General features: G+C 60.4%; 55 protein-coding genes and 3 pseudogenes (2 of these 58 running past the window's edge). 41 read left to right on the top strand and 17 right to left on the bottom strand.

The window, feature by feature from the left end:
• A pseudogene (locus tag HQ843_RS29730) lies at positions 1-18 on the bottom strand (recombinase family protein); its annotated part reaches 176 nt to the left of the window's first position; the annotation flags it as partial.
• A 228-nt stretch (positions 19-246) separates the two neighbouring features.
• Here HQ843_RS29730 and HQ843_RS29005 point away from each other — a divergent pair.
• Both HQ843_RS29005 and HQ843_RS29000 read left to right on the top strand, forming a co-directional pair.
• Positions 247-612 carry a type II toxin-antitoxin system RelE/ParE family toxin gene (locus tag HQ843_RS29005; protein WP_180902493.1) on the top strand — a complete coding sequence of 122 codons (366 nt, stop codon included), beginning with the start codon at positions 247-249 and terminating at the stop codon, positions 610-612.
• The gene (locus tag HQ843_RS29000) at positions 605-931 is read left to right on the top strand and encodes a helix-turn-helix domain-containing protein (RefSeq protein WP_180902494.1); all 327 of its coding nucleotides are present in this window, start codon (positions 605-607) and stop codon (positions 929-931) included. The genes HQ843_RS29005 and HQ843_RS29000 overlap by 8 nt, the downstream gene beginning before the upstream one ends.
• 25 nt (positions 932-956) lie before the next feature.
• Here HQ843_RS29000 and HQ843_RS28995 read toward each other — a convergent pair whose 3' ends face one another.
• The gene (locus HQ843_RS28995; RefSeq protein ID WP_180902495.1) at positions 957-2,036 is read right to left on the bottom strand and encodes a tyrosine-type recombinase/integrase; all 1,080 of its coding nucleotides are present in this window, start codon (positions 2,034-2,036) and stop codon (positions 957-959) included.
• A 146-nt stretch (positions 2,037-2,182) separates the two neighbouring features.
• On the opposite strand from HQ843_RS28995, the gene HQ843_RS28990 reads away from it, so the two are divergent.
• The 7 genes from HQ843_RS28990 to HQ843_RS28960 all read left to right on the top strand — a co-directional run bounded on the left by HQ843_RS28990 (position 2,183) and on the right by HQ843_RS28960 (position 8,949).
• Positions 2,183-3,136, top strand: coding sequence for a DUF1403 family protein (locus HQ843_RS28990; protein ID WP_180902496.1), 954 nt, complete (start codon positions 2,183-2,185; stop codon positions 3,134-3,136).
• A gap of 2 nt (positions 3,137-3,138) precedes the next feature.
• Positions 3,139-3,864, top strand: a complete 726-nt coding sequence (gene scpB / locus HQ843_RS28985; protein ID WP_180902548.1) for an SMC-Scp complex subunit ScpB — start codon at positions 3,139-3,141, stop codon at positions 3,862-3,864.
• A gap of 254 nt (positions 3,865-4,118) precedes the next feature.
• Positions 4,119-4,481: a hypothetical protein gene (locus HQ843_RS28980; RefSeq protein ID WP_180902497.1), complete on the top strand. Its 363-nt coding sequence runs from the start codon at positions 4,119-4,121 to the stop codon at positions 4,479-4,481.
• Positions 4,482-4,537: 56 nt separating this feature from the next.
• Positions 4,538-5,221: an ABC transporter ATP-binding protein gene (locus tag HQ843_RS28975; RefSeq protein WP_180902498.1), complete on the top strand. Its 684-nt coding sequence runs from the start codon at positions 4,538-4,540 to the stop codon at positions 5,219-5,221.
• A complete protein-coding gene (locus tag HQ843_RS28970; RefSeq protein ID WP_180902499.1) occupies positions 5,205-6,392 on the top strand; it encodes an ABC transporter permease in 1,188 nt (395 codons plus the stop codon). The genes HQ843_RS28975 and HQ843_RS28970 overlap by 17 nt, the downstream gene beginning before the upstream one ends.
• A 33-nt stretch (positions 6,393-6,425) precedes the next feature.
• Positions 6,426-7,631, top strand: coding sequence for an efflux RND transporter periplasmic adaptor subunit (locus HQ843_RS28965; protein ID WP_180902500.1), 1,206 nt, complete (start codon positions 6,426-6,428; stop codon positions 7,629-7,631).
• Entirely contained in the window at positions 7,621-8,949 is a 1,329-nt protein-coding gene (locus tag HQ843_RS28960) for a hypothetical protein (RefSeq protein ID WP_180902501.1), read from the top strand. Before HQ843_RS28965 ends, HQ843_RS28960 begins: the two co-directional genes overlap by 11 nt.
• Positions 8,950-8,952: 3 nt before the next feature.
• Here HQ843_RS28960 and HQ843_RS28955 read toward each other — a convergent pair whose 3' ends face one another.
• The gene (locus HQ843_RS28955) at positions 8,953-10,575 is read right to left on the bottom strand and encodes a hypothetical protein (RefSeq protein ID WP_180902502.1); all 1,623 of its coding nucleotides are present in this window, start codon (positions 10,573-10,575) and stop codon (positions 8,953-8,955) included.
• A 199-nt stretch (positions 10,576-10,774) separates the two neighbouring features.
• Positions 10,775-13,738, bottom strand: a complete 2,964-nt coding sequence (locus HQ843_RS28950) for a Tn3 family transposase (protein WP_009452621.1) — start codon at positions 13,736-13,738, stop codon at positions 10,775-10,777.
• A 129-nt stretch (positions 13,739-13,867) separates the two neighbouring features.
• On the opposite strand from HQ843_RS28950, the gene HQ843_RS28945 reads away from it, so the two are divergent.
• On the top strand, positions 13,868-14,467 hold the full coding sequence (locus HQ843_RS28945) for a recombinase family protein (RefSeq protein WP_009452622.1): 600 nt from the start codon (positions 13,868-13,870) through the stop codon (positions 14,465-14,467).
• Positions 14,468-14,609: 142 nt separating this feature from the next.
• Here the strand turns inward: HQ843_RS28945 and HQ843_RS28940 are convergent, their stop codons facing one another.
• From HQ843_RS28940 to HQ843_RS28930, 3 genes are all read right to left on the bottom strand, one after another.
• Positions 14,610-15,014, bottom strand: coding sequence for a MerR family transcriptional regulator (locus HQ843_RS28940; RefSeq protein WP_009452623.1), 405 nt, complete (start codon positions 15,012-15,014; stop codon positions 14,610-14,612).
• 70 nt (positions 15,015-15,084) lie between these two features.
• Complete coding sequence (locus tag HQ843_RS28935) at positions 15,085-15,744, bottom strand: DsbA family protein (protein ID WP_028793180.1); 660 nt, start codon at positions 15,742-15,744, stop codon at positions 15,085-15,087.
• On the bottom strand, positions 15,741-16,181 hold the full coding sequence (locus HQ843_RS28930) for a disulfide bond formation protein B (protein WP_024706423.1): 441 nt from the start codon (positions 16,179-16,181) through the stop codon (positions 15,741-15,743). The genes HQ843_RS28935 and HQ843_RS28930 overlap by 4 nt, the downstream gene beginning before the upstream one ends.
• A 221-nt stretch (positions 16,182-16,402) precedes the next feature.
• On the opposite strand from HQ843_RS28930, the gene HQ843_RS28925 reads away from it, so the two are divergent.
• The 7 genes from HQ843_RS28925 to HQ843_RS28895 all read left to right on the top strand — a co-directional run bounded on the left by HQ843_RS28925 (position 16,403) and on the right by HQ843_RS28895 (position 22,674).
• Positions 16,403-18,535 carry a heavy metal translocating P-type ATPase gene (locus HQ843_RS28925; RefSeq protein ID WP_024706424.1) on the top strand — a complete coding sequence of 711 codons (2,133 nt, stop codon included), beginning with the start codon at positions 16,403-16,405 and terminating at the stop codon, positions 18,533-18,535.
• A gap of 66 nt (positions 18,536-18,601) precedes the next feature.
• On the top strand, positions 18,602-19,219 hold the full coding sequence (locus HQ843_RS28920) for a cation transporter (RefSeq protein ID WP_018065776.1): 618 nt from the start codon (positions 18,602-18,604) through the stop codon (positions 19,217-19,219).
• Positions 19,212-19,715, top strand: a complete 504-nt coding sequence (locus HQ843_RS28915) for a copper chaperone PCu(A)C (RefSeq protein ID WP_009452628.1) — start codon at positions 19,212-19,214, stop codon at positions 19,713-19,715. Before HQ843_RS28920 ends, HQ843_RS28915 begins: the two co-directional genes overlap by 8 nt.
• The gene (locus tag HQ843_RS28910) at positions 19,712-20,332 is read left to right on the top strand and encodes an SCO family protein (RefSeq protein WP_009452629.1); all 621 of its coding nucleotides are present in this window, start codon (positions 19,712-19,714) and stop codon (positions 20,330-20,332) included. The genes HQ843_RS28915 and HQ843_RS28910 overlap by 4 nt, the downstream gene beginning before the upstream one ends.
• Positions 20,332-21,075 carry a cytochrome c biogenesis CcdA family protein gene (locus HQ843_RS28905; protein ID WP_018065777.1) on the top strand — a complete coding sequence of 248 codons (744 nt, stop codon included), beginning with the start codon at positions 20,332-20,334 and terminating at the stop codon, positions 21,073-21,075. The genes HQ843_RS28910 and HQ843_RS28905 overlap by 1 nt, the downstream gene beginning before the upstream one ends.
• 25 nt (positions 21,076-21,100) lie before the next feature.
• Positions 21,101-21,565 (top strand): signal peptidase II, encoded by a 465-nt coding sequence (gene lspA / locus HQ843_RS28900; protein ID WP_009452631.1) that lies wholly within the window; start codon positions 21,101-21,103, stop codon positions 21,563-21,565.
• Positions 21,562-22,674: a flavin-containing monooxygenase gene (locus HQ843_RS28895; RefSeq protein ID WP_024706425.1), complete on the top strand. Its 1,113-nt coding sequence runs from the start codon at positions 21,562-21,564 to the stop codon at positions 22,672-22,674. The genes lspA and HQ843_RS28895 overlap by 4 nt, the downstream gene beginning before the upstream one ends.
• Before the next feature lie 277 nt (positions 22,675-22,951).
• On the opposite strand, the gene HQ843_RS28890 is transcribed toward HQ843_RS28895, so the two are convergent.
• Genes HQ843_RS28890 through HQ843_RS28880 form a run of 3 tightly spaced genes read right to left on the bottom strand, consistent with a single transcriptional unit; the run spans position 22,952 to position 26,030 of the window.
• On the bottom strand, positions 22,952-23,275 hold the full coding sequence (locus HQ843_RS28890; RefSeq protein ID WP_180902503.1) for a helix-turn-helix domain-containing protein: 324 nt from the start codon (positions 23,273-23,275) through the stop codon (positions 22,952-22,954).
• On the bottom strand, positions 23,265-23,624 hold the full coding sequence (locus HQ843_RS28885; RefSeq protein WP_180902504.1) for a type II toxin-antitoxin system RelE/ParE family toxin: 360 nt from the start codon (positions 23,622-23,624) through the stop codon (positions 23,265-23,267). Before HQ843_RS28885 ends, HQ843_RS28890 begins: the two co-directional genes overlap by 11 nt.
• 48 nt (positions 23,625-23,672) lie before the next feature.
• Positions 23,673-26,030: a hypothetical protein gene (locus HQ843_RS28880; protein ID WP_180902505.1), complete on the bottom strand. Its 2,358-nt coding sequence runs from the start codon at positions 26,028-26,030 to the stop codon at positions 23,673-23,675.
• Positions 26,031-26,395: 365 nt separating this feature from the next.
• Here HQ843_RS28880 and HQ843_RS28875 point away from each other — a divergent pair.
• Together HQ843_RS28875 and HQ843_RS28870 are read left to right on the top strand one after the other, a co-directional pair.
• Positions 26,396-27,221 (top strand): annotated as a pseudogene (locus HQ843_RS28875) (helix-turn-helix domain-containing protein).
• 127 nt (positions 27,222-27,348) lie between these two features.
• Positions 27,349-28,218 carry a hypothetical protein gene (locus tag HQ843_RS28870; RefSeq protein WP_180903575.1) on the top strand — a complete coding sequence of 290 codons (870 nt, stop codon included), beginning with the start codon at positions 27,349-27,351 and terminating at the stop codon, positions 28,216-28,218.
• A 2-nt stretch (positions 28,219-28,220) separates the two neighbouring features.
• On the opposite strand, the gene HQ843_RS28865 is transcribed toward HQ843_RS28870, so the two are convergent.
• On the bottom strand, positions 28,221-28,817 hold the full coding sequence (locus HQ843_RS28865; RefSeq protein WP_180902506.1) for a hypothetical protein: 597 nt from the start codon (positions 28,815-28,817) through the stop codon (positions 28,221-28,223).
• Positions 28,818-28,839: 22 nt separating this feature from the next.
• On the opposite strand from HQ843_RS28865, the gene HQ843_RS28860 reads away from it, so the two are divergent.
• Together HQ843_RS28860 and HQ843_RS28855 are read left to right on the top strand one after the other, a co-directional pair.
• A complete protein-coding gene (locus HQ843_RS28860) occupies positions 28,840-28,989 on the top strand; it encodes a hypothetical protein (RefSeq protein ID WP_180902507.1) in 150 nt (49 codons plus the stop codon).
• Between the two features lie 366 nt (positions 28,990-29,355).
• Positions 29,356-30,147, top strand: coding sequence for a DUF5677 domain-containing protein (locus HQ843_RS28855; protein WP_180902508.1), 792 nt, complete (start codon positions 29,356-29,358; stop codon positions 30,145-30,147).
• A 287-nt stretch (positions 30,148-30,434) separates the two neighbouring features.
• On the opposite strand, the gene HQ843_RS30165 is transcribed toward HQ843_RS28855, so the two are convergent.
• Positions 30,435-30,839 (bottom strand): zinc-binding dehydrogenase, encoded by a 405-nt coding sequence (locus tag HQ843_RS30165; RefSeq protein WP_371824630.1) that lies wholly within the window; start codon positions 30,837-30,839, stop codon positions 30,435-30,437.
• 26 nt (positions 30,840-30,865) lie between these two features.
• On the bottom strand, positions 30,866-31,471 hold the full coding sequence (locus HQ843_RS28845) for a TetR/AcrR family transcriptional regulator (RefSeq protein WP_180902510.1): 606 nt from the start codon (positions 31,469-31,471) through the stop codon (positions 30,866-30,868).
• A 249-nt stretch (positions 31,472-31,720) separates the two neighbouring features.
• Here HQ843_RS28845 and HQ843_RS28840 point away from each other — a divergent pair, with 249 nt between their 5' ends.
• Genes HQ843_RS28840 through HQ843_RS28830 form a run of 3 tightly spaced genes read left to right on the top strand, consistent with a single transcriptional unit; the run spans position 31,721 to position 36,699 of the window.
• A complete protein-coding gene (locus HQ843_RS28840; protein ID WP_180902511.1) occupies positions 31,721-32,806 on the top strand; it encodes an HlyD family secretion protein in 1,086 nt (361 codons plus the stop codon).
• The gene (gene rbbA, locus HQ843_RS28835) at positions 32,803-35,583 is read left to right on the top strand and encodes a ribosome-associated ATPase/putative transporter RbbA (RefSeq protein WP_180903572.1); all 2,781 of its coding nucleotides are present in this window, start codon (positions 32,803-32,805) and stop codon (positions 35,581-35,583) included. The genes HQ843_RS28840 and rbbA overlap by 4 nt, the downstream gene beginning before the upstream one ends.
• Before the next feature lie 3 nt (positions 35,584-35,586).
• Positions 35,587-36,699, top strand: a complete 1,113-nt coding sequence (locus HQ843_RS28830) for an ABC transporter permease (protein WP_180902512.1) — start codon at positions 35,587-35,589, stop codon at positions 36,697-36,699.
• A gap of 33 nt (positions 36,700-36,732) precedes the next feature.
• Here HQ843_RS28830 and HQ843_RS28825 read toward each other — a convergent pair whose 3' ends face one another.
• On the bottom strand, positions 36,733-37,512 hold the full coding sequence (locus HQ843_RS28825; RefSeq protein WP_180902513.1) for an IclR family transcriptional regulator: 780 nt from the start codon (positions 37,510-37,512) through the stop codon (positions 36,733-36,735).
• 100 nt (positions 37,513-37,612) lie between these two features.
• Here HQ843_RS28825 and HQ843_RS28820 point away from each other — a divergent pair, with 100 nt between their 5' ends.
• The 7 genes from HQ843_RS28820 (at position 37,613) to HQ843_RS28790 (ending at position 43,930) form a co-directional block, all read left to right on the top strand.
• Complete coding sequence (locus tag HQ843_RS28820; protein WP_180902514.1) at positions 37,613-38,584, top strand: mannonate dehydratase; 972 nt, start codon at positions 37,613-37,615, stop codon at positions 38,582-38,584.
• 5 nt (positions 38,585-38,589) lie between these two features.
• Positions 38,590-39,528: a carbohydrate ABC transporter permease gene (locus HQ843_RS28815; RefSeq protein ID WP_180902515.1), complete on the top strand. Its 939-nt coding sequence runs from the start codon at positions 38,590-38,592 to the stop codon at positions 39,526-39,528.
• A 10-nt stretch (positions 39,529-39,538) separates the two neighbouring features.
• Positions 39,539-40,381 carry a carbohydrate ABC transporter permease gene (locus HQ843_RS28810; protein ID WP_180902516.1) on the top strand — a complete coding sequence of 281 codons (843 nt, stop codon included), beginning with the start codon at positions 39,539-39,541 and terminating at the stop codon, positions 40,379-40,381.
• Positions 40,382-40,416: 35 nt separating this feature from the next.
• Entirely contained in the window at positions 40,417-41,691 is a 1,275-nt protein-coding gene (locus tag HQ843_RS28805) for an ABC transporter substrate-binding protein (RefSeq protein ID WP_180902517.1), read from the top strand.
• A gap of 155 nt (positions 41,692-41,846) precedes the next feature.
• A complete protein-coding gene (locus HQ843_RS28800) occupies positions 41,847-42,599 on the top strand; it encodes a ribonuclease activity regulator RraA (protein ID WP_180902518.1) in 753 nt (250 codons plus the stop codon).
• Between the two features lie 57 nt (positions 42,600-42,656).
• Positions 42,657-43,772, top strand: a complete 1,116-nt coding sequence (locus HQ843_RS28795) for an ABC transporter ATP-binding protein (RefSeq protein ID WP_180902519.1) — start codon at positions 42,657-42,659, stop codon at positions 43,770-43,772.
• A gap of 17 nt (positions 43,773-43,789) precedes the next feature.
• Complete coding sequence (locus tag HQ843_RS28790) at positions 43,790-43,930, top strand: hypothetical protein (protein WP_180902520.1); 141 nt, start codon at positions 43,790-43,792, stop codon at positions 43,928-43,930.
• On the opposite strand, the gene HQ843_RS28785 is transcribed toward HQ843_RS28790, so the two are convergent.
• Entirely contained in the window at positions 43,921-44,283 is a 363-nt protein-coding gene (locus tag HQ843_RS28785) for a hypothetical protein (RefSeq protein WP_180902521.1), read from the bottom strand. The genes HQ843_RS28790 and HQ843_RS28785 overlap by 10 nt on opposite strands.
• A 209-nt stretch (positions 44,284-44,492) precedes the next feature.
• Positions 44,493-45,551 carry a LacI family DNA-binding transcriptional regulator gene (locus HQ843_RS28780; protein WP_180902522.1) on the bottom strand — a complete coding sequence of 353 codons (1,059 nt, stop codon included), beginning with the start codon at positions 45,549-45,551 and terminating at the stop codon, positions 44,493-44,495.
• Positions 45,552-45,916: 365 nt separating this feature from the next.
• On the opposite strand from HQ843_RS28780, the gene HQ843_RS28775 reads away from it, so the two are divergent.
• Genes HQ843_RS28775 through HQ843_RS28750 form a run of 6 tightly spaced genes read left to right on the top strand, consistent with a single transcriptional unit; the run spans position 45,917 to position 51,982 of the window.
• The gene (locus tag HQ843_RS28775) at positions 45,917-46,732 is read left to right on the top strand and encodes a sugar phosphate isomerase/epimerase family protein (protein WP_180903570.1); all 816 of its coding nucleotides are present in this window, start codon (positions 45,917-45,919) and stop codon (positions 46,730-46,732) included.
• Between the two features lie 26 nt (positions 46,733-46,758).
• Positions 46,759-47,829 (top strand): Gfo/Idh/MocA family protein, encoded by a 1,071-nt coding sequence (locus HQ843_RS28770; protein ID WP_180902523.1) that lies wholly within the window; start codon positions 46,759-46,761, stop codon positions 47,827-47,829.
• 50 nt (positions 47,830-47,879) lie between these two features.
• The gene (locus HQ843_RS28765) at positions 47,880-49,163 is read left to right on the top strand and encodes an ABC transporter substrate-binding protein (RefSeq protein ID WP_180903568.1); all 1,284 of its coding nucleotides are present in this window, start codon (positions 47,880-47,882) and stop codon (positions 49,161-49,163) included.
• Positions 49,164-49,188: 25 nt separating this feature from the next.
• Positions 49,189-50,082: a carbohydrate ABC transporter permease gene (locus tag HQ843_RS28760; protein ID WP_246710492.1), complete on the top strand. Its 894-nt coding sequence runs from the start codon at positions 49,189-49,191 to the stop codon at positions 50,080-50,082.
• A 50-nt stretch (positions 50,083-50,132) separates the two neighbouring features.
• Positions 50,133-50,921, top strand: coding sequence for a carbohydrate ABC transporter permease (locus HQ843_RS28755; RefSeq protein WP_246710491.1), 789 nt, complete (start codon positions 50,133-50,135; stop codon positions 50,919-50,921).
• 23 nt (positions 50,922-50,944) lie between these two features.
• Positions 50,945-51,982 carry an ABC transporter ATP-binding protein gene (locus HQ843_RS28750; RefSeq protein WP_180902527.1) on the top strand — a complete coding sequence of 346 codons (1,038 nt, stop codon included), beginning with the start codon at positions 50,945-50,947 and terminating at the stop codon, positions 51,980-51,982.
• 406 nt (positions 51,983-52,388) lie between these two features.
• Here the strand turns inward: HQ843_RS28750 and HQ843_RS28745 are convergent, their stop codons facing one another.
• Positions 52,389-53,279 carry a LysR family transcriptional regulator gene (locus HQ843_RS28745; RefSeq protein WP_180902528.1) on the bottom strand — a complete coding sequence of 297 codons (891 nt, stop codon included), beginning with the start codon at positions 53,277-53,279 and terminating at the stop codon, positions 52,389-52,391.
• Between the two features lie 107 nt (positions 53,280-53,386).
• Here HQ843_RS28745 and HQ843_RS28740 point away from each other — a divergent pair, with 107 nt between their 5' ends.
• The 4 genes and pseudogenes from HQ843_RS28740 to HQ843_RS28725 form a co-directional block, all read left to right on the top strand.
• Positions 53,387-54,250: an SDR family oxidoreductase gene (locus HQ843_RS28740; protein ID WP_180902529.1), complete on the top strand. Its 864-nt coding sequence runs from the start codon at positions 53,387-53,389 to the stop codon at positions 54,248-54,250.
• A 33-nt stretch (positions 54,251-54,283) separates the two neighbouring features.
• Positions 54,284-54,757, top strand: a complete 474-nt coding sequence (locus HQ843_RS28735) for an SRPBCC family protein (protein ID WP_180902530.1) — start codon at positions 54,284-54,286, stop codon at positions 54,755-54,757.
• Between the two features lie 39 nt (positions 54,758-54,796).
• A pseudogene (locus HQ843_RS28730) lies at positions 54,797-55,864 on the top strand (alkene reductase).
• A gap of 70 nt (positions 55,865-55,934) precedes the next feature.
• Positions 55,935-56,433: the 5' portion of an SDR family oxidoreductase gene (locus tag HQ843_RS28725; protein WP_180902531.1), read on the top strand. 254 nt of this gene lie beyond the right edge of the window; only the first 499 of its 753 coding nucleotides appear in the window; it begins with the start codon at positions 55,935-55,937; its stop codon lies off the right edge, out of view.

Below are 56,433 nucleotides of genomic sequence, written 5' to 3'. Positions count from 1 at the left end.
GTCTTCGGGCGGCCGTGGAGACGCGGGCATAACCGATAAGGCGTTCCTGTGAACGACGGGAAGAGCGATTGTGCGTGTCAGTGGCCATGTGACAGCGCCTGAGAGTTCATTGAGAGTCGGCTTTCCAAATATGGAAGACACGGATAACTGATCATTTGCTGGTATCCCCCGAGGAAGCGTTACTGTTGCCTTGAGGAAAGAGATGGACTATATATCCCAAAGTATCTATATCATTCAGGATATTAAATGACGAAATGGAAGGTCGCGTTTCATGACCGCTTCAAAGGCGAGATCACAGATCTTCCAGCAGATGTTCGGGTCGAATTGCTCGCGCATCTGGTGCTGCTTCGCGAAAAGGGATTTCGACTGGGACGGCCTGAGGTCGACACACTCGAAGGCTCCAAACACGCGAACATGAAGGAACTGCGCGTCAAGGTGTTGAAGGTGCAATGGCGGTTCGCCTTTGCCTTCGATCCGGAGCGAAAGGCTATAGTCCTCTGCGGCGGTGCAAAGAGCGGTGTGAGCCAGAAACTCTTTTACAAGCGCCTGATCGATCTGGCGGACAAACGGTACGATGAGCATTTGAGCGAGTTGGAGAAGAAACATGGATGATCTCGATAAGCTGATGCAGACGCTTCCTGAAGAAGAACGAGGCGCTATTGAAAAGCGTGCCGGCGAGCTTGTTACGGCCTACAATCTGCGGGAACTGCGCGTACTTGCCGGACGGACGCAGGAGGATGTGTCTGCCGGGACTGGTTTCAAGCAGAACAATGTTTCGAGACTGGAGAAGCGGGCCGACATGAAACTGTCGACGCTTCGCGATTATGTCGAATCCCTTGGCGGCACGTTGAAGATCGTCGCGGAAGTCGCGGGCAAGAAAGTTGATCTGTCGAGCATTACGGAGCGCTCCCGACACGGCCCAAAGCTCTGAGAGAGCCACGGCAGGGGAGGGGCTGCTAAAGCCCCGCCGCCTTGGTGAGGTTGACCCTGAATCGGTCGCGCCTGCGCTGATAGCGCCTTGTCATCTCGGCGGAGGCATGACCGAGTTGTTTCTGGACATAACGCTCGTCGACCTCGGCCGAGGAGGCGAGGCCGGCGCGCAGCGAATGACCGGAGAACAGCCTGACGCGTTCGGCCTCGGGCAGATCGCCGCGAATGCCGGATGCGAGCACGGCTTTCTTGACGAGACGGGCAACCTCCTGATCCTTCAGCCGTTCCGGGCCGACAGCCTTGCCCTTGCCGGTGACGCGGCGGAACAAGGGGCCGTGGCCGATCCTGCCGAGCTTCAGCCAGGTTTCGACCGCGGCGACCGGGCAGGTGAGATCCGAGGAGCCGCGGCCGATCTCGACCTCGCGCCAGCCGGTCTTGCCGCGCAGCGTCACCAGCATCCCCTTGTCGAGGATGTCGATCCAGCCGTTTCCATCCTCGCTCTGGTCGCGGCCGCAATCGAGCGCGACGATTTCCGAGCGGCGCAACCCGCCGGCAAACCCCATCAGCAGCATGGCGCGATCGCGCAGGCCGCGGAGCGTTCCCCGGTCGAGCGTTTCGACCATCGCGATCAGCTCCTCGGGCAGGATCGCCTCCTTCTGGCGCGGGGGTGCGGCATGGCGATTGCGGATGCCGGCAAGCACCGTGGCGATGTGGCGGTCGCGGCGATCGAGCGCGAGGCCGCGCTGCGCATAGTTCCACGAGATCGCCGACAGCCGCCGCTCGATGGTGGAGACCGCGCTCGGCTTTGCCCGTGGCGCCGCTTCCCCGGAGGCGAGCGCCGTAATGTAGAGCCCGACCGTCTGCGCATCGGGGGGCAGGGGCGCAAGCCCCTTGCGCCGGCACCAGTTCGAAAAATGTTCCCAGTCGGCGGCATAGGCGCGCCGCGTATTGGCCGCGCTTGCGGCGTCGACGTAACCGCGGGCGCGTTCGACCAGCGGCGCGAGATGGCCCGAAAGCGCGCCCGACGTCCCGGTCGGCTGCAATTCATAAGCGGCGCTCGTGCCGAGAGACGGGCTGGCGTGCGGATCGGCGTCGTTTTCGGGCATTGAGGGCCTCAGATTGGGGTTTTTCTCTATAATGAGCGTTATGAACGATAATGCAAGATTAGCAATCATAATACGACAAAGACAAGCTGTGCGGTTTATGTCGATTACTCTGGTATTAACTGCTCGTTTCGGTTAGCGTTGGCGCCATGGATTCGTACGACACACCACACGCCAGAACCGCCACGCCCATCGCATCCCTGCCGGGCTGGGCTCGGCTTCGCGGGCCCGATCTGACCGATGCCGATGCCGCCTTCTCGGCCGGTATCGCGCTGAAATCCCTTGATGATCTCGTTCGCTCCGAACCCGCCTGGGCCGGCTGCTGGCGCGAACGGCAGGCCCTGAAATGCGCCGCCGCCGCCGTCCGTCTGACCGGTCGCAACGAGGACGAGGCGGCGCTGCGCGACGCCGTCCTGCTCACCGCCGCCGGCGACGATCCAGGCCCCGCCGGAAAGATGTTTCTGGCCTACAAAAGGCTCGTCGCCCGAAAACCCGGTTTTTCTGTGAAACAGGTCGAAGAACTTGCCGACCTCATGGGGATCGCCTGGAATGATGTTCTCGCGTCGATCCCGGAGCTGGCGGAAACCGCGCTCCAGTCTGGACGCGCCGTTCCCTTCGTGGTCGCCGACCTTGTGACCGCAATCCTCGCCGTCCGACCGGATGCCGAACCTTTGGCCTGGGCGATGGCCGACATGCTGATCGCAACCCTGTTGAAGTGGAACCGGCCCGTACCTTTGATGATAGCGGAGCGTTACGGCCCTGCGTTTCGGACCATCGGGGGCAGGGGGCGTGTGCGGCCGGGTGAACCGGCGTTCGCCCGTGCTGTCTGCCTCGCACTTGCTGATGGAGCCGGGGCCGCATTGCGGACAGCAGACGCGATCGCGCGTCGGGCGGATGTTCTGGTGGCCGTGGCGCCGAAGGTGCGGACCAAGGGCGCGGCGCCTGTCATCCAGAAACTGCTGGACGAGGACGCTATCCCGGCGAGTGCGCCCGGCAGCAACCTTTCGCGTTGGGCTGCCTCCCGCCTGTTCGAACGGCTCGAAAGTTTCGGCGCCGTGCGCGAATTGTCGGGCCGTCCCTCCTTCCGGATTTACGGACTGTGACCATGACCGAATCCCCTGCTGCAAAAACAAACCGTCGGAAAGCGAAAGCTGAAGCCGAACATAATGGGGAGCATGCCGCAGACGAAAAGGCGGGAGGCGCACGCCTCTTTGATCGGGAGCTTGAGGCCTTGCCGCCCGATCTGCGCTGGCGCGAATGGATGCTGCGCGTCGAGGCGGTGATCTTCGCCGCCGCCGAGCCGGTCACCCGCGAGACGCTTTCCCGCGTCGTCGGCAAGGACTGCAGCATCGACCTCCTGATCGATGATCTCCGCGAAGAACTCGCCGGCCGACCCTACGAGATCGTCCCGGTCGCCGGCGGCTGGCAGCACCGCACTCGCCCGGCCTATGCCGACGCCATCCGCGCCTCGGCCGCGCCAACCCGGGGCGGTGTGTCGGCACTTTCCGAGTTCGAATCCATGGTGCTGATGGCCGTCGGCTATTTCCAGCCCATCACCCGCGCCGAACTGTCAAAAATCTTCGGCAAGGAGGTCAGCCGCGACACCATCGGCTCGCTCCGAAACGCCACCCTCATCGCCTCCGGCCCCCGCAGCCCCACCCCCGGCGCGCCGTATACCTATGTCACGACGAAGCACTTCCTCTCCGCGTTCGGCATCGAAGCGCTCCGCGACCTACCCGATATCGAGGCGCTCGAGGATGCCGGCCTACTCAGCAGAGCTGCAGTCCAAGAGGAGGCGATGGCGGCCGTGGGCGAGGGCGAGGAGGAGTGAGGCTGTTGCCGCCGGGCTCGGGAAATGCCTTGAGCGTGCAGCAGCATCCAGCCTGAGGGAACGCCTGCCGCGAGGCCGCGTTTCCGGCGATGCCGAAACCTGACAAAAATCAGTCATTTCTCGCCCACACCCCCCAAATGGGGGGCGCTCGGTTTCCGGGCCGTCTGTAAACCTTTCCTCCAGCATCGCGAGGGGTGATGCATATGACATTTGCGAAGCGGCAGGCTTCGCAATCATGAGGGAAGAATTTCTAGATGCCGAACTTCAAGACAGCTCTTTGCCTGGTCCCGATCGTTTTTCTGGCGGCCTGTTCCGACTCGTCCTTCGATTCTCTTTCGGATTCTGACTACGACACCGGCGGCTCTTCCTCCGGCGGCGGCACGCCGAAATCGTCGATCCTGCAGTGCCCGAGTTCGTGCACCACGACCAGCGGCGCTCCCGTAAACATTCAGGTGGCCTCCCACTGCGACGCCGCGCGCAGCTATTATGGCGAATACAAACTCGCCGTGCAGCAGTACGGCACGTCCGGAGCAGAGCCTTACTGGGAGGCCTATGAGCAGACGGCGGACCTGGCGAATGAAATGTACTCCACTTTCGGCTGCAAGGCGGATTACTAGGTCCTCTAATCCGGGTTGCTTCCGGGCGGCCCGGATGTTTCTGGGCGGTTGCGGCCATGACAGAACGTCTGCTCGATGTCCGCGGGGTCGGCAAAACCGTTGTTTCCGCGGGCGAGCGCATCGAGATACTGAAGAAGGTCGACCTGACGCTCAACGTCGGCGAGCGTCTTTGCATCATCGGTGCGTCCGGTTCGGGCAAATCGTCGCTGCTGGAAGTTCTAGGCACGCTGTCCACGCCGGACGAGGGCAGCGTGGCGATCTCCGGCGTCGATGTCGCGGCGATTTCTGATGCCCGCAAGACCCGGTTCCGGCGTCAGCAAATCGGCTTCGTATTTCAGGGCTTCAACCTGATCGATCATATCAGCGCGGTAGAAAATGTGGCGATGCCACTCAGATACCAAGGCGTTTCGAGGGGGGCGGCGCTGCGGCGCGCCGAAGAGGAGCTCGAAAGGGTTGGTCTTGCTCAGCGCGCCCGCTCGCGCGCAAGCCGCCTTTCGGGCGGCGAGAAACAGCGCGTGGCGCTGGCAAGAGCGCTGGTGACGCGTCCGGCGCTCATTCTCTCCGACGAGCCGACGGGTAATCTCGACGAGGAGACCGGTCGAAACGTCCTTGACCTCCTCCTGCAGAACTGCCGCGTGGGGTGCGGGCTGGTGATGGTCACTCACAATCTCGATCATGCGCGGAGGTTCGAGCGTGTGCTGAAATTATCGGGCGGGCAGTGTCATGCTGTTGCCGTTTGAACCGATCCTCGCCCGGCTCAGGGCCTTTGGCCTCGCGCGGCTGTTCTTCGCGGTGGTCACGCTGTCGATGACGCTTGCTGGCACCATTGCCAATTACGCGCTTTCCGGCAATGCGCTGCGCCACTTCGACACGTTGCTGGAACTCGGGGCGGCCGAAACCTTCGTGATCAGCGGCGCCAATTACGAAGTCGGCATACTGACCGGCGGCGTATTCGATCCCGATGCGCTCGCTCTGCTCGGTCCGGATATGATCGCCGGGCTGTTGCCCAGCGGATTTTCCGTGACGCCCTTTCGGGCCTTTCCGGTGACTTTGGAAAGCGGCGGCACTGCGCAACTCGCCAAGGCCTATGCCGTCGGTGACGGCTTCGCCCGGCAGTCCGGACTGACCACGGATCTGCCGCCGGGCACGGAAATCGGCGATTTGATGCAGGATAGCTGTCTGGTAGGGCGTGCGCTGGCCGAAAGCCTCGACGGCGCCTCGATCGTTTGGGTGGAGGGCAAGGCCTGCCAGGTGGCAGGCTTCTTCGATGCGCCGGTTCGTCCCCCTTTTGCCGAACTCTCGCGATCGCTGCTGATCCCTCAAGGAGAAGATTCCTTCGAAGGCGTCGATGCCGGCAATTTCAACTTTCTCGTGACCGGGCCTGCGGAAAGCCTCCCGGAGCCGCGCCTGAAAGGGCTGTTGTCGCTCGCGTTCGATGTGTCGCGGCTGACCTTCTGGTCGAGCGCGCCGATCATCGAACAGGCGCGCGAACTGAAATTCATCGCACTCGCCATATCGGTGGGGCTGAGCGCGATCATCCTGATGATCGGCGGCGTGTCGATTGCGGCGCTGATGTCGTTTTCGGTGACGGAGCGCCGGCGTGAAATCGCCATCCGTCGCACGCTGGGCGCGACGCGGGGGAGAATAGTTGTTGAAATCGTGCAGGAGACGGCCCTGATCGCCGCGCTCGCGCTGATCGTCGGTATCGTGGGCGGTATGATTCTTGCGGAGGTCTTGCAGCAGCCACTCAGCCGCTATTTCGTAGCGGGCAGTATCACCGGTTCGGGTATTGCCATCGGGCCGATTGCTCGTGCCGCTGCCGGTTTTTTCGTGGTCACGCTTCTCGCCGGCATCGTGCCGGCGCTGAACGCCGCGCGCACCGATCCGGCAACCGTGCTGAGGGAAAGCTGATGACGGCGGAGCGCTGCATGGAGAGGGGGCATCATGTCGCTGGTTAGAACCTCCATTATGGCCTTTGGCGTCGTGATGGGCGTCGGCGCTGCTGCGTGGGCGGTGCAGGGCGGCGTCTGGCCGCGGGAACAGGTGGCTGATCAGGCGCCGAACCGGACGGAATTGCGTATTGCCGACCGCCCCTTCACAGAGCGTGTCGTGCGGCAATGCCATATCGAATATGGCGCGCCGCGCGCGCTCTCGGCTCCGGCCGATGGTTTGCTGGAACTGCTTGTCGCAGACGGCGCTGCGGTGAAGAAGGGCGATATCATTGCTCGTTACGCGATCGACAAGCTCGAAAGCGAGGAGCGGCGCCTGGCGGCAGACATTGAAAGCCTGCGTTCACGGATTGCCTTCAAATCCGGTCCCTATCGCACCGAAAGCGAGGCGATCTGGCAGATCGAGCGCGAAACGCAGGAGAGCAGCCGCGCCCGGCTTCGCGCGAAACTCAAGGAGATGGAGAGGCTGGAGGCGAGTGGCCAGATTGCGCCGCAGCGGCTGGAAGAAACCCGGCTGCGACTGGAGGAGGCGGATGCCGAGCATGCCCGGCTTTCCCATCAGCGCACCCTCGACCGCGCCCAGATCGCGCTCGATATCGGCCAGATGGAGCATGATCTGTCTGTCGGGGAGGCACGGCTTGAAGATATCGGGCGCGAGAAGGACCGCAGCGCTCTGGCGGCGCCCGAAAACGGCGTGGTGATCTGGCGCGATCCGCACCTTGCCGAAGCAGGCGGCGGCGAGTTGCGCCGCGGCACGCCGATCGCTTCGCTGGTCACGCCCGGCCGCTACGGCGCGGTTGTTCGCTTCGGCGACAGCGACATGCGCGTCGTAGAGGACGCGTCGGTGAGCGTCGGTTTCGAAGATGGGCGGGAGCCCGTCAGAGCCGAGATCGTTTCGAAACGGCTGGTCGATGACCCCATCGAGCAGAAGCGGGGTCGCTACGCCTATGACGTCGCCATTGTTTTTGAAGGCGATGAGACAATGTTGCACAGTCAGGCGCTGTGCAACTTCAGCCGGCCCGTCGCGACCCCATCGGCTGCGATACCGGCAAGCGCGCTCCGGTTTCAGTCTGGCCGCGCCTATGCGATGAAGCTTGAAGACGGCAAGACCGGCCTTGTCGAACTTGAACTCGGCGAGGTGGCGGATGGTTATGTCCGCGTCCTCGCCGGACTGAAAAGCGGTGATATCGTTGTCGAATAGCCGCCTTCTACCGCTCCGACGACTGGCGGCGCTGGCTCTCCCGCTCGTTCTCGCCGCCTGCGCCTCGCCCGCGCTGAAGCAGACAAGCGCTGATATCGATGCGCTCCAGCGCCAGATTGATGCCCCGTCGCCTCTGTCCGCGTCCGAAGGTCCCCTTGGCCCGGTCGAGCTCGTAGCCTCTGCCGATCGGCGCGGCCATGATGTGATGAAGGCGCGGCTGAAGCGCGCCGAAGCGGAACTGGCGCTAGACGAAACCCGCTCGCGCCGGTTTCCACGCATTTCGGTGGAAGCGCGCGACTTCGTCACCTATGACCGGCGCAACGGGGTTACCGACAACGCCAATGTCGTGCTCGGCGTCAACTGGGATATCGCCTATGCGCTGCTCGGGCTCGACAGCCGCAATATCGCAATCGCCGAAGAGCTCATTCCGGTCCAGTATCAGCTTTCCTACCGCAATGCGCTGGGGGCTTTGCTTGCCGCCTATGCTTCGTTGAGCGAGATGGATTTCAAGCGCCGACACACGCTGCTGGAGGCGGATGCGCTTTCCTGTCAGGCGAAATCGATGCGCGCCGAACAGAAACTCGGCACGGTCTCGGTGGCGGAGGTTGACGCGATGAACGCGCGGATTGCCGCGGTGCGGAGCGAGGCGGACGCGATTGCCATGGCAATGGAGGCGGAGGAAAGCAAGGTGATGGCGCTGGCCGGCCTGAAGGCGGGCGCCCAGCCTGTGGCGGCATCGCGATCCGTTCTGCCGGCGCTGGCGGGCCTGCCCAAGTCTGTTGCAGAGAACGGCGAAAGCTGTTTTTCGGCTTCCGGCAGCCAGGCGCTGGAAAATCTTCTGGTCGAAGCTGCCGGCGCCCAGCTCGATCTCGCCAGAAAATCGCGCTTTACCAAGCTGACCGCTGCGCTCCCGACCTTCATGAGCGAGGATGGCGGTCTCAGCCTTCAGTTCCTGGTTGGTTATGTGCTGCCGCTGATCGATCAGGGCGACAGCCTGCGGCTGACCGACCGCGCGCGCATCCGCCTGCTGGAGACAATCCTGGCGGCGCGCGAAAACCACCGTGAGTTTCTGAACCGCTACAATGAAACCGTGCTGAACACCGCCGGTGCCCGTCGCGCGCTCGCCTCGGCCGATGCCGCCATTGCGACGGCGCGGACATCCCTTTCCGCAGCGCCCGATGCCGAGCAATGCGCCGCCGAGACGGCGCTATCGAAGGCGCGGCTGGAGCGTGCCGAGGCATTGTTCGCAATCGAGATGGCGCGCGCCCGGCAAACGCTGATGTGCGCGCCGCTGCCGGAAGCTCAGAACCCGGCCTGAGGGTTAGCGTACCGGCGGCGCGGCGGCGAGTGCTTCCCTGCCGGTCTGCGCCGATTTCTTTTCGGAAGAGGAGACTTCGGCAAGGGTGCTGGCCAGCAATTCGAAACGACTGGCGGCGAGGTGATGGCCGACCTCGGGTATGATCCTGCACTCTGCATTCGGATTGGTCTCGGCCAAAGCCGCAATTGGCGCGGGGGGCGACATCTTGTCGTCGGCGCCCTGAAGAAACGTGATCGGCATCTCCAGCCCGCCGATATCCTGATCCCAGCCGCGTTGATTGACGGCGAGATCGGCGACCACGCTTGCCGATGACCGTTCGCCGATCAACCGCAGCCACGACAGCGCCCAGCCGGCCTCAATGGATTGGTCGATCACTGCCAGATCGGCAGGGCTTTCGCGATAGGCGTGACGGTAGGCGCGCGCAGCAAGGGAAGGGGAGCGCGCCAGCGCGGCATAGGCCTTGACGATGGCGCCGATCACGATCGGTCGCTGGCGGACGGCGCTCGTCAAAGCTGCCTGCATGCTGCGTTCCGATGCCGGCGCGGATTTCGATGGCGGAAACGGCGCGCCGGCAATCACCAGGCGCTCGACAAGGCCCGGGTGGCGGGCAGAGAAATGCGTGGCCCACGAGACACCGGAATTGACCGCGACGCATGTCACCGGTCCGCCGATGAGGTGGTGCACCATTTCGGCAACCGCCTCGGTATAGGTCTCAAGAAAACGCAACGGATCCGAATGGTCGACTCCGTCGATGAAAAACCGGGGCGCCACCAGAAAGCGCAGGCCATGGCGCCGCAAAATATCGACCTTGTCTTCGCAGTAGAGCGTTGGCGACAACAGGCCGTGGAAAAACAGACATGGCTTGCCGCTTCGGTCGCCGAACTCCCAGATCGGCAGTTCGGCGCCGTTTTGAAGCGCAACGGAATGCACCGCCACCTTGCCTGCGAAATGGCGGGCCAGAAGCTTGCGCTCCGAACTATGATCCCGGGCGCCGGAAAAGGTGGCGATGAAATAACTCATCAGGCTTGCGGAGATCGAGCGGGCCAGCGCTGCCTGATTGGTGACGCCGAATTTCTGGAAGATGACCTGCAACTGCTTGCGCTTGGTACCGTAGGAAGCGCCCAGCCTTTCGGCGGCATCCTTCAGTTCGTAACCGGCCAGAAGCTGCGCGATCAACTGATATTCGCTGGCGGTCAGCGGCGCGACATGGAGCGGCGTATGTCTTTCAAAGAACGCGCGATCGATTTCAAGCGCAAGCCACTCGGCCCCTTCCGGCGCTTGTGGCCAGTAGTGCCCGACCGAAAGGACAGCCTGTAGTAGGTTCTCGTGTTCCCTGAAGGCGAAGCCCTGTTGGTCGCCCGGCGGTAGGTCGAAACGACGCGGCAGCGCACCGGCTTCTCCGTAGCTCAGGATAACCGTGCCGTCGCGATCAAGCAGGCAGACCGGCAGATCGAATGGAGGCAGGGTCTTGTAGAAGAAATCCTGGATGGCGATCTGCCGACGGGCGTCACGGATTTCCGGCGCATCCCCATCCCACCGCGCCGGCAGCACGGACGGTTTGAGGATCCGGGGGATTTCGGCAAGTCTTGCGATCTGCCGACGGAGTGCTGCGCGAGACGCGGTCATGGCGCAGATTTTTGGGAAAACCCGGCTGCGAGGTCAAGGGGCACACTGCGAAATGCGGCATTTTTGCGGCAAAATCTTTAGTTCGGCATGAGCGTTCGACGCCGATCGGCGTATTAACGTTGAAAAAAATGATCGTATGTCGTGTTCCCGGAGCCAAGCCGATTGACACTGCGGTCAAAGCCAAACCGGCCTCTGTGCATTATCGGGACATAGATTCACGGTAGCTATCGGGGATTCGAAGGGGCATGAGTCCGTCGGCATCGAGTTCAATGCCGTCTGACCAGACATAATCGCCGGTGAGGTTGATCCGGTCCCAGCCCAAAGGTGAAAGCTGCGAGAGTAGAGCGGGATCAATTTTCACTCCGCGACTTCCAAGTTCACTCACGGCGCGGTCGAGATAGCGGCAGTTGAACAGGATGATTGCGGCGGTGACGAGATTGAGTGCTGCCGCTCGCATTTGCTGATTTTCGATACCGCGATCCCGGAAGCGGCCGAGCCGGTGGAACGCAACCGCGCGCGCCAGACTGTTTCGCGCTTCGCCCTTATTGAGTTCACCCGTGACAAGCTGGCGAAGCGCCGGATCCTTGAACCATCGCAATGTGAAGAGTGTGCGCTCGATACGGCCGACCTCGCGAAGGGCAGCGGCAAGGCTGTTTTGTTGCCGGTAGGCTGAGAGCTTTTTCAGGATCAGCGATGGGGTGATGGTTCGGTCGCGCATCGCCCTAATGACGCGATGAATGTCGGGCCAGTGATTGACGATCAGATCGCGGTTGAGCCTGTTCCCGAACAGCGGCGCGAGGCGTCCGTAACGCTTGGGCGGCTCGAAGGAATAGAGGCGGCGATCGGAGAGGCGCGGAATACGTGGCTCAAAATCAAGCCCGAGCAGGTCCATGACCGCAAACACGATATCGGAGACGCCGCCGCCATCGACGTGCAGCGCGGAAAGGTTGGCGTTGCTTTCGTGGCCGAGAATGCCGTCGAGGGCATGGATCGCTTCGCCGGCAGTGCCCGCGATCACGGTTTGATGGAGCGGTGCGTAGCGGTCGGTGATGGTGGTGTAGATTTTGACGATCGGGTCGCGGCCGTAATGCGCGTTGACCTGACCGCCAGCCTCCCCGGCGCCACCAAGATAATAAGCCTGCCCATCGGCAGAGGCGCGCCAGCCCTCACCGAACCAGGCCGCCATTGGTTCGGCCTGTATGGCGTCGGTCAGACAGCCGAGCGCGGCGCGAAACGTCTCTTCACGCATGTGCCACGTCTGCATGCGCAGGAGCGTGCGCCGCGATGCCACGCCGCAGACCTCAGCCATCCGTGACAGGCCGAGGTTCGTCGCTTCCGCAATCATAGCTGCGAGAAAGGATCGTTCATCGCTGGGCGGCAACCCGGTCGAGACATGACCGAAATGGCTGGTGAAACCGGTCCAACGTTCGACCTGAGACAAAACATCGGTGATGCGCGTCGTCGGCACGAGATTGTAGCAGGTCCGGACGAACTGTCTGCCATCGTCGCGTTCGGCAAGATCGGTTTTCGGCTCTTTCGGAAACCGCAGTCGGTCACCGGAAAACAGCGCGGGATCGCCGCTGGTCAGCCCCCCTGATACCTTGAGCAGCGCAGTATCCAGTTCGGCCGCGCGGGCATCGAGCCACACATGAGGATCAGGAATATCGGAGACCTGTGCCGGGACCGGATCCGTACTCGGTGAAAGCAGCGTTTCCAGAGAGCGGTGCAGTCGGGAGGTTGGCACCCAGATGTCGCCCGCCGCCAGTGCTCCAGCCAACGCGGAATAGGTCGCCAGCTCCCAATGGGTTCGGTCGATCTTGTCGTCCGTGACGACATAGCGCTGCCATCGCCGCTCGATATGCCCGAGCGGCAAGCCATCAGGGAGCGCCGTGCGCCAGTCGCCATCGAGTTCGGCCAGGATCGCCATCGCTGCACGGAGCGGCGCGGTACCCTTGCGACCCTCGAACGTGAACGCTTTCAGGAAGCGCGGCCCCGCCCGCTTGAACGTCCGATATTCTGGCCCGATTTCACTGATGGCATTATCTCGTCCCGGCCTCGTGGTTCGCCGGAGAAGAGCAGCGTCGGCATCGATCGTATCGAGCGAGGCGACCGCTGCGACCGCTGCTGCAATATCGCCGCCGGCGCGTGCGGCTTTGCTGACCGCCTCAAGCACGTCGGCGACACGGATTAATCGGTCGCGGCCCTGGTCGGCAGAAGCGGCAACCGTCTGTTCAAGGCGTTTGCGGGCACGCAGATGCGCTCGCCCGATGAGCGAGTCGAACATACCGATAGCTGTGTCAGTCAGCGTGGCCTCAAACTCGCGCAGCGTCGCCACAAGAATAACATGCCGCCGCGCCGACCCCATCTGCTGGAATGCCTGCGCGGTGTAGCGGACCCCTTCGCGCGCAAATTGCTCCATTCGGGGTTCGTATCGTCTATCGATGGCGGGCGTCCTGATGCCGCGAACCAGTGCGATCTTGTCAAGAATACCGACGAGCGAGGCAGAGGCGACGCGCGGGGTGGGTTCCCGTAGCCAGGAAAATCGGCTTTGCCTATCGTGCGTTTTCTCGGCGATAAGCGCGTCAAGTCGGCTATGGGTGGCCGGATCGAGACGATTGTCGATGTCGGCGATGATCCGGTTTTCGGCCGCGTGCATCGCTTCGGCGGCCATGCGCTCGACCACGGTGATTCCGGAAATGACTATCTTACGGAAGCGCAGTTCGTCGAGGAAGTTGCCCAACAAGACGCGTCCGTTGGTCAGGCCGACAGCTTCGGCTTCCAGCCACGCTCGAAGCGTTGCGCGCATCGGCTTGGTGAGGTCGGTGAACCCGAAACGCGCCTTGATCGCGAGAAGCTGATCGTAGCGTGTGGGCGTCCGTCGTGCGAAACCGCCGATCACTTCTGCATCGATCCCGATCTGCTCAGCGATATGGTCGAGCATGACAGCGGGCAGCAATTCGCCGCGTCGGAGATGCCTCCCCGGATAACGCAGACAGCAAAGCTGCAAAGCATAGCCAAGCCGGGTCTCAGGCGTGCGGGCGCTGTTGATGGCAGCTAGGTCGTTTACGTCCAGACTGTGATGGCGGACGACCGTCGTCTCGTCTTCGGGCAGCGCCAACAAAGCGTCGCGCTGAGGGCCGGTCATGTAAATGCGTGCTGGCATCGGTTATCCCTTTCAAAAATCACTTGCCTTTTGATACAGTTTTGCAAGAGGATTGTGAAAGGCATTGAGCCTTGATTTGCGGTCATGGTCATCCTGCTTCCGTAGACGGCCGTTTGTGAAAGGATCGAATTGAGCACCGCACCTTATTTGATCGGCTATGCTCGCGTGTCGAAGGGGGACGACCAGTCGAACGCAGCACAGTTGCGCGCGCTGACGGCAGCGGGTTGTAAACGCGTCTTCGAAGAATCCGCCAGCGGCGGGCGATGGGACCGGCCGAGGCTCCAGGAGATGATCGGCCAGCTACGGGATGGCGATGTCGTTGTTGTCTGGAAGCTCGACCGGCTTTCGCGAAGCCTGAAAGACCTGCTGCACTTGATGGAAAAGATCGAAGCGGCGGGGGCCGGCTTCCGGTCGCTGACCGAAGCGATCGACACGACGACACCGGCAGGCCGCATGATGATGCAGATGGTCGGCTCATTCGCCGAGTTCGAGCGCGCCATGATCCGCGAGCGGACTAGCGCAGGGCTAGCGCAGGCGCGGTTGGAAGGGCGGCTCGGTGGTCGGCGGCGCAAACTTGACGATAAGAAACGGCGTGAGATCGCCGAATCCGTTGTTGCGGGGCGCAAGTCCGGCGCCGAGATGGCGCGGCTCTATGACGTGAGCGAGCCAACCGTCTCAAGAATCGTTGCCGAATATCGTCAGCGGGAAGCCCATGAGGCCTTGGCATGACTTGGATCCGATGACCTCCATGGGGTGGAAAGCGGAAAGGCCGCTTTCAGCAGCCAACCCTTCCAAGCGGAAGATGTCGAACGACCTACCAATTGCAGTCGATCAAGACATGGATCGTCGGCAAAGCTGCATGGACCTCCGATCATTTCGGCGACAGGGTTTCAATGATCCGGCAATCGTCGACGATGCCGCACTCGCACTGGTCGATCATTCTGTCGAGTTCGGCCTTGAGCGCCATGAGATCAGTGATCTTCTTTTCGACCTCTGCACGATGTTCGCTAGCGATGGCATCAACTGCTGCGCAGGATTGTCCGCGATTGTCGGATAGCGTGAGAAGCGCTCTGATCTGGTCGAGCGAGAAGCCCAGGTCACGTGCCCGGCGGATAAAGCTCAGCCGGTTCAGATGGTCTGGCTCGTACGCCCGATAATTGCCTTCGGTACGCGAGGGCTCGGGCAGTAGACCGTTCTTCTCGTAAAAGCGGATCGTTTCGACCTTGGTACCGGTTTGCCTTGCAAGATGACCGATCGTCAGAATTGAAGAGTTCATTTTATGACCCTATAGCGTATACAGGGTCATGTAGGTTCTATTTGGACGTTTGTCGATCTCGATGGCTCGCCTAGTGCGCCGCTCTGGCGCTCTCCACCTCTTCACGCACCAGGTCGTGGAGTTGCTGCGGTCCGAAGGATTCCAGCGGCCTGCCATTCACGAAAAAGGTCGGTGTCTGGCGCACATTATTGCTCTGAACATCGGCCATATCCTGCTCAAGAACGGCGTCAATCTCGGCCGAGGACATCTCACGCCGTGCCTGCTCAACATCCAACCCAGCCGCCGCCACGATTTCCCAGGCTTTCTCGAGATCGGGTGCACCATGCACGGCCCATTCCGGCTGTCGCGCCAGCAGGGCTTCCAGTATCGGTTCGTATCTGTCCTGAAGACGGGCTGTTTCCAGAATCCTGACGGCTTCGTCAGATCCGTCATGGAAGGGCGCGTATCGGATGACCAGGCGCGTCTCGGCAGGGAAATTCGCCATGATCTGCTTAACGGCTGGATAGAAAGCTCGGCACGCCTCGCAGGACGGATCAAAGAATTCCACGATCGTCACCGGCGCATCCGCTGGGCCGATTACGGGTGAATGCGCCCTGACCAACGCATCACCTTGCGCCGGTGCAACGGGCTGTGCCGAGAGGCCGCCGTACCGGTCGTAGATAAAGGCACCGCCTGCAAAGACAATCAGTGCGACAAGGCCAGTGAGAAGTACGATGGACCGTCTGGTCATGTTGAACGTCTCCGGTGCGCGAGAACGAGAAGAAGAGCGATGCTCCCAAAGGCGGCGAGCGATAGGTAAGGGAGCGGCAAAATGCCAAGGACCGTCATCTCGACGCCAGAACATGACGGGCCGTCTTGTGTACAAGGCTCGATGGCTGCTGGAAGGATCCTCGCATAAAGGAGGGAGTGGAATGCAGCGATGGCGGCACCTAGGGCAGCCAGTGGAAGTCCGTACCGGGAAACGCTGGCATCACCTCGAAAGCTAGCGACAGCCAGAATGACCGCCAGCGGAAACATGAAAGCGCGCTGATGCCAGCACAGATTGCACGGCGTCTGTCCCATGACCTCACCAATGAAGAGAGCGCTGAGCGAGGCGGCAAGCGCAATGAGCCATGCCGAGAAGACGAACGCCCAGGTATTTGCAGTCGTGCCCGCCCCGGTGGTCATAGCACTCCCTTTCGCCATCGTTTCGCTTCGCTCCATTTACCTTTGCATTCAACTATTTCTGCACCCTGTACCCACTACAGGGTCAAGGCTCCTTAATGAAGTTGTACCGCGAATTTGCACGTGGATCGCAGCGCGAAATCAAATAAACGAAGTCCACTCTTGACCCTATAGTTGCTACAGGGTCTATCTGCGGTGTCACATTAAACCATCGAGGTGACACCATGGCGGCAGCGAGCCCTTACAGACTGCGTATAGAAGGCATGGACTGCGCCTCGTGCGCATTGAAAATCGAGACGGCGATGCAACGCCTGCCGGGCGTTAGCGACATCAATGTCAGCTACGCCAACGAGACGCTAGCATTGCAACTCGATGAAGACCGGACGGCCCTCGGCACTATTGAGCAAAAGATCCGAGCGCTCGGGTACACGCCAGTGATCGAGCAGGCTGAGACGAAGGGGGGGCCGCCTCGGAAGCGCATCACAGAGGCGTGGTGGAAAGGCAGCAAGGGTCGGCTTGTACTGCTGACCGGCGCACTGTTCATGCTTGCCTTCGCCATTGCGCGTATCCTGCCGGATTGGGAGCAATGGCTCTATTCAGGTGCGGCCCTGATCAGCGTTATCCCGTTCGCGCGGCGGGCGGTCGCCGGTGCGATGTCCGGCTCACCCTTCACCATCGAGACGTTGATGACGGTCGCGGCACTCGGCGCGGTCGCCATCGGCGAGGCCGAAGAAGCTGCTGTCGTGATCTTCCTGTTCGCAGTGGGCGAGCTGCTTGAAACCGTGGCGGCAGGCCGTGCGCGGGCAGGCATTGAAGCGCTGATCGATCTCGTGCCCCGGGTCGCGTTCCGCGAGCGTGATGGTGTCATTGAGCAGGTCGCTGCCGAAGAGTTGGCTATTGGTGATGTCGTCGTTGTTCGGCCTGGGGACCGTGTGCCGTCTGACGGCACGGTGATTGATGGTGCATCTGAGGTCGATGAGGCGCCCGTGACAGGCGAATCCATGCCCGTGCTTAAAGAAGCCGGCGCAAACGTCTATGCCGGCAGCATCAATGCAAATGGCGAGTTGCGAGTGTCGATCAGTCATGTCGCGGCCGACAATACCATTGCCCGCATCATCCACATGGTCGAGGAAGCTCAGGAATCAAAGGCCCCGACGGCGCGTATGATCGACCGTTTCAGCCGCTGGTATACGCCTGGCGCTATGGTCGTCGCGGCTCTGATCGTCGTGGTGCCGCCGCTCGCCTTCGGCGGTGACTGGATGACATGGGTATATCGGGGTCTTGCGACGTTGCTGATTGCTTGCCCCTGCGCGCTCGTGATTTCCACGCCGGCGGCTATTGCCTCGGGTCTTGCCGCCGGCGCGCGTCAGGGATTGCTGATTAAGGGGGGCGCGGCACTGGAAATACTCGGTAAGGTCGTAACTGTTGCCTTCGACAAGACAGGAACGCTGACGCGTGGCCATCCCCAGGTGACGGACATTGTGCCGATCAATGGGGACGAGAACGCCGTCCTTGCCATTGCAGCGGCCGTCGAGCGCAGCACCAGCCATCCTCTCGGGGTTGCAATCGTGGAGGCGGCAAAAGTGCGGGGGCTCGAACTGCCCGTCACCTTCGGGGGCGGCGTTGCCACACCCGGCAAAGCGGTCACAGCGCGGTTGAAGGACGGCTTCGCTTCGGTCGGGTCTCCCCGTCATGCCGCCGAACAGGCTGCCCTCGAAGAGAACATTGCCGAGACGATCACCATACTGGAGAGCCAGGGCAAGACGGTCGTCGTGCTTATAAAGGGCAAGACCATCGAGGGATTGATCGCGTTGCGCGACGAACCGCGCGACGACGCTATCGAAGGTGTGAAGCGGCTGACAGATCGAGGTGTGCGGCCACTGATGCTGACCGGCGACAACAAGCGCACGGCCGACGCCATTGCGGCCCATCTTGGCCTTGAGGCAAGCGCCGAATTGTTGCCCGACGCCAAGCTCGCCGAGATCGGTCGCCTCAAAGCTAATGGCCCGATCGCCATGGTGGGAGACGGTATCAATGACGCGCCGGCGCTCGCAGCCGCTTCCGTTGGCGTTGCCATGGGTGCAGGCACCGACGTTGCTCTGGAGACCGCAGATGCCGCGCTGCTCAGAAACCGGGTGACGGGTGTTGCCGATCTCATCGGGTTGTCACAGGCGACACTCGGCAATATTTGGCAAAATATCGCCATAGCGCTTGGTCTGAAGGCCGTCTTCCTCGTGACGACTCTATTCGGCATTACCACGCTCTGGATGGCGATTCTCGCCGATACGGGCGCTACGGTCCTCGTTACAGCCAATGCGCTGCGCCTGCTGACCTGGCGCGGCACCCGCGACAAATGAGCCCAAGCAGTGCGCGAAGGCAGGTCGCGGCTTCCACTTCTCGCCAAGAAAGCCGAGGTGTAATTTATGAGTAATCAGTCCAAGGGCAGTGCCACTTCATCCGAGAAGAGCGAACAATGGGCGCTCGCATGGGTGCTTGCGATCAATACGGCCCAGGCAGCCATTGTGGGGGGATTAGGGTGGTGGGCTCAGTCAACAGGATTGATGGGCTCTGCACTCGATAATCTTGGCGATGCCGGTGTCTACGCTATTAGCCTTTTCGTCGTAGGTCGCGGTTTGGCGGCGAAGGTTCGAGTTGCCCGGCTGTCGGGTATCCTTCTGATGGTTTTCGCTGGTCTTCTTCTATTTGAAGTCGGTCGTCGCTTCTTCACTGGCTCCGATCCGATAGGGCCGGTCATGATTGCCGTGGCAATCGCGAGCGCGCTTACGAATATGATCTGCATGTGGTTCCTGAATTCTCATCGGGAAGGCGGCGTGCATCTGCAAGCCTCATGGATTTTCACGACAAACGACATGCTCGTGAACTCAGCCATCGCGCTTTCGGGTCTGGCCGTAATCCTTTTCAATTCGCCCTACCCGGATCTGATCATCGGCCTGGGCGTGGTTGTTGTCGTTGTCAGAAGCGGCTTGGAAATTCTTGAAAAGGCCGGGGAAGCTGGAGAGAAAGTTAATCAACATGATTAGTTCACGAGCCCTATCCGCCGCCTTCCTTACCCTTGCGGTATTGATCTCTCCTGCCGTTGGTCACGACTTCCAAGCCGGTTCGATCACCATCAATCATCCGTGGTCGCGCGCGACTCCGCCGGTCGCGCCGGTAGCCGGCGGCTATCTGACGCTAACGAACGATGGCGGTATGGCCGACCGTCTGGTTTCGATCTCATCACCTCTGTCAGAACGGGCGGAAATCCACGAGTCGACCGTGATCGACGGGGTTGCCAGCATGAGGCCGGTGCAAAATGGCATCGAAATTGGGGCTGGCAAGACGGTCGAACTTCAACCTGGCGGTATACACATCATGTTTTTGAAGCCATCGCGTCCTTTGAAGGAAGGGGAGCGGTTTGCCGCAACACTGGTGTTCGAGCAGGCCGGTACCATCGACGTTGAGTTCGCTGTGCAGAACATGGGTGCTCGTCCGGAATTTGCGAACGAACATGACGGGCACGGAGAGGCTGTCCAATGAGCGGCGTCAAACTTTTCCGTCTTGTTGCATGGGTTGCCGTCGCCGCTGTCGGTGGGCTTTTCATCGGCTTGTCAGTGTCCAAGCCTTGGCAGCAGCAAAATGCGGCGGTCGCGTCTTCGACAGGCATCGCAGCTATCGGCGGCCCGTTCCAGCTCACATCGCATCAAGGCGGGACGATCGACAATGCCGCGCTTGCTGGAAAGCCTTATCTCGCCTTCTTCGGCTTCACCCATTGTCCCGATGTGTGTCCGACGACGCTCTACGAACTCAGCGATCTCATGAACGAGCTCGGGCCGGTGGCCGACCAGTTCAACGTACTGTTCTTCACCGTCGATCCCGAACGAGACAGCCAAGAGCTGCTGGCTCAATACATGACAGCCTTTGATGATCGCATCCTCGCATTGCGGGGAAATCGACAGGAAACGGACGCCGTGGTGAAGGCCTTTGCGGCCTACGCGCGAAAAGTGCCTCTGGAGGGGGGCGAATACACGATGGATCACACCGCAGGCGTCTACATGATGGATGCCGAGAGCCAATTCGTCGGCACGCTCGACATGCACGAGCCGCGTGAGATTCGCTTGCAGAAGCTCCGCCGTCTAGTGGGCGAGATTGGCTGATGGAGTTCTCCAGTATCGGAATGGCGACGGCTTTCGCCGCTGGCGTTATATCCTTCCTGTCGCCCTGCGTTCTGCCGCTGGTGCCGGGCTATATTTCCTACGTTGCAGGCCGCACGATTAGCCCGGACGGAATTGCGGCCGATACAGAATTCAGGGCAGCGGGCCGAACTCTCGGCCTCAGCCTCTGCTTCGTGCTCGGCTTCACGACCGTGTTTGTCATCCTTGGGGCCAGCGCCACCGTGTTGAGCCGGCTCTTGCGCATGTATCTTTTCGAAGCGAACCTGATTGGCGGAGGGATCGTTATCGTCTTCGGCCTATTCACGACCGGCCTCGTACCAATGCCCTGGCTCAATCGTGAAGCCCGGTTCCATGCCAATCCGGGCAGCGGAAGCGCTGGGGCCGCTTATCTCCTGGGTCTCGCTTTTGCGTTCGGCTGGGCTCCCTGCATCGGACCAGTGCTAGGTGCGATTCTGACCCTCTCCGCTGCCAACGCCACGGTTGCAAGCGGAACGACGCTGCTCGCCGTCTATTCCCTGGGCCTTGGCCTCCCTTTCATCTTGGCGGCTTTATTCATGCGCGGGTTCATGGCGCGGATGATGTCGATGCGCCGCACCGGCCGGGTGCTCAAAATCGTCGCTGGTGGGGTGATGGTGGTGATGGGCATCGCCATGATCACCGGCCATCTCTCTAGCTTTGCAATATGGCTGCTCCAGACGTTCCCGGCCCTCGGTCGGATCGGCTAAGCCGGAGTTTAAAGGACATTCGGACATGCTCAGGCTCGGCCTTCCACTCGCCCTTGGCGGGTTTTTCATTGATCAGGCGACGAAGTGGTGGGTCATGGACCATGTTATGAATCCACCTCAGGTCATTCCCGTCACCGGCTTCTTTAATCTCGTGCTCGGCTTTAACACCGGCGTGAGCTTCGGATTGTTCGGCCAGGCGCCGGTTTGGCTCCTGATGGCGTTCCCGCTCGCTATAGTCGCCGGCCTCCTTATCTGGATCCATCGAAGCGACAGCCGCCTGACGGCATCCGCCCTCGGGCTCGTGGTTGGGGGGGCGCTCGGCAATCTGCTCGACCGGCTCCGGCAGGGTGCCGTGACGGATTTCCTGGATTTTTACATCGGCAGCTATCATTGGCCCGCCTTCAATCTTGCCGACGTGGCGATTGTCTGTGGGGTAGGGCTTTTGCTGATGGAGAGCATTCTGGTAAAAGGCAAAGCAAAGGCTGCATGAACAGAAGCCCTCGCCAGCTATCCGTGAGCCATGGTTCGGAGGAAATAGACGTTCTAGTGATCGGCGCGGGTCAAGCGGGACTCGCAGCCGGCTATTATCTTGCCCGACCAGAGCTTTCATTCCAAATCGTCGATCGCCATGCCCGCGTCGGCGACAGTTGGCGCCATCGCTACGATTCCCTGACCCTGTTCACTCCGCGCGCATTTAGTTCGCTGCCTGGTCTTGCGCTCGATGGGGACCCAGAAGGCTATCCAACGCGAGACGAGTTTGCGAATTATCTCGAAACCTACGCCAGCCATTTCGACCTACCGGTGCATTCCGGAAATGGTGTGGCTCGGCTCGAACGCCGGGCCGATGAGCGGTTCGCCGCGCAACTCGACGATGGCAGGTACATAGTAGCGAAGGCAGTGATCGTCGCGACGGGTGCGTTTCAGAAACCGATAATCCCAACGATTGCTGCCGGCTTCGACAGCGCAGTCAAGCAACTAACACCGGAAAGTTATCACAATCCCAGTGATCTCCCGCTTGGCATGGTCCTTATTGTCGGAGATGGAGCAAGCGGACGCGACATCGCAGCCGAGCTGGCTTTGACCCATGAAGTGGTGCTTGCGGCTGGACGCAGCCGCCGTCTGTTTCCCGAGCGCATTCTGGGCCAGAGTACATGGTGGTGGCTGCACACATTGGGCTTGATGAGAGCAAGGCCCGAATCGACGATAGGACGCGTGATGCGGCGCGCGGACCCCTTTCCTGACAGGGATCGGAGCCTTGACGACTTGGAACGAAGGGGCGTAGCCGTCGCGAAACGCTTAGTCTCTTCACAAGACCGCCTCGCATTCTTTGCCGATGGATCGAAACGGGTGATCGATTCCGTCATCTGGTGCATCGGATATCGAGACGATAGCGCATGGCTCCAGATTCCAGGCAGTACCCGTTCCAACGGAAGCATTCTGCAAGAAGGCAGCCTTTCTCCCGTACCGGGCCTTTTTCATCTAGGACGTCCGTGGCAGCGAAATCGTGCTTCAGCCTTCGTGATGGGCGCTGGTGAAGATGCTTCCGCAGTTGTCGCCGCATGCGCGAAATTCTGCTCCGGTCGCGACGTGCCGGTATGATAGGTCGCGGTGACGTCGGCCACCTGCAGCGTCTGGTTTCAGAAGCAATGACCTGCCTCAGGGACGTCCCGGATGGCGTCGCTTGTTGCCCGACCGCGTTGGTACCGTCCAGCAGGTTCCTACCGTGAATCTATGTCCCAATAATGCACAGGGGCCAGCTCCTCCTTCAGCATGTCGAAGTAGACGGCGACGATCACGTCGTTTTCCGGATCGGACCAATGCTCAGCGTTCATGGCGTCAGGCTATGATGGCAAATTGCTTTGTCACGGGAAACCCGTCAGCCGAGCATCTGCAGCCCATGCTTTTGTACCAGAGACAGGAGCTTGAGTGCCGGCCCGCTTGGCCGCTTGGTGCCGGTTTCCCATTTCTGCACCGTTGACGGGCTTGTGTTCAGGTAACGGGCAAAGACCGGCTGGCTGACGTGATTGTGTTCGCGCAGAGCCTTGATCGCGTCAGGCGTCAGTTCCTGCGGGATTACAAGGCAGTCTTCATCGAAGGTCCGCATCGTTTCCTTGTCGATGGTGCCGGCCGCTGCCATGCCTTCGACTGCACTGTGGATCGCCTCGAAAGCATCGCTCTTGAACCTGCGCTTAGTCGCCATGGTCTATCTCCAGCAGGGCGCCGATCCCAAGTTCAGCCTCGAGGTCGGCAATCGTCTTGCGACGGTAAAGCTCCGCGAGCTTCCGGAAGGCCGCAAGCTCGTCGTCATCGATGTTCGCCCGGTCCTTCTTGGCGAAGAGATAGGCGAACACCCAGAATTCTCCGGCTTTTGCCAGAACGATGGACCGATGCATGTTTTCGTTGAGCCGCTTCTTGAAGACGCCGCCGCCAAGATCGTCGGCTTGGCCAAGGGCAACCTGGTGGATTGTCTTCGACAGAGCCTTGTCGGTTATCCGCGCCTTCTTTGCCGCTTTTGCGAACCACGCTGTTTTGAACACTCGTTCTGACATTTATCTATATAGCACCAAGTGCTATATTCCTCAAGGTTGAAAAGGCCGCTATGCCGCCTCCCATACCTGATTCAGAATCCGGGCGGCAAGCGCTGCCTTGTCCTGTGGCAGGAAGCGGCCATAGTGCTCTTGAACGACATCAGGCGTGTCCTGGATTGCGTAGCTTGCCTGTTCGTAAGAGCCCGTTTGCTTGAGGATGTGGGTTGCCAGAATGTCGCGAAGATTATGAGGGCCGTGCGGCAGCAGGCCCTTGATGGCGCCGCGACCGGTATAGGGATTATAAATCCCATAGCGCTGTATTACCGTGCGCCAGGCTTCATAGAACGTCGTGGAATTATATGCTGCCTGCTTGCTGGTCGCCTTCACCGTTTTGACGAACAAGGTGCAGGGATCGTCTGCCGGTCCGAGTAATACGCCGCGGTGACGATCGATATAGGCCTCGAGGTATTTGTAGAGATCGAGCAGGTCCGGCAGGATCAGGCGGAATGGCTTTTGCCCGAAGAAGGACGAGCCGGAGTTCTTGAAGGCCACGGACGGTATGAGCACTTCCCATCCGCTATCGCGCTCGCTCCAGCGCAGTTCACCGCATTTCATGTCTTCCAGTCGTCGCTCGGATGTTGGGAACTGACCGCGAGGGCAGAGGTGAAGTTGACGAAGGTTCTTCTGCCGAAGCCCCAGATGCAGACCGAGACGAAGCAGCAGGAATGACCGCACCGCCTCTGCCGCCGCGCGCGGATAGCGGTCTTCGTCCGGCATGCGTTTCAATATCTCGTCGGTGATCTTGCGGTATTCCGACAGTGGACTATCCTCCTCAAGAACGACCATGATCGGTTCGAAGGGATCGCAATGCACCCGCATCACCCGCTGGATTTCCTTTGAGCGGTAGCCGGCGTGTCGGTGGAATGCATCGCAGGCGCCATGCCAGTTTCGAGAGGCAAACGCGATCTCCTCCGGCGCAATCAAGCCTTCGATCGGGTGAACGTTCTGCAAGAGTTCGGGATGCTGGCGAATCCAACCCACCTCCGAGCGGGTGAGGGATTGCGCGACCATCAGCATGTCTTCTTCCCATTTGGTGTAGAAGCCACGGCGCTGCTCCCGCCATTGCAGATACCAATCCCAGACGCCGGGGAAGATCAGTAGACCGAATGTCAGCTGGCTGAGCGGAACGCCACGGCCTTTGACGATGCCGGAAGGGGAGGCGGCCAAGGCTCCGAACATCAGACCGAGATGTTCGATCTTTTGCGAGGCTGTTTCCTCGCCCCAGACTCCGTTGCGTTGCAACCCGATCGCCGTCAGCGTCGACGTCTTGAACCGGATCAGGTCGGCCATCTCCATTGCCAGCCGCGCCGGCGCGTCGACCACACCGGATAGCAAGTCGGGGTCCTCAAAGGATTCCGCAGCCGTATTGTTAATGTTCTTCGCCAGGGAATTCTCCCAGGGAGAAAGCGATCCGCCTCCATAGGTGATGCCTGGAAAGCGAATGGCATAACGCTGCTTGCTGGCCTTGGCCTGATAGCGCCGGTAGTCGGTTGTTCCCGAGATGATGACCCGGCGGACCCAATCAACGATCTCCTCCCGCTTGCTGAAGGGAAGACTGCTGAAATCATCAGGAAGGTGCACCGCAATCCGTCTTCGCTCGGCAGGACTGATATCGCCAAGATCGTGACCATGAAGAGAGCGGTTCTGGTGTGGCAGCTTCGACTTGAAATATCCTTCCGGCAATCGGTACCGCTTTTCGATGCGGGAGAGAATTCGGAAACTGGCGACCGATCTCGGCACGCTTTTGCCCTCAAACCAGGATAGCATCGTCTTACGGTCGAATGTTTCATCGAGCCGAACGACGGCGCGATAGAGCTGCCAGTAGTTCTCGCCGAACCGACGCGTTTGATAGGCAAGCGCCTCTTGGAAACCATCGGGATCATGTGCCGCATCGAGCAACGGTTCCGGAAATTCCTGGATTGGTTTGGGTTTGGGGCCTCTTGAAACCCGCGTGGAAGCCGGTCGTGAAAGGCAATCTCCAGTTCGCCGAGGCTTTCGGGTGGAAGAGCCTTTCACTTTTGAGGCATCGTGCGTAGCGTTCCCTTGTCGAGCCCTAGGCTTTTGCGTCTGGCGGTCTTCGGACAGGGGAGGGGCGCTGAGCCATCGAGTCATTGCATCCAATGCAATGCGGAACTCCTTCTTCACATCAGCGGAAATCTGATCCTCAAGCCCACAGTCATCGATGACTGCAGTCCAGTCGATGCGCCCGTTCCGCAAGGGTGGTGACTTTCGATAGGTGACAAGACTGGTGAGATAGGACTTGATCATTTCCAGCGTCCGCTTAGACGCGACCGGCGCAATGCGTATCTCGCAGAATTTTGAGATTTTCCGCTGAAAATTACGTGATGAAAATTCTTGATTAGGCATGCTCTTATTCCGTTGCAATCGGCACCAATGCCGAAAGGAACCGGAGATAGAAATTGCTGTTTAACAAATGATGCACTCAACAAAGCGAATGTCGCTACGGTGACATGCCACCGATATTCGAAAGACACACCTGTCGGGGTTAGACCCCATTCGATTTCTTTAGAAAGTTTTCAAAATATAGATATTATTACACCAAATAGAATATTGTATTATATTATAAGTTTTGTGATTTATTTACCAGCGGTAAACCAAAAACACTCACTCCCGATAATATTTACTTATCGATGGTTATGACCTCAACCAGCAATCATACGGTGTAGCGAACCGCAATATTCGAATAGAGTTCCTATAAGAAATCATTTACCATGATTTCAATGGCTTATGATATCGCGAAAATCAGCATGACAGCCCTAATGCGTCCAGCTTTCGAAGCCAGTGTCGCTCTGACGCGTCTGGACGAGCGGATCGCCCGTTCGCCGGCCGGTCAGGGGTGGATCGAACGGTCCCACTTCACCGACGCCTGCGCTTCCTTGTGGATCGACGGCGAACTCGTCCATCTGGAAGACCTCGTCCTCCATGATGCCACCCGCGATATTCGCACACCGACCCATGAGCTGACAATCGCCCGCGACGTCTTGCGCACCCGCCGGCGCATCGCTGCGCAGTCGCCAGATTGGGCGTTATCGAAAGAGGGTATCCGAACGTTGCGACAGACGTCGGACATCAATCCGGTTGGCGCTGAAGCAGAGAAGCCAGCCGACGTCATTCGGCCCGCGGTAGCCATCGATAGGGAAGGGGAAGGGGACGAGGACGATGGTGATGACGTGGAAAATCTTCCTGGCGTCGACTATGCCGCCATCGATGCGGTACTCGCCCGGTCGAACGCGGCAATCGAGAACGCCAGACAGCCGGGCCGTGGCGGCGGCCAAGATAAAGATCCGATGATCTACGATCTCGATTGGGACGAGGATGCCAGGCTAGACGAGTGGCGCGGCGTGTTGCGGCCGGTTCAGGACCTCATCAAAACTGCCGGAGCTGGTCGAGCTGGTCATGGCAAAGCCGCTGGCGTCGGCCGGGATGGTGGCGAAGACGCTCGATGTGACGCCGCAGGCGGCGCGGCGGATTGTTTTGGAACTCGGCCTCAGAGAGATGACGGGGAGGGGGAGGTTTCGGGCATGGGGTGTGATCTAGGTTCAAAAAGCGATACCGCCAATTAGAAAGTCGCGCCTTCGGGAGAGCAGCGGCTTCAAAAGCAAGTATAGTACTTGTGTTCAAAGCAGCGGGAGCAGCTGTAGATTATGGGACGAAAGGGAAGCGCATGGCGAAGATCGATGTTGGCCTACGACAGGCACACAAACTCGCGAATCTGCCGCCTGACAAGCGCACGGCCTTCATTTCCAAAGGCCTCCCCATTTTACTGGAAAGTGCACGCGGCCTCTATGCCGCTTCACAGGTGATTTCAGACATGCCGCGTGAATCCAGCGTGCTGAAGGGCCATGCGGAAGAGGAAGCGGCCAAGATCCTTATCCTGATGGATATCGTGCGCTGCCCGAGGAAACTCATCGCCAGCAGAATTGGTACGTTGATGGGCTGGTACTACGACCATCTCTCGCGGCTTCTCTATGCGGAAGCCTGCCAATGGCGACCGGTCGATCTGAAAGAGTTGCGGAAGATTATCGATCACCGTCGTGTTACCCATTATCTCGACGGTGGCATGGGTGAGTACATCGTGCCCAACGATCTCATCTATCAACGTGAAACCCGACTCTACGCCGATATTGAAGGCCTCGATGACGGCACCCTTCAATGGGTCGCCCCCAATGGGTCTATTCGCCTGTTCGATTCAGTGCCGAATGCGCTGGTCGTCGCTGAGGCACTGTCCGCCATCGGTGCGTTCAGCATCAAGGGGATCAACGCCGTTTCGGCGGTATGGGACGAGGTAGATTTTCAAGATGACACCAGCTGCCATGAAAGCGATAGGCTCATTCAGGCCATGCTTGAGCGGCTGATCGAAGATCAGCTCGTCACCGACGCTGCGAGCGATGACCATGTGGGTCATCTATACGGCCGCTGGCAGATGCCGCTTTACGCGTTGGACATGAAGGCCAAGGCGGTGGAACGCTCGGCACTGGAAGCCGAGCAGGAACGCATGCTCTGGGCGGAGATGGGTGTCGCCAACGAATATTAGAGTTAGTGGGCCAGCGGTCCCATCGCCGCGTATGTCTCGGGAAACTCGCTTTCCAGAAGTGCCTCCTTAATATCGTTGAGGTCCCGCAGTTTCTGGACGGTCTCGGGGCTGACATGGGTCAGACTATGGATGATGACGATGCCCAGCAGCATGCCAAAATCGAGGCATGCAAGCAGTGATCGCTCGTATTCGAGCGAACCGACATTATGCAGGCCCGTCAGATCGACTTGGATATGGGTGCCGATATCTTGTGGATCCTGCATATTTTTCAGGATTGATCGCGGGTTCGGATGCGCACCCCAATCGATCGCCTGTTGGTAGGCCTGTTTGATGATCGCGGCTGTCCCGGGGTGCGACTTTGCTGCCCCTATCGCATCTGCCGCATCATTCACGGCCGAGGTGAAGGCCTTGCGTGCCGCTTTCGTCGCCGTCTCACTGTCGTGCCGGTTCAGCCACAGGCATTCGATGGCTGTATCGGTTCGCATGACGTAACCATAGCATGCCGATTCCAACGCGGTGCGCAGCAGCGGGTAGATCGCTGCGGCGTGGCCGGTCAAAGCCGTCGCGACACTGCTCTGGTAAAGCATGTAGCTGTTCATGGAATGCGGCGGTGGGCGTGACTTGCTGTTCGCCCGTCAACAGATCCTTCTGAAGGAACGCACAATAGCGCTCGACGCCGGAGAGGAGTGGGCACGGTTCGGACATCATGGCGGCCAGGTTGGCCTGCCCGATCTCGATGTAATCGCGAAATCCCTGCTCGGGTTTGAATAACATAAAGCGCCTCATCGAACCGGTTTTATTGAACCGAGCGTAGCGTATTCCTATATAAATCAAAGGAGCGTTTAGCCTAACAGGCTTAACAGGTGCGGGGGCAGTTCCCGCAGCGGCGCTCTGTGCCGTTGGCCTCTTCCTTCTTCTGCCCCTCATCGGGGTGCAATTCTTCCTGTTCAAGAACCTAGAGAGAAAGGGTACGCTTATGACCACAGAGACGACAACGCTGACGACCGGAACTAACACCTTTGGAACGCAACATTGCACACAACCGTGGCCTTCGGCACGGGCGCCGCGTCAGGGATTACCCTGTTAGGCTAGACGCTTCGATGACCACACGGGCGGCAACGCCACCGGGATGCCGCTATGAGTGAAACCTACACCCCTCCCGCGATCGAGGAGGCCGCTTGGGTCGACTGGCTTATTATTTTTAATGATCGAGCACGCGACTTTATTGGCGAATTTGCTCAGGAAACAGCCGGCAGCGACGATCCAAGAGGCCTGTCCGCGAGGTTTGCGATCGCGGCGCGAGCCTTGACACTGATCCGCTCGGCATTGGTGCTGCTGCAGAACGAAGAACAAATTGCCTTTCGCATCATGGCACGTGGCATCATCGAATGTGCGATGCATATGGAGTCAGCGTGCACTACGGACGAATATTTGCCGCTCCTTTATGATGACGACAAAGCAAGCCGGATCTCGCGTGGTAAGCTCCTTCAGAAGACCACGGAACTCTCTGAAGAAGCCAATAGCGAGCTGCAGAAATACGTGATGGGCGATGGCAAGCCCAAACCCAAGAGCCTGAACATTGGAGAGCTGAGCAAAGGGAGCAATTTCCCACGTTTCCAACTGTTCTATCGGCAGATTTCCGCCGATGCGGAGCATGTGACATGGACCTCGCTGTGCCGGCATCCGCAGGAAACATTCGATCGGATACGCCTCGAGCTTGATCCCCAGCTCGAGGATGAAGAGATGTTCGAGACAATCAGCCTCATCGCGCTCGCTGCTATGACGGTCGTGCTGCATCTGCGTCATTCGCTTGGGATCACGCAGAATGAAGAAGAGTTCTCGGCCCTCGGCCGCCGCTATATGGAGCTGTATCGCGAAGGGGTCGCAGAGTTCGGTGAGCAGCCGGCGGAAGGAGAGGTGCAGCCCTAAGACAGCGCCGTTCCCCTTAAGCATTAATTCGCGTCAGTCTCGATGCCTCGCTCACATACGCCGACAACCTCTTTCGGCGTGAACGCAGGGCGCGTTCGATAAGCCGAACGGATCGGATAACTAGGACGCGAAGTCTTTAAGAGACCCCAACCTCGATCAGATTATGCGGCTATAAGTGTCTCCTTCTATGACGCGTAGAACCTGGCCCTTATTTCGAGCGCCGATACGCGCGGCAATAGCTTCGGCTGAGTAGGTTCTTGCTAGTTCCCGAATGGCGCGGACTTGCTCTACCGACAGCCTGTCATCTCGGCCACAGATCTGCGCAATCGCCTGCCGTGACGCTTCTGCAGCGCACCGTCGAGAAAATCGATCACGATGTCGAAGCCTATGGCGCCGGGCTTTCTAAACGTGGCAACCAGATCATCCGAGTCCGGATTGACCACAACCGTCGTTCCCGAATGCCTTGGTTCTTCCAGCACCTGGCGGTTCCGTGCTGTGGCCACGATTTCCGAGGCTCCCAAGGCCTTTGCTGCGGCAACCGTGATGCGACGGGATGTGCTGGTCGCGCCGAGGATCAGAACGCGCTCGTCAGGTTGAAGCCCAAAACAGCGGCCAGTGTGTCGGATATTCCATTGGGAACAGGAAGGGCGCAAGCCGGGTTTGCTGGTAACGCCGTAGCCAGGGTGCCCCACGGTGCCTGAACAGCTGTTGCCTTTCGTCACAGCTCAGGGAAGATCTGAGTGAAAAGCCGATCGATATAGTCGCGCATCTGTTCGATGTCCGCAGGGCGGTCGCGCAGGAGAAGACGCGCAACAATAGCGCCTACGAACATATCAGTGATGATCTCTATATCTGCGTCCGACCGCAGCGTGCCGTCTGCTTTCGCGCGTTCGAGAATTTTGCCGAACAGGACGCGTCGCGGCTCGAGATCGCTCGCATTGTAAGCGGCCATGATCTCGGGATGATCGCCGACCGAACCAATCAGCCGCGCAAGCAGGCGCGTGTAGCGGAAGAGGGTCTCTATCGTCTCCGTTTTGCGGTACAACTGCGCTATTTCGCGTAACGACATCGTCTCCCATGGACCAAGCGCGGCTTCGTTACGCTGGCGCACGTGTATCACCGCGTGGACTAGCAGATCCTCTTTGTTTTTGTAGCGACGATAGATGGCCGCACGCGTCGTGCCCGCTCGCTGTGCAATCTTCTCGATGCTCGTCGCCTCTACTCCGAAGTCGATCAACAGCTCCAGGGCGGCCTCCAGAACTGCTTCGTCGGTGCGTTGGTCCCTGGGCCTGCCGACGGGTCTGTTCACATTTTCGTTCAGCACGGCTGTTCTCCTCAATCATTGCTGGCCGCAATGGAGCAATCCAGATCGAAGGAATGGGTTCCATTCGCGCCACTATATCTTGCCGCCTCATCTTTCGATATGATACAGTATCGTATCGATTCAATGTCAACGATAAGCAAGTCGGCTTCCGAATGTCCACCGTGAATAGCCACCAGTTTGAGTGGGAAGCCGGCCAGTGAAAAGCTCGCCCATATCGGGTCGACTGCCAGCCCACCGAGAACGAAGCATATGTTTGAGCGGCTGAAACGACTCTTCGGGAACCCATGGCTCTGGCCGGCGCTCTTGGCGGTTGCCGTGGCCGCCGGATGGTATCTGACCGAGCGCCTGGCTGAGGCGGAATTGCCGGCCGGCATTGCCTCGGGCAATGGCCGCGTCGAGGCTGTCGCCATCGACATATCCGCCCGTTCCGCCGGCCGGATCAGCGATATTCTCGTGCAAGAGGGCGAGACGGTGTCGGCTGGCCAGGTTATGGCCCGGATGGATACCCAGCAGCTCGATGCGATGTTGCGGGAAGCGCGTGCGCAGTTGCAGCGCGGACGGATCGGCCGCGCCGTGGCGGAGAGCGGCGTCAATCAGGCTGAAGCCGAGCGCTCTGCTGCGCTGGCGATCGTCGCCCAGCGCGAAGCCGAGCTTGGCTCTGCCGAAAGCCGCTTCAATCGGTCGCAGCAACTCGTCGAACGCAACACCGTTGCCCAGCAGACGGTGGAAGATGATCGCGCCCGTTTCGAGGGCGCCCGCGCGGCGCTCGACGCCGCTCGCGCGCAGGTCGCCGTTGCCGAGGCGGGCATTGCCACGGCGCGGGCGCGGATCGTGGATGCGGAGGCGAGTATCGAGGCGGCCGAGGCGGCCATAGAGCGCATTCAGACCGAGATCGATGACAGCACATTGCGCTCGCCGCGGGACGGCCGGGTGCAGTATCTCGTCGCCCAGCCGGGCGAGGTTGTCGCCGGCGGCGGCCGGGTTCTCAACCTCATCGATCTCAGCGATGTCTACATGACCGTTTTTCTGTCCACGCTGGAGGCCGGACGTCTCGCCATCGGTTCGGAAGCGCGCATTGTGCTCGACACCGCGCCGGGCGTTGTGATCCCGGCCAGGGTGTCGTTCCTCTCCGATGTCGCGCAGTTCACGCCGCGTACCGTCGAGACAGCCGAGGAGCGCCAGGGTATGATGTTCCGTGTGCGGGTGCGGGTTGCGCCGGAGCTGCTTGAAAGGCACGCCGATTACGTCAAACCGGGCCTGCCCGGCGTGGCCTATGTGAAGACCGACCCCTCGGCACAATGGCCTGAACGCCTGCGCACCGGGTTGCTGGAATGAGCGGGCCGGAGCAGACAAACGACGCTCCGGCGCTTGCGGCGCGCGTGCGCAATGTCAGCCATTCCTTCAAGAAGACCCTCGCGCTCGACGATGTATCGATCGATTTTCCGGCGGGCAGGATGCTCGGCCTGATCGGTCCTGATGGCGTCGGGAAATCGACATTGCTCTCGCTGATCGCCGGGGCGCGCAAGGTCCAGGCCGGCGCAGTCGAGGCGCTGCGCGCTGACATGCGAAACGCGCGCGATCGCAGCGCGATCGGCCCCCGCATCGCCTACATGCCCCAGGGGCTCGGGAAGAATCTCTATCCGACGCTTTCCGTGTTCGAGAATGTGGATTTCTTCGGCGGTCTCTTCGGCCATGCCCGCAAGGAGCGCGAACGCCGTATTCACGAGCTTCTGGCCGCCACCGGTCTTGATCCCTTTCCCGATCGCCCGGCAGGCAAGCTTTCCGGCGGCATGAAGCAGAAGCTCGGCCTGTGCTGCGCGCTGATCCACGATCCCGATCTTCTGATCCTCGACGAGCCGACAACGGGCGTCGATCCGCTTTCCCGGCGGCAGTTCTGGGAACTGATCAACGACATAAGGGCTAACAGGCCGAACATGGGGGTGATTGTCGCCACGGCCTATATGGAAGAGGCGGCCGGGTTCGACTGGCTCATCGCCATGGACGGCGGTCGCGTGCTCGCGACGGGGACACCGGCCGAGCTTCAGGCAGAGACTGGAACGTCCTCGCTCGATGAGGCTTTTATCGCCCTCCTGCCTCAGCAAAAGCGCAGCCACCACTGGAAGGTGGATATTCCGCCCAGGCCCGAGCACGGCGACGGGACGCCGGCGATCGAGGCGGATGGGCTGACGATGCGCTTTGGCGATTTCACGGCCGTGGACAATGTCAGCTTCCGTATTCCAAAGGGCGAGATCTTCGGCTTCCTCGGCTCGAACGGCTGCGGCAAGACGACGACGATGAAGATGCTGACCGGTCTGCTGCCGGCCAGCGAAGGGTCCGCGCGGCTGTTCGGACGCGAGGTCGATCCCCGCGATCTCGATACGCGCCGGCGCGTAGGCTACATGTCGCAGTCCTTTTCGCTCTATTCCGAACTGACGGTTCGTCAGAACCTGGACCTCCACGCCCGCCTCTTCCAGTTGCCGGCTGCGGATATACCGGGCCGCATTACGGAAATGGCGAAGCGCTTCGATCTGACCGGGGTGCTGGAATCGCTGCCGGACGCCCTGCCGCTCGGCGTTACCCAGCGGCTGTCGCTCGCCGTCGCCATGATCCACGCTCCCGAGATACTGATCCTCGACGAGCCGACCTCCGGGGTTGATCCCATTGCGCGCGATGCGCTGTGGCAAAGCTTCGCTGATCTTTCGCGCCATGACGGTGTGACCATCTTCATCTCCACCCACTTCATGAACGAGGCGGAGCGCTGCGATCGCATCTCGCTGATGCATGCCGGCAAGGTGCTGGTGTCAGACACGCCGGCCGCGATCGTCGAGACGCGCGGCAGCGCGAATCTTGAGGAAGCCTTTGTTTCCTATCTTGAGGAGGCGATCGGGGAGGGAGACGACGAGGGCGGCGGGCCGAGAACGGACCCCGCCCGTGCGGATATCGTCCATGCGATCGGGCCCGGGCATCAGCCCGCGCGCAGGCGCCGGCTCGATCCACGGCGCATCATGAGCTATGCCCGGCGCGAGACGTTGGAACTGCGCCGCGACCCGATCCGCGCCTCCTTCGCCTTCATCGGTAGTCTGGTGCTTCTGTTCGTCCTCGGCTACGGGATCAGTATGGATGTCGAGGATCTGCCTTTCGCGGTGCTCGACCACGATCAGACGACGCTCAGCCGCGACTATACGCTCGACATTGCGGGCTCGCGCTATTTCACCGAACGTCCTCCCATCGTCGATCATGCCGATATGGACCGGCGCATGCGCAGCGGTGAGCTCAGCCTCGCCCTCGAGATACCGCCCGGCTTCGCGCGCGAGGTGGCTGCTGGCCGCGACGTGGACATCGGCGGCTGGCTCGACGGCTCCATGCCTTCGCGCGCGGAGACTGCCAAGGGCTATGTGGACGGACTGCACGCGCATTGGCTGATGCGGCAGGCCAGAACGACCCTTGGAGATCAGGCGCTGGCTCAGGATTTCCGCCTTGAGACGCGGTTCCGCTACAATCCCAACGTGGAAAGCGTGATCGCCATGGTGCCGGCCGTCATCGCCCTGGTGCTCCTGTTCATTCCCACCATGCTGGCCACGCTCTCGATCGTGCGGGAGAAGGACCTCGGCTCCATCGTCAATCTCTATGTCACGCCCGTCACCCGACTGGAATTCCTCCTCGGAAAGCAGATACCCTATGTCGGCCTGGCCATGATCAATCTCGCGATGATGACCGCCTTCGCCATTCTCGTGCAGCGCGTCCCGTTCACCGGCAGCGTCCTGGCCTATGCGCTCGGTGGCCTGCTTTACGTCATCGCGGCGACGGGGCTCGGGCTGCTGATCTCCAGCTTCATGAACAGCCAGATCGCCGCGATCTTCCTGACCACGGTCGTGACCATGATGCTGGCCGTCCAGTATTCCGGTATGATCGATCCGATAAGCTCCATGGAGGGCGAGGCCGCGCTGATCGGAGCCGTCAACCCGGCGAGCCATTTCGTCACCATCTCACGCGGTGCCTTTTCCAAGGCGCTGGGCTTCGGTGATCTCACCGCCTCGCTCCTGTCATTGATCGCGGCCAGCGTCGCGCTGCTTGCGCTCAGCGTGTTGTTCCTCCGCAAGCAGGCGCGCTGAGCCATGCGGATATCGACGATCTGGCGCCTGGGAATAAAGGAGTTGTGGAGCTTGCTGCGCACGCCTGCTCTCCTGGTGCTGATCGTCGCCGTATTCACACTCCAGGTCTATGCGGCGGCGGTGGCGGTGCCGTTCACGCTGAACAAGGCGCCGATCTCCATTGTCGACGAGGATGCCTCCCCGCTGTCGACACGCATCGCTTCTGCTTTCTACCCACCCTATTTCCTGCCCCCGCAAGCGATCACCCTGTCACAGATGAACCAGCGCATGGATGAGGGCACCGATACCTTCGCGCTCGTCATACCGCCGCACTTCCAGCGCGAACTTCTGGCCGGGAGCGAACCGGCCCTGCAGCTCAATGTCGACGCCACGCGGATGACGCAGGCCTTCACCGGCGCCGGTTACGTGCAGGCGATCGTATCGGGCGAGATTTCAGAGTTCCTCCAGCGTTACCGCATCAGCGAACCCGCTTCTGTCGGTCTGGTTCTGCGTGCACGTTTCAACCCAGAGCTCAATCCTAACTGGTTCAGCGCCATGATGGAGGTTGTCAACAATGTTGCGCTGCTCTCCGTCATCCTGACCGGCGCGGCGCTCATCCGTGAGCGCGAGCGCGGTACGATCGAGCATCTTCTCGTCATGCCAGTGACGCCTGCGGAAATCATGCTCGGCAAGATCTGGCCGATGGCGGCAGTGGTGATGGGCGCGGCGTTCTTCTCCATCACCGTCGTGGTGCAGACGTGGCTGGCCATTCCCGTGGCGGGCTCGCTGTGGCTCTTGATGCTCGGCATGGCGCTCCAGCTGTTTGCGACGACCTCGCTCGGCATCTTCCTTGCCACCATCGCTGGTTCCATGCCGCAGTTCGGGCTGCTGCTGATGCTGGTGCTGTTTCCGCTGCAGATCCTCGCGGGCGGCCTGACGCCGGTCGAGAACATGCCCGCAGGCTTACGCATTCTTTTGTCGCTTGCGCCGGACACGCATTTCGTTTCGCTGGCGCAATCGATCATGTTCCGGGGCGCGGGACTTGCGGTCATCTGGCCGCAGCTTCTCAGCCTGGTCGGCATCGGCCTCGTCTTCTTTACGTTCTCGCTCTGGAGGTTCCGGCGGTCGCTGCGCTAGTCATTGCGGCCGGCGCAGGAGCGGTTTTGTCCCTCAGAAGGTTAGTTTTTCGATGGTGCTCTTGAGTTCGTCGGCGCCTTCTATTGTCGCTTTTCGCAGACGGAGCCGCAATGTCTCGTCGTCGGTCGTGAGGAAGGGCACCGACAGCGCCGCGATCACAGTACCGGCCGGATTGCGGATGGGGGCAGCAAAGGCGCTGACGTTGAGGCTGTACTCGCCGCGATCTTCCGCCCAGCCCTGGATGCGCGCCTGTTCCAACTCTGCCTCGAACTCGCGGCGGTCGACGATCGTACGCTCGGTGAGGGGGGCGGAGTGTTTGTTCAGGAGCCGCTTGCGTTCCTCCTGGGGCAGATGTGCCATCAGCACTTTGCTCGACGCGCCGGCATGTGCGGGCAGAATCTCGCCGATCGTATAGCTGAGCGCATGCGCCAGCTTTGGACTTGCGCCGGCGATGAGCATGATCGCGCCGGACTCGACCACGGAAACCTTGCAGGTCTGGCCGATATGGTGGGCAAGCTGTTCCAGCGTCGGCTGAAGCAGCCGGCTCATTGCGTAGTAGCCGGTCGACGGCGTCACTTTCTCCGCAAGCTGCAGCAGGCGGCTGCCGAACACGTAAGTGCCTGGCGATGACTCACGCAATATCCCGTGCCGGTCCAGCGAATTGAGAATGCGATAGGCCGTCGAGCGGGCGAGGCCCGTCTGCCCCACGATCTGCGCCTGGCTGAGGCCGTGAGGAGCCTGCTCGAGCGCGGACAGAATCTCCATCATCCGCTCGATTCCGGCGTTGCTGTTCGGCTTGGTGTCATCGTTCACTTGACGCTATCCCCCAATCAGCGTAATTATATTCAAAATAGAACTTATAAGGTTCATATATGAACTTTTTGGCCGTGTCCATGGGCTGCGGGAGGAAAAAATGAAAATTGCCATGTGTCTTGAACCCGTCATGAGTCCCAAATGGCATTACGGGCGTGAGATGTGCGTCGACGAGGCCGTCGGTATGCGCGACGCCACGCCCGAAGTGCCGATCTGGGACTATCTGACGCTGGCCCGCGTGAAGAAGTCCTACGAGGATTTCGGCTACAAGCTGCGGGTCCTCGAAGGCTGGGTGCCGATGGACGCCATAAAGCGGGGCCTGCCCGAGGCCGAGCAGGAAATGGAGCAGGTGCTCAAGACGATCGAGAACATGGGCGCGCTCGGCATCGAGGTGCTGTGCTATGGCTGGATGGCCGTCAATGGCTGGATGCGCACCTCGAACACAACGCGCCTTCCCGGCGGTGCGCTGACGACGAGCTTCGACTTTTCCCTTATCGAGAACGATCCGCGTCAGAAGGGGCCGGTGACGATCTCGGAGGATTTTCTCTGGGGCACTCTGGAAAAGTTTCTCGAGCGCGCCATCCCGGTTGCCGAGAAGGCTGGCGTCAAACTTGCCATGCATCCGGATGATCCGCCGCTGTCGCCGCTGCTCGGCGTCGGCCGCATCATGAACAGCGTCGAGAATTTCGAGCGGTTGCTGAAGCTCAATGACAGTCCGGCCAACGGCATCACTTTCTGCCAGGCGAATTTCGCCGCCATGAACGCCGACGTTCCGGCCGCCATCCGCAGGCTCGGCAGCGACGGCCGCATCCATTTTGTGCATTTCCGCGACATCGAGGGCGATGCCTACAAGATGCACGAGACCTTCCACGGCATGGGCAGGACCGACATGTACGAGACCATCAGGGCCTATATGGACATCGGCTTTGACGGCGTGATGCGGCCCGACCATGCGCCGGTGATGTATGGCGAGCCCAATGCCAATCCCGGCTATGAGGGGCTCGGACGCATCTACGCCGTCGGCTATATGCGTGGTCTCATCGAAGCGGCGTCCAAAGAACGCGCGCGGTGAGATAAATGACCAGCAGGACACCACTTCCCGAGGGCTTCACGCCGCCGCCAACGCCTCATCGTCCGCGCCGTCGACACAGGCCCGACTGGCTGATGGCCTATGTTTTTCTGGCGCCGGCCGCGGCTGTCTTTGCGGCCTTTATCGCCTATCCGCTGGTGGATGGAATTTCCACCGCGTTCTCCGACCGGATGATCGCTCAGGACGGCCATTTCATCGGGTTCTCCAACTTTGTCGAGTTGTTTGCCGACCCGACCTTCGGACGGGCTTCGTTCAACTCGCTCTGCCTGACGCTGGGCACCGTCGCCGTCAAGCTGGTTTTGGGACTGACTTTCGCGGTCCTGCTGTCGCAGAAGATGCCTGCGCGCGGGCTGATCCGGGCGCTTGCCTTCCTGCCATGGGCCGTGCCAGGCATGATCGCCAGCCTGTCGTGGAAATGGATCTTCGACGAGCAGAGCGGCGTGCTGCAATATCTGGTGCTGCAATTCGGGCTGTCCGACCGTCCGGTCTACTGGCTTTCCGATCCTTCGATCGCGCTGTTTTCCGTGGCTGCCGCGATGGTCTGGCAGGGCCTGCCGTTCTTCACGATGATGTTTGTCGCCGCGCTGGCCTCTATTCCGGCCGACCTTAACGAGGCGGCGGCCATCGACGGTGCGGGCACGGTGCGGCGCTTCTTCTCGGTCACGCTGCCGCAGATGCGCGGCGTCATCGCGGTAACCGTGATGCTGTCGACGATCTGGACCTTCAACTCGTTCGAGATGGTCTACGTGCTGACCGGCGGCGGGCCGGCCAACAAGACGCATATCCTGCCGACGCTCGCCTATGAATACGCGATCACCCAGAGCCGCCTCGGCTTTGGTTCGGCGGTCATCGTCTCGGTCATTCCCGTCTTCGTCATTCTCATCTTCCTGCTGACCCGGCGGATGCTGAACAAGGAGGCCGATTGAGGAGACTATGATGGTCGAACGCAGAAGAACCAAAATCATCCGCAATATCGTCACCGCGATCGGTGTTGCCTTCGCCCTGTTCTGGTCGCTGGCGCCGGTCTATTGGGTGGTCGTAACCTCGTTCAAGAAATCGCGGGAAATCTACGCCATTCCGCCGACGCTGTGGCCGCAGCAGTTCACGCTCGCCAATTACCAGGATGCGCTGTTTGACTCGCCGTTCCTGCGCTACGTGCTGAACAGTTTTCAGGTTGCCATCGGCGTCACCGTGATCTCCGCCGTCGTCGGCGCGCTCACGGCCTATCCGATCGCCCGCATGCGTTTCACGGGACGGGCGATGTCGGCGCGACTGATCGTGGCCGCCTATCTGCTGCCGCCTTCGCTGCTGTTCATCCCGCTGTTCCTGGTGCTGCAATATCTCGGCATTGTCGACACCAAGATCGGCCTGATCGTCGCCTACCTGACCTTCACCGTGCCGTTCTGCACCTGGATGATGATCAGTTATTTCGAAACGATCCCGGCGGAACTGGATGAAGCGGCGCTGATGGATGGCGCCAGCCGGATGCAGATCCTGCGCAGCGTCATCGTGCCGATCGCGACACCGGGACTGGCAGTCGTCGCATTGTTCGCGTTCACCCATGCCTGGAATGAATTCCTGTATGCGCTTGTCTACGCGTATTCGGACAGTTCCAAGACTTTTACGGCGGGTCTCGCCGGTCTTGTCATGGGCGACACGTTCATCTGGGGACAATTGATGGCGAGCTCTGTGATCGCGATCGTCCCCATCCTGATCATCTACATCGTGGCGCAACGCTACATTGTCGAAGGCCTCGCCGCCGGCAGTGTGAAGGGATGATGTCGATGAGTTTTCAAAACTATGGAGGAAGTAAAATGAAATTCGTGAAAACAACACTGCTGGCGTCTGCCGCCGTTCTGGTGGCAGCGAATGTGCAGGCGGAGGAGCTGAACATCTGGGGGCTTCAGGCCTTCAACAAGGAGGCCGACGCCCTGATCGGCGATATGGCCAGGGAATTCGGCAAGGAAAAGGGCGTCGATGTCAATTATGTCGTCGTTCCGGCCAATGTGCTGACCCAGCGTCTGGCCTCCGCCTTCGAGGGTAACGCCTCACCGGACGCCTTCATGCAGCTCAGCCAGAACTCGTCCTATTATGCGGCCGCCGGCATGACGGCCCCGGTCGACGATGTTCTCGCCAGCACGCGCGAGGCCGAAGGCGGGATTTACGAGAGCATGGTTCCACAGTCGATGTATCAGGACAAGGCCTATTCGGTTCCGATCGAAATCGATCTCGTTCCGATGTTCGCCCGCAAGGACCTGATCGAGGAAACGGGAATGGGTATTCCCACAACCTGGCAGGATCTGCGCAAGGTGGCCCAGGCGATCGTCGAAAAGCATCCGCAGTATACCGGTCTCGGCCTGCCGCTCTCCAACGCCAACGACACCGAGTCCGACCTGCGCATGCTGATCTGGTCCTTCGGCGGCGCGCTCTTCGGTGAAGACAGCAAGACGGTCACCCTCAACTCGCCGGAAACGATTGCCGCCTACCAGTACATCAAGGACATGTTCGACGAGGGTACGATCCCGCGTTCGGCGCTGACCTGGGATGATGGCGGCAACAATACCGCCTATCAGACCGGACGCGCGGCCTTCATCATGAACCCGCCCAGTGTCTATTCCTGGATGGTGGAGAACGATCAGGAGCTTCTGGACAACACCGCGCTCATCAACATTCCGTCGGGCAATCCCGATATCGAGGCAGGTTCCACCCTTCTCGGGTCCTTCTCCTGGATGGTTTCCAGCCAGACCGACCAGTCGGAACTCGCCGAGGAATGGATCGAGTTCTTTTTCCAGCCGGATTACTACCAGAAGCTGATCGAAGTCACCGGCGGCCGCTGGTATCCGATTTTCCCGGAAATGGCTGCCAACATGCCGCTGTTCACCGAAAATCCGGCCTTCGCGAATTTCGATGAAATGGCCGCCAACGGCCTGACCATCGGCTACAGCGGTGCACCGACACCTCTGGCATCGGAGGTTTACACCTCGAAGGTTCTGTCGACCTCTGTCCAGAAGATGCTGGTCGATGACACGAGCGCGGAAGATGCTGTCAAATGGGCGTCCGACCAGATCGAGGCACTCGCAGACAAGTAACAAGGTGCGCCGAGAGGCAGGCGTCGCGAATGATGCCTGCCCCCAACGGTGCGAAACAGGGGTTTTGGGAGGATACTCCCGCAACCGCACCAAGAACAACAAAAGGCCCGCAGTCGAGCGCAGGCGCGGCGCGATTTCCAACAGGAAAGACTCCAATGCAAATTCCCACTATCCAGCGACCGCCAAAGGAACTCGTGAAGGCCCTTGCAGATATCGGGACGGCGACAATCAGCGGTGAAATGAGCAAGCTCGGCATTCGCGATCCGTTCATTCTTGGACCGGTGCCCTTTACCGGCGGTGCGGAAATCAAGACCGTCGCCGGCCCGGCCCTGACGCTGCAGTTCCTTCCCAAGCGCGAGGATGTCTACGACATCGATGAGTATGGCAATCCGGAAGCGCAGATGCATCGGCAGGTTCTCTATCAGGTTGAGGAAGGGGATGTCGTCGTCGTTGACGCGCGTGGCGACCTGCGCAGCGGCGTCTTCGGCGAGATGATGGTGACTTATATGGCCGGCCGCGGCGGCGCGGGCATCGTCGTGGACGGCTGCATCCGCGACAGCCGAAAAGCGCTGGCCACCGGCCTGCCGATGTGGGTGCGCGGCACGACACCGAACTACCACACCCAGACCAGCCTGTTTCCGCACGCCGTCAACATCCCGATCGCCTGCGGTGGCGTTCTGGTGGTGCCGGGCGACATTATCGTTGCCGACGCCGACGGTGTCGTTACCGTGCCGGTCAAACTTGCCGAACAGGTTCTCGGCGTCGCGAGCGAGCATGCTGAATGGGAGGACTTTTCCCGTCTGCGGCTCTCCGAGGGCGGCGATTTGCGCAAATACTATCCGCTTCATCCCTCCGCACGGGACGAATACGAGGCATGGCGGGCGCGCCAGACTGACAGCAAGCATTGAGGCACGGGCGCGCGTAGTGCCGCTATCGGCCGGCGACGGCCAAAGGAGGAACAAGCCATGGCGAGTGTATCGCTCTCGAAAATCAAGAAGTCGTTTGGTTCGGTCGAAGTCCTGCATGGCATTGATCTCGAAATCGTCAAGGGCGAGTTCGTTGTCTTCGTCGGGCCATCGGGTTGCGGCAAATCGACCATGCTCCGGATCATTGCCGGCCTCGAGGAAATCACCTCGGGCACGCTCGTGATCGATGGCGAGGTGTCGAACGGCGTCCCGCCGGGCGAGCGCGGCATTGCCATGGTGTTCCAGTCCTATGCGCTCTATCCGCACATGACGGTCTATCAGAACATGGCGTTCGGGCTGAAGGTCTCGGGCATGCCGAAGGCCGAGATCGACCAGCGCGTGCGCCGGGCTGCCGACATGCTGCAACTGACGAGCTATCTCGACCGCCATCCGCGCAATCTTTCCGGCGGTCAGCGCCAGCGTGTGGCGATCGGTCGCGCGGTGACGCGCGATCCCAAGGTTTTCCTGTTCGACGAGCCGCTGTCCAATCTCGATGCCGCGTTGCGCGTGGCCACCCGCATCGAAATCGCCAACCTCAAGGACAAGATGCCGGATGCAACGATGATCTATGTCACCCACGATCAGGTTGAGGCGATGACACTCGCCGACCGGATCGTGGTTTTCCATGATGGCCGGATAGAGCAGATCGGCACGCCGCTCGATCTCTATGACCGCCCGCAGAACCTGTTTGTGGCACAGTTCATCGGCTCGCCGGAAATGAATATCGTCAAGGGAAAGCTGGAAGTTGATGCGGGCGCTACGGACCTGCGCATCGAGAGCGGCGCGACGTTATCGCTCGGGCGTGCGCATCCCTTCAGCGCGGACGACAATGGCAAGTTCGCCTATGTCGGCATTCGTCCCGAGCATCTTCATCACGCCGATGGGACGACCGCCAAGCTGAGCGGTGAGGTTCTGGTTTCCGAAAAGCTCGGCGAGCTTACCAATGTGCACGTCGATATTGGCGTCGGGCATCCCGTAATCGCGAAATTCCCGCGCCTGGTCGATACCGCCCGGGGCGATCGCATCCATATGGGGTTCGATGACGCCGACCTGCATTTCTTTGACGAGAATGGTCAGCGCTGGCCTGACGCGGCGGTCGCCGCGCCGGCTGCCTGAGCCGGAGGATAGATGTAATGTCGACGGATGTCGTCGATGCCGATGACGCAGAGGTTGCCGGCCTCGTTGTGAAAACCAGGGTGGCGCTCGCCAGAGCGCTTGGCATCGAGGTCGCGCTTTGCGGAACGGACGCTGACGGGGCGGCTCTTCAGGCCTGATACGTCGGTCTCCTCCTGCCTCCCGGACCGGCAAAAACGCCGCGCGTCAACGCTGGCGCGCGGCCGCCATAGATAACGCCGCTCAGCGCCTTGGCACCGTCCGCATCCGCCTTGTCGATAACCCGCTTCACGAAGTCGATGGCACCGTTGGGGTTGTCGGTCGGCAGTTTGTCGAGGGGCAGACCGAGCGAGCAGACGCATTCCAACTCGTGCCTTTCCAGAACCGCGCCGGTGTGCGCTACATCGATCAGCTCCGGCTCCGCCATGGTGATCTCAAGAAAATCGATGCCGTGTTTAACGGCTTCCGGGATCGCGAATTCCGCCTCCTCCCGGTTCCACTCCATCGCCCACATGGCTGTGCGGACGCCGGATCCACTGACACTTATTTCTTTCTCCTCGAGGTGTTGGCCCGACGGTTTCCAATGATCCACATTGTTTGTGTCGCAGCTTCGGAAAATCGATCATGCACTGCTTCAGATTGCTGTTGCGAAAACACTACCCGCGAGAGCGGGGAGGGGGCATGGCGAATGAGAAGGCTGAGGGTGAGGAGGCGTCTCGCGGTTCATTGCGAGCTTCCTGTGCTTTTGCGGATGACCAACTGATGCGGAATGTAGCCGGAAGACGGAGCATCCTTTCCATCGATCAGGTCGACAAGGTACCGGATGGAGGCTTCCGCCATATCGCGCCGCGGCAGGCGAATGGTGGTCAGCGGCGGCGAAAACAGGCTGGAGAAACTGAGGTCGTCGAAGCCGGCGACAGCAATGTCCTCCGGGATGCGAACGCCATCGGCCTGAAGTTCGGACATCAATCCGTAGGCCGACAGGTCGTTTGCGCAGAAGACGGCGTCGGGATAATCGTTTCCGGCTATCAGCGCCCGGGCGGCGCGACGCCCGTCCTCGACGGCGAATCCCTCTCCGATGATCTCATCCGATATCGGCTCGCCGGCGTTCTCAAGTGCCCGCCGCCAGCCATCCATACGCAGTCGGGAAACCAGAAGCCCGGGTGAGCCGGCGAGGTGCGCTATTCTGCGATGGCCGCATCGCAGGAGATGGCTGACGGCATCGAAGGCGGCTGCCTCTTCATCGATCTGGACGCCCGCAATCCCCTCGTCCGTCCCCGTTGGACTTAGCGTGCGGACAACCGGCAGAGCCTCGCCGGCGGCCACATGCCGGGCAATGTTGGATGGGCAATAGTCGGAAGTGAGCAGTATTCCGTCGATCCCTCCCGTAAAAAGGTCCTCGGCCTGTCGATCAACCCTGCCGGTGTCTACGCCGATGTGGCCGATGCGAATGTCATAACCTCGCTCATGGGCGATTCTGTCGATCTGCATCAGCAGATCGGAATAGTTGAGATTAGCGATGTCAGGGATGAGCACCAGAAGAATACCGCTTTTTTGCATACGGAGCGAGCGCGCGTGACGGTTGACGGTATAACCAAGATCCCGCGCCACATCGGCAATGCGCTTCCTCGTTTCCTTCCCGATCCGTGGATTGCCTGCGAGCGAGCGGCTGACGGTTGAAGGCGAAACGCCAGCCAGCTTGGCGATGTCGGCAATTGTAGGCGAACGGCGACCCTGCGGCTTTTCCGGTAAATTCCGCGATATGTCGTCGTAATCAGCCAATGCTCTTCCTGCCATGAACGCGGTGCATTTTTCCGTTTTCGCCGTCGTTTTGCCCTGTAAAACGGGTACTTTATCCTTCCTAGTGCCCTATGGGATGTGTGCTTGGCAATAAAAAAACTTGGCCTATTCTCAAATTAGGAGCTTGTGCACAATCGATTGCACGGCTATAGCTGTGCAATCGATTGTGCAACTCTTCAAAATTGATGATTGGCAATCCGGCGACGGGGAGGTCGCCGACCAGGAGGAGGAAATCCATTCGATTTCCAGATAGACGCGGTTTTGCGCGTCAGGTTCGTTATATCACCGTTTCTGTCGGGGCGGTGCATGCGGAAGTGTGTCCGCATGACAATCAGGAGATGTGTTTTATGGCCAGTTTTGATGTCATGGACTCCGGTCAGGAAACCGAATTCGAGACTATTCTTTCACTCCAGCTGTGGAGTCTGCGACAGCTCGGTGAACTGGAAGCGCAGCTTTCCGCCGCCGCCGAGGCTGGATATCGGCTGGTGGAGCCGATCGGAGCTCATCTTCATCATATCGAGCGCCTAAAGACAGGTCTTGCCAAAAACAATCTGTCAGCCCCGAGTGGACATATCGGGATGGCCGATCTGCGCACCCGACTGAGCGAAACGGTGGACGCATGCGGACAGGTCGGCATGACGCGGCTTTACATGCCTGCCTTCTCGGAGGCTGAGCGCGTTGGAAACGCAGACCATTGGCGTTCGCTTGGCCGCGAACTCGGCGAACTGGCGTCTCGTTTGGCCGAAAACGGCATAACACTCGGCTACCACAATCATTTCTGGGAGTTCGATATCCTGGACAACGGAGAAACAGCGCTGGCGAACCTCTTTGCCGGTGCTGAGGGGACGCCGCTTGCCTGGCAGGCTGACATCGCCTGGATCGCCCGCGGTGGAGTCAACCCTGTCGTATTCATGGAACGCTTCGCTTCCATCCTGAACGCCGCCCATGTCAAGGATCAGGCGCCTGAAGGCGAAAAAGCCGACGAGGATGGATGGTGCGATGTCGGAACGGGGATTCTTGACTGGCCGAAGCTCTGGGGAGAGGCGCGTCGTCTCGGAGCTGATTACCTGGTGGTCGAGCACGATAATCCCGCCGATCCCTTCGCATTCGCCGCAAACAGCCATGCCTATCTGGCGGGCATGCAGCGCTCCGGCAACAAGTAAAAATCAGCAGATAATGGAATGCTAACGTGACAAAGCAGAAAGTTGGAATTATCGGCCTCGGAATGGTCGCCCAGGTGATCCACCTCCCGGTCCTGAAAGAACTGGGCGACCATTTCGAAATCACTGCGCTATGCGATATATCCCCGTACCTTGTCGAAGCAATCGGTACGGGCTTTCCCGAAGCACAACGGTATACCGATCATCACGCCATGCTCCGCGAGCAGCAACTCGATGTCGTGGCTGTGGTCAACAGTGACGAATATCACGCCGACTGTGCCGTCGATGCGCTTGCGGCCGGTTGCCATGTGCTGATTGAAAAGCCTGTCTGCCTGACGCTTCCCGACCTTGATCGCATCAGGTCGGCCCGCGACGCTTCCGGGCGCATTGCCATGGTGGGTTATATGCGCCGTTTCGCCGGCGCCTATCGTTCAATGCTGTCGGACATGCCGGCGCGCGACGACATACGCCACATCGCCGTGCGCGACATCATCGGTCCCAACCACTACTTTCTCGACCAGACCGAAAGGGTGATTTCGGCAACCGATCTGACGCCGGCTCAGATGGACGAACGCAAGGCAAGGGCTGCCGCACAGGTGGCTGAAGCGCTGGGTTCCGTCGGCAGCGCCCATGTCTCGGCCTACCGGATGCTGTGCGGGCTCGGCTCGCATGACCTGTCGGCGCTGCGCGGGCTTGTGGGCAGTCCCAAAAGAGTGGCGGGCGCCACGCAGAAAAGCGGCGGTGTTTTCGTCAGCGCGCTTCTCGATTACGGCAGTTTCGCCGCGACATTCGAGATGGGAGTGGACAAGGTCGGTGATTTCGACGCTTACATCGAAATCTTCGCTGGCGATAAGCGGCACAGGCTCGATTATGACACGCCCTTCATCCGCCATCTCCCGACGACCCTGACCACCAAGAGCACAGCCGGCGAGACCCTCGATACGGTGATCGGCAGACCCACCTATCGCGATCCCTATACCAGTCAGTGGCTGGCATTCCATCAGGCGATCGAAAGCGGTTCGGCCCTGGAGACGTCGCTTGAGGATGCGGCCGAAGATCTGCGGCTGTTTGCCGAGATTATCGCTGCGTTCCCGGATTGATACCGGCGGTGCAGCATTGTTGAGAGCGTTCGTTCAATGAGGAGGAGAACATGAACGATTTTATGCGAATGAAACGCCGTACATTCCTGGCCGGCAGTGCTGCGACGATAGGCGCCGCCGGACTGCCGTCCCTGGCCTTCGGTGCTGAGGAAATCAAGTTCTGGGACATGGTCTGGGGAGCCTCCGGCTATACCAATGCCGCGCGTGAAGTCGCGCTTGCCTATGAGCCTGCAGCCGGCCTTGGCGAGGTCAGCTATCAATCGATTCCCTGGGCGAACTGGTACCAGACCTTCACATCGGCGGCGGCGTCGCGAACAACCCCGGCCGTAAGTTCCGGCGCGGCCTTTCTGCCGTTCTACTTCATGGAGCAGGGAGTCATGATCCCGGCCGACAATCTGGTCTCGAAGCTCGATGCCGCGGGCAAGAACGACTTTCTGCCCGGACTGCTCGAGGCGATGACGACGCATGATGGCATTGCCGCCATGCCATGGTCAATGGATCTGAGGGTGCTTTGGTATCGCCGGTCGCTGCTCGAAAAGGCCGGAGCCGATGTGCCGACGGATTGGGACAGCTACATCGTTGCCGGCGAGAAGCTGGCGAAGATCGGCGCGGTGGGTCTGGGCATAGCGGCCAGTTCGACGACCACCGACGCAAAGCACACGATTTCCGCTTTGATGATCAACAATGGCGGCGGGTTTTTCGCCAAGGACGGTTCGCTTGACTGCGTCAACGACCGCAATATCGAAACCCTGGAATTTCTGAAGGAATGCGTTGCCAAGAAAATTATCGACCCATACGCGATCAGCTATAGCAGCGATAACGTTGAAACCGACTGGATCAACGGACATATCGCCATGGGCTTCGGGCAGACCGGCATGGACCGGATCGTTCCGGAAAACGAGCGTGATGATCTCCAGGTCGCAAATCCGATCCTCGGCCCGCATGGCGACAAGGGAACGGTCTACTACCTCAATCCCCTGATGATGTTCGATACGACACCCTCGCAGGATTCCTCCGAGGCGTTCCTTGAGTACTACCTCGACAATATCAAGGTCTATTGGGAATCCGGCGTGATCACCGATCTTCCGGTCAAGAGAAGTATCGCCGATCTCCCGGTCATTCAGAACAATCCGAAGCTTGTCCTTGCAATCAACGAGTGGCAGCCGCACGGCAAGACCATCGCCGCCCAGTCCAGCGAAGCTTTCGGCGCGCTCAATGCTGTTGATGGCGGAAACGCGACGGCAACGTTTGCCCAGCGTATCGTCGAGGGGAAATCGGATTCCCGCAAGCTGCTCGAGGATCTGCAGGGGCAGCTTGAGAAGATCATGAACTGACAGGACAGGATACGGCGACAGCGCAATGTCAATGTTCTTTCAAGACACGTCCACCGCACGCCGCCGCCGGCTGACGATGGCAGGGCTCGCCCTGCCATCGATCCTGATGATGGCGCTGGTCAACGGTTATCCGGTTGTTGTCGCGGCGGTGCAGTCCGTTCACGACGGTGGCCTTCTGAAGCTCGGCGATTTTGTTGGCGTCGAGAACTACATTCGTGTTTTCCGGGATCCGCTTTTCTGGAAATCGCTGCGTTTCACCGTTCTGTTCGCCGTATGCGGTGTATTCGGCAGTTGGGTCGTCGGTTTTTCACTGGCGCTGTTTCTCAGGACCCGTTTCCCGGGAAGCGCCATCTTTCGTGTTCTGCTGTTGCTGCCATGGATCGTGCCGATCGTGGTGACGGCGATGGGCTGGAACTGGCTGGTCGCCACCCGAAACAGCATCATGCCGCAACTGGCCGAAGCGCTGGGATTCGGGCCGGTAATGTTCCTGGCCGATCCGACCATGGCAGTGATCACCGTTTGCGTTTTCAAGATATGGATCAGCTATCCGTTCATGATGATGATGGCTGCAGGAGCGCTGGAAACGGTCGACCAGAGCGCTGTCGAGGCAGCACGCGTTGACGGCGCCGGTCCGTGGAGCCTGCTGATCCACATGATCCTGCCGATGACGGCGCGGTCCACCTATATCAGTTGGATCCTGATGACGATGTTCTCCGTCAATGACTTTCCGACAATCTTCCTGCTGACAGGCGGCGGACCGGTCAACGCCACGAGTTCGCTGGTTGTGATGGCCTATCGCACTGTCTTCCAGGATTTCCAGCCGGGTTACGGCATTGCCATTACCTTTGTCATCACCACGGTGCTGGCTGTTCTCTCGCTCTGCCTGTTCAACCTCATAAGAAAGTCGAGCGTGTCATGAGTGTTGTCCCTCCTGTTTCCAAAAAGGCGCGGCAGCGCGCGAGGATGGCCATGGTCCGGCTTCTGGCTGCGACCGTAATCACGGCCGTCCTCCTTACGCCGATCCTGGCGGTGTTCTGGCTGTCGCTGCGTCCACGGCTCTATTCGGATATCGTCGGCCCGACGCTCGACAATTTCCGCTATATTTTCGTCAATACCAACGTACTGACCTGGACCGTCAACAGCCTTTCTGTTGCCCTGTTCGCCACGGTTGCTTCGCTGCTTGTGGCCGCGCCTGCGGGCTATGTTCTTTCCCGGGCCAAGGGGCGGATCGTCTCGATCTACGCCATGAGTATCTTCGTCATCCAGTCCTTTCCGGTTGTGGTTTTTGTAATCCCGCTTTTCGTCATGTTTGCCGCCGTCCATCTCGTGGACACGCTTGCCGGCGTGGCGATCATTTACGTGGCAACCTCGGTTTCGGTCGCCTGCTGGATGATGTCGGCCTATTTCGACACGATACCGAAGGAACTTGAAGAGGCGGCCTGGATTGACGGCTGTTCGGTTTTAAGTGCGTTCGTGCGCATCGTGCTGCGAAATTCGCTGCCGGGAATCCTGTCCACGGCAATCTACAGTTTCCTTCTGGCCTGGAATGACTACCTGATCGCGCTGGTCTTTCTCAGGTCCGATTCCAACTTCACGCTGCCGATCGGACTTCAGACCTTCTTTCAGCAGAACCAGACCGACTGGGGGCCGGTGATGGCATGTGCTGTCATCATGCTGCTGCCGCCGGTTCTGGTTTTTGCCTTTCTCAATCGTTTCTTCAGCATCGGCGGCGTCGGTGGTGCGCTTGCAGGCAAATAGTCATGCAGTCCGGGGAGATTTAAATGGCTGAAATGAGCATCGACACAGTCGGTAAATTCTACGGTGCCTATGAGGCGCTGAAACAGGTCTCGATCGAGATTGAAGATGGGGAGTTCGTCATCCTCGTTGGGCCGTCCGGCTGCGGAAAGTCGACGCTCCTGCGCATGATCGCCGGTCTGGAAGACATATCCTCTGGCGAGATCCGCATCGCCGATCGGGTTGTAAACGATCTCGCGCCCAAGGATCGTGATATCGCGATGGTGTTTCAGAACTATGCGCTCTATCCGCACATGACGGTTGCGGAAAACATGTCCTTTGCGCTGAAGATGAAGCGTGTTCCCAAGGCTGAAATCGACACCAAAGTCCGACAGGCCGCTGATATTCTTGGCCTTGGCGCGCTTCTTGAACGCCGTCCGCGCGAGCTGTCCGGCGGACAGCGGCAACGTGTGGCCATGGGACGCGCGATCGTGCGCGATCCGCAGGTCTTTCTTTTCGATGAACCGCTTTCCAATCTTGACGCCAAGTTGCGCGTGCAGGTGCGCGCCGAGATCAAGGAGCTTCATCAGCGGCTGAAAACGACGATCATCTACGTCACGCATGATCAGATCGAAGCGATGACGATGGCCGACAAGATCGTGGTGATGAAAGACGGACGAATTGAACAGGTCGGGGCGCCGCTGGAGCTCTATGACCATCCGGCCAATATGTTCGTTGCCGGCTTTCTCGGATCGCCGTCGATGAACTTCATCCGCGGCACGGTTACGGACAGCGGATTCCGCATTTCTGGCGATCATGAACTTCCTCTTGCCGAAAAACGCGAAGCTGCTGTCTACGGGATCAGGCCCGAAAACATTGCCCTTGATCCCGATGGACTCCCCGCCGAGGTCGTGGTCCTTGAGCCGACCGGATCCGAAACACAGGTTATCTTTCGCCTGGGCGATGAACAAATCGTCGGCATCTTCCGCGAACGGATCGAAGCTCGACCGGGGGATATCTTGAATCTGATGCCAGATGCAACGAAGGTCCACTTGTTCGACCGCGACGGCTTGCGGTCGATCTAGGGCGCGCAATGGAGACAGCCATGTCAATCACCGGAAACGGGGGGAATGGCCAAACCACGTCCAATGAACCTGTTTCAGCAAGATGGAGAACGTAAGTCAGAGCGCATGATCCTTCCGTTGGCATGTTCAAGGAAGCCTTCTGCAACGGTTGACTCTCTATTTCGGCTTTCTGGCCTGGATTACTGCCGTTAGCTTTGGTGCAGTCATCTTCGTCCGGGATTTCCGCTGCCAGCCCAAGTGCAGGCAGCGCCGGATCGCCCTGCACATCCCGTTCGATATTGGCATTCTGCCGGCCACCGTCGATGAAGTACGCAGACGTGCTTGGTTGCCGGTTGCCCGCGTTCGGAGCATCGATATGCCGACTATCGCCGTGAGCATCGTTCAGCCCGGGGCTGCGCCTGTCCTATCATCCGAGGTAGGCCGCAAGCTCGTCCGGCGTTCCCTCCGGGAAAGCCTCCCTCAGATAATCGAGGAAGGCCGACACGCGAGCGCTCAGCAGCCGGCGCGACGGGTAGAGCGTCCACAATGAGATCTCCGATCCTTCGACGTCGCCCCAGTGGACCAGCGTGCCATCGGCGAGATCGTGGCTGACTAGGGATATCGGTAGACGCGCGGCGCCGACGCCCATCCGGATCGCATCGCGAACCATGACGAGCGACGACAGGCTGAGGATCGGAGTGACGGAGATGCTCGCCCGGCCGGTATCCTTCATCACGTTCCAGGATTGGGCCCCATTGCCCGGCCCGCGGACGACGGCCGGAACCGTCCTGTCATCCGTCGGTCGCGCCAGGTCGGGACTTGCCACGACCACCATCCGGTCGCGCAGGAAAACCCGCCCGACGAGGCTCTCATCCGGCTCCGGGTTGACGCGGATCACCAGATCATAGGCTTCCTCCACCATATCGACGGATCGGTCCTCTGTCGTCACCTCGAGCCGAACCTCCGGGTATTTCAGGGCAAAGCCTGCGGCCAGCTTTCCCATCGCGGTCTGCGAGAAGAGCAGCGGTGCGCTGACGCGCAGCCTGCCGCGTGGGTTTTGGCCACCCGAAGCGATTGCGGTGGCTGTCTCATCGAGTTCGGTGAGCAACTGACTGGTCCGTTCGAACAGCGCGCGTCCCTCCTCGGTCAGCTTCAGGTCTCGTGCGCCCCGCTCGAACAGCCGCAGGTCGAGGCTTGCCTCGAGTTCCGCAACGCGGCGGGAGAGGGTCGCCTTGGGCCGTCCCGCGGCACGGGAGGCTTTTCCGAAGCCGCCGTAACGGGCGACCAGATTGAAATCGGCGAGGGCAAGGAGGTCCATGAGTGTTCCATTCGTGAGACGCTATGTCTAGATATAACGTCTGTCGGCGCGAATGTGGATCGCTAAATTGGGGGCAAGCAGACAGCCCAACCAAAGGAGTGACCACCATGACCATTCTCGTAACCGGCGCGACCGGCAATGTCGGAAGTAACGTCGTCGAACAGCTCTTCAACCGCGGCGCCGATGTCCGCGCTCTCGTTCGCGATCCCGCAAAGGCCAGCCTTCCGGAAAGTGTGGATGTCGTCCAGGGCGACCTGCTCGACGTCGACTCGCTGCGCAGCGCCATGAGCGGCGTTTCCACCCTGTTTCTGCTGAACGGCGTCGTCGCCGACGAATTTACCCAGGCGCTGATCACGCTGAACGTTGCCCGCGAAGCCGGGATCGAGCGCATCGTCTATCTGTCGGTGATCCACAGCGTCATCTACGTCAACGTGCCGCATTTCGCGGGCAAATTCGGTGTCGAGCGGATGATCGAGCAGATGGGGATGAACGCCACCATCCTGCGCCCGGCCTATTACATGGACAACGAAATCACGATTCTGGACGCGATCACCGGCTATGGCATCTACCCGATGCCGATCGGCGACAAGGGCCTGGCGATGATCGACGCCCGCGATATCGGCGAGATCGCCGCGATCGAGCTGATCCGCCGCGAACAGTCGCCCACCCCGCTTCCGCTCACCCGGATCAACCTGGTTGGCCCCGATACGCTGACCGGCGCGAACGCCGCCGCCATCTGGAGCGAGGTTCTCGGCCGCGAGATTGCCTATCCGGGCGAAGACACCGTCGGGTTCGAGCAGAATGTGCGCCAGTTCATGCCGGGGTGGATGGCCTACGATATGCGCCTGATGGCCGAGCGCTTCGTGTCCGACGGCATGCTGCCGGAAAACGGCGATGTGGACCGGCTCACCACGCTGCTCGGCCGCTCGCTGCGCACCTACCGCGATTACGTCGCGCAGATCGCCGGCTGACGCCGCTACACCTCATCGACAAGGACCAAGACCATGATCTATTCGACCGCAACCGTTCCGGTGAACCCGGAAGGCGAAACCCCGCTCACCCGCGAGCAGGTCTGGAAGGGCCTCGAGCTCAAGGCGCGCGACGCCCGGCTGTTCCTGCCGCCCGGCCTGTGCACCAAATGCGACGTCACTGAGGAAAGCGCGACGCACTTCGTCCGCGACGCCACCATCGCCGGCGCCGACCTGCGTGAGATCATCGTGCTCGAGCCGCAGCGCAAGGTCACCTTCTTCCAGGCGACCGGCCCACGCGAGGGCGCCATCGTCAACGAGTTGTTCGAGGACGGAGCAGGCGCGCTTCAGCTCAAATTCTACTGCTACCTCGGACTGCGTGACAAGCAGGCGAACGGTCCGGAAGAGCAGGCCGAGCAGACGCAGTTCGACAGCGACAAGGGCTACAGGGCCGCTTTGCTGTCCACGCTGAAACGCACCCGCGAAATGCTCGCTGAAGGCAAGCTCTGATCCTCGCGCCCGCATCATCCACCCAATAGGAGAACTGACATGACCGATCTCTGGTCCCCCATAAAGCTCGGCAATCTGCAACTGCCGCATCGCCTTGCGATGGCGCCGATGACCCGCAGCCGGGCCAATCCCGACGGCACCCCCGGCGAGCTCGCCCCTGAATATTATGCGCAGCGGGCAACCATGGGTCTGCTGATCACCGAAGGAACCCAGCCGTCGGAGGACGGCCAGGGCTATCTGAATACGCCCGGTATCTACACCGATGACCATGTCGCCGGATGGCGCAAGGTAACCGACGCCGTCCATGCGGGCGAAGGCAGGCTGTTCGTCCAGCTCATGCATGTGGGCCGCAGATCCCATCCGGATAACACGGCGCATCATCGCCAGCCGGTCGCGCCCTCCGCGATCGCCCCGGGCGAAGACATGTTCACCGCCAATGGCATGCTGCCCGTTCCCGAGCCCCGGGCGCTGACAACCGCCGAGGTTCGCCAGACCGTTGCCGATTTTGCCTATGGCGCTGCCCGCGCGATCGAAGCCGGCGCCGACGGTGTCGAGGTCCACGGCGCGAATGCGTATCTAGTGCATCAGTTCCTGGCGCCGAACACCAATGAACGCGCCGATGAGTATGGCGGCTCGCTCGAGAACCGCGCGCGGTTTGCGATCGAGGTGGTGTAGGCCATTGTCGCCGAGATCGGGCCTGAGAAGACGGGCATCCGCCTGTCGCCGGGACTTCCCATGGGCGGCGTCGCCGAAGGTAACGAGAACGACGATCTGTACCGCTATCTGGCGGCGGAGTTCGACAAGCTCGGTATCGCCTATGTGCATGTTCTGCATATCGGCAACGAAACGCTCCTTGCCGATATCCGCAAGGCTTTTGGCGGCGTGCTCATCGTCAACCGGCCGGGCCGCACGCGCGACCAGGTCGGAACCGATGTCGCGGCAGGCAGCGTCGACATGGAGGCCCTGGGCTCCCTGGTGCTTGCCAATCCCGACCTTGTTGTCCGTTTGAAAACGGACGCTCCGCTCAATGAGGTGCGCAAGGACCTGCTCTACGCCGGCGACGGCGCCGAAGGCTACACCGACTATCCCGTTCTCGAGCGCGCCTGAGCTGGCCGCATCAACAGCGGCTGGCGCGGGTGTGTCTCGGCCAGCCGCCAAATTGACAAGGAATTATCCCATGAAGACGACAGGCAACACCATTCTCATCACCGGCGGCGGCACAGGGATCGGCGAGGCGCTCGCGCACCGCTTTCACGATCTCGGCAACACCGTGATTATCGCCGGACGGCGACTGGAAACACTGGAAAAGGCGATCGGCGACCGACCGAACATTCACGCGCTGACGCTCGACCAGAATGATCCCGCCAGCATTGCGGCTTTCGCCGAGAAGCTCATCGCGGACTTCCCCGGCCTCAACGTGCTGTTCAACAACGCGGGCATCATGCGCATGGAAGGGCCGCTCGACAAGGTCCGCGACCTCGCCGATGCGGAAGCCTCCGTCACTAGCAATCTGCTCGGCCCGATCCGGCTGACCAATGCGCTGATCGAGCATCTTGGCCGCCAGTCGGATGCAGTCATCATCAATGTCAGTTCAGGGCTCGCCTTTGTGCCGCTGGTGATTGCCCCGACCTATTCGGCGATCAAGGCCGCGATCCATAGCTACACGGAATCACTGC

The sequence above is a fragment of the Martelella sp. NC20 genome, assembly GCF_013459645.1.
Classification (GTDB): domain Bacteria; phylum Pseudomonadota; class Alphaproteobacteria; order Rhizobiales; family Rhizobiaceae; genus Martelella.
The sequence above is the reverse complement of the archived record's forward strand: the minus strand, read 5'-3'. Positions and strand labels throughout refer to the sequence as shown.

Coding starts and splice junctions, on each gene's coding strand:
- HQ843_RS29005 (WP_180902493.1), top strand. CDS start 247: ATGACGAAATGGAAGGTCGCGTTTCATGACCGCTTCAAAGGCGAGATC.
- HQ843_RS29000 (WP_180902494.1), top strand. CDS start 605: ATGGATGATCTCGATAAGCTGATGCAGACGCTTCCTGAAGAAGAACGA.
- HQ843_RS28995 (WP_180902495.1), bottom strand. CDS start 2,036: ATGCCCGAAAACGACGCCGATCCGCACGCCAGCCCGTCTCTCGGCACG.
- HQ843_RS28990 (WP_180902496.1), top strand. CDS start 2,183: ATGGATTCGTACGACACACCACACGCCAGAACCGCCACGCCCATCGCA.
- scpB (WP_180902548.1), top strand. CDS start 3,139: ATGACCGAATCCCCTGCTGCAAAAACAAACCGTCGGAAAGCGAAAGCT.
- HQ843_RS28980 (WP_180902497.1), top strand. CDS start 4,119: ATGCCGAACTTCAAGACAGCTCTTTGCCTGGTCCCGATCGTTTTTCTG.
- HQ843_RS28975 (WP_180902498.1), top strand. CDS start 4,538: ATGACAGAACGTCTGCTCGATGTCCGCGGGGTCGGCAAAACCGTTGTT.
- HQ843_RS28970 (WP_180902499.1), top strand. CDS start 5,205: ATGCTGTTGCCGTTTGAACCGATCCTCGCCCGGCTCAGGGCCTTTGGC.
- HQ843_RS28965 (WP_180902500.1), top strand. CDS start 6,426: ATGTCGCTGGTTAGAACCTCCATTATGGCCTTTGGCGTCGTGATGGGC.
- HQ843_RS28955 (WP_180902502.1), bottom strand. CDS start 10,575: ATGACCGCGTCTCGCGCAGCACTCCGTCGGCAGATCGCAAGACTTGCC.
- HQ843_RS28950 (WP_009452621.1), bottom strand. CDS start 13,738: ATGCCAGCACGCATTTACATGACCGGCCCTCAGCGCGACGCTTTGTTG.
- HQ843_RS28940 (WP_009452623.1), bottom strand. CDS start 15,014: ATGAACTCTTCAATTCTGACGATCGGTCATCTTGCAAGGCAAACCGGT.
- HQ843_RS28935 (WP_028793180.1), bottom strand. CDS start 15,744: ATGACCAGACGGTCCATCGTACTTCTCACTGGCCTTGTCGCACTGATT.
- HQ843_RS28930 (WP_024706423.1), bottom strand. CDS start 16,181: ATGACCACCGGGGCGGGCACGACTGCAAATACCTGGGCGTTCGTCTTC.
- HQ843_RS28925 (WP_024706424.1), top strand. CDS start 16,403: ATGGCGGCAGCGAGCCCTTACAGACTGCGTATAGAAGGCATGGACTGC.
- HQ843_RS28920 (WP_018065776.1), top strand. CDS start 18,602: ATGAGTAATCAGTCCAAGGGCAGTGCCACTTCATCCGAGAAGAGCGAA.
- HQ843_RS28915 (WP_009452628.1), top strand. CDS start 19,212: ATGATTAGTTCACGAGCCCTATCCGCCGCCTTCCTTACCCTTGCGGTA.
- HQ843_RS28910 (WP_009452629.1), top strand. CDS start 19,712: ATGAGCGGCGTCAAACTTTTCCGTCTTGTTGCATGGGTTGCCGTCGCC.
- HQ843_RS28905 (WP_018065777.1), top strand. CDS start 20,332: ATGGAGTTCTCCAGTATCGGAATGGCGACGGCTTTCGCCGCTGGCGTT.
- lspA (WP_009452631.1), top strand. CDS start 21,101: ATGCTCAGGCTCGGCCTTCCACTCGCCCTTGGCGGGTTTTTCATTGAT.
- HQ843_RS28895 (WP_024706425.1), top strand. CDS start 21,562: ATGAACAGAAGCCCTCGCCAGCTATCCGTGAGCCATGGTTCGGAGGAA.
- HQ843_RS28890 (WP_180902503.1), bottom strand. CDS start 23,275: ATGGCGACTAAGCGCAGGTTCAAGAGCGATGCTTTCGAGGCGATCCAC.
- HQ843_RS28885 (WP_180902504.1), bottom strand. CDS start 23,624: ATGTCAGAACGAGTGTTCAAAACAGCGTGGTTCGCAAAAGCGGCAAAG.
- HQ843_RS28880 (WP_180902505.1), bottom strand. CDS start 26,030: ATGCCTAATCAAGAATTTTCATCACGTAATTTTCAGCGGAAAATCTCA.
- HQ843_RS28870 (WP_180903575.1), top strand. CDS start 27,349: ATGGCGAAGATCGATGTTGGCCTACGACAGGCACACAAACTCGCGAAT.
- HQ843_RS28865 (WP_180902506.1), bottom strand. CDS start 28,817: ATGAACAGCTACATGCTTTACCAGAGCAGTGTCGCGACGGCTTTGACC.
- HQ843_RS28855 (WP_180902508.1), top strand. CDS start 29,356: ATGAGTGAAACCTACACCCCTCCCGCGATCGAGGAGGCCGCTTGGGTC.
- HQ843_RS28840 (WP_180902511.1), top strand. CDS start 31,721: ATGTTTGAGCGGCTGAAACGACTCTTCGGGAACCCATGGCTCTGGCCG.
- rbbA (WP_180903572.1), top strand. CDS start 32,803: ATGAGCGGGCCGGAGCAGACAAACGACGCTCCGGCGCTTGCGGCGCGC.
- HQ843_RS28830 (WP_180902512.1), top strand. CDS start 35,587: ATGCGGATATCGACGATCTGGCGCCTGGGAATAAAGGAGTTGTGGAGC.
- HQ843_RS28820 (WP_180902514.1), top strand. CDS start 37,613: ATGAAAATTGCCATGTGTCTTGAACCCGTCATGAGTCCCAAATGGCAT.
- HQ843_RS28815 (WP_180902515.1), top strand. CDS start 38,590: ATGACCAGCAGGACACCACTTCCCGAGGGCTTCACGCCGCCGCCAACG.
- HQ843_RS28810 (WP_180902516.1), top strand. CDS start 39,539: ATGGTCGAACGCAGAAGAACCAAAATCATCCGCAATATCGTCACCGCG.
- HQ843_RS28805 (WP_180902517.1), top strand. CDS start 40,417: ATGAAATTCGTGAAAACAACACTGCTGGCGTCTGCCGCCGTTCTGGTG.
- HQ843_RS28800 (WP_180902518.1), top strand. CDS start 41,847: ATGCAAATTCCCACTATCCAGCGACCGCCAAAGGAACTCGTGAAGGCC.
- HQ843_RS28795 (WP_180902519.1), top strand. CDS start 42,657: ATGGCGAGTGTATCGCTCTCGAAAATCAAGAAGTCGTTTGGTTCGGTC.
- HQ843_RS28790 (WP_180902520.1), top strand. CDS start 43,790: ATGTCGACGGATGTCGTCGATGCCGATGACGCAGAGGTTGCCGGCCTC.
- HQ843_RS28785 (WP_180902521.1), bottom strand. CDS start 44,283: ATGTGGGCGATGGAGTGGAACCGGGAGGAGGCGGAATTCGCGATCCCG.
- HQ843_RS28775 (WP_180903570.1), top strand. CDS start 45,917: ATGGCCAGTTTTGATGTCATGGACTCCGGTCAGGAAACCGAATTCGAG.
- HQ843_RS28765 (WP_180903568.1), top strand. CDS start 47,880: ATGAACGATTTTATGCGAATGAAACGCCGTACATTCCTGGCCGGCAGT.
- HQ843_RS28760 (WP_246710492.1), top strand. CDS start 49,189: ATGTCAATGTTCTTTCAAGACACGTCCACCGCACGCCGCCGCCGGCTG.
- HQ843_RS28755 (WP_246710491.1), top strand. CDS start 50,133: ATGGTCCGGCTTCTGGCTGCGACCGTAATCACGGCCGTCCTCCTTACG.
- HQ843_RS28750 (WP_180902527.1), top strand. CDS start 50,945: ATGGCTGAAATGAGCATCGACACAGTCGGTAAATTCTACGGTGCCTAT.
- HQ843_RS28745 (WP_180902528.1), bottom strand. CDS start 53,279: ATGGACCTCCTTGCCCTCGCCGATTTCAATCTGGTCGCCCGTTACGGC.
- HQ843_RS28740 (WP_180902529.1), top strand. CDS start 53,387: ATGACCATTCTCGTAACCGGCGCGACCGGCAATGTCGGAAGTAACGTC.
- HQ843_RS28735 (WP_180902530.1), top strand. CDS start 54,284: ATGATCTATTCGACCGCAACCGTTCCGGTGAACCCGGAAGGCGAAACC.